This is a genomic window from Nonomuraea sp. NPDC050202, assembly GCF_040656115.1.
Taxonomy (GTDB): domain Bacteria; phylum Actinomycetota; class Actinomycetes; order Streptosporangiales; family Streptosporangiaceae; genus Nonomuraea.
This window is the reverse complement of the sequence record NZ_JBFALF010000005.1, coordinates 282643-339307: the sequence shown is the minus strand read 5'-3', so window position 1 is coordinate 339307 and position 56665 is coordinate 282643. Positions and strand designations below refer to the sequence as shown.

The window sequence follows — 56665 nt, the reverse complement described above, 5'->3', positions numbered from 1 at the left end:
CGGCGTCGAACTTGCGCACGAACACGACGGTCGAGCCCATCCACCAGGTCAGGAACATGGCCATCTGCGCGGCCCCGTGCATGAGCGGCGAGGCGGCCAGCATCACCATGGGGTTGGCCTTGACGGCCTCGTCGATGACCTCCTGCGGGGTGGCGCGCGGCTCGCCGTAGGGGTTGCCGCCGCCGAAGCCCATGAACAGGTCCTCGACGTGCCACATCGCGCCCTTGGGCATGCCGGTGGTGCCGCCGGTGTAGATGATGTACACGTCCTGGCCGGAGCGCGGCGCGAAGCCCCGTTCCGGCTTGCCGCGTTCGAGCGCCGTCCCGTACGGCACCGCCGGCCCGATCGCCGGCCGCCCGCCCGCGGCGATGAGGTGCTCCAGCAGCGGCGCCCGGTCCAGCACGGCGCTCACCCTGGGCTCGAACTCGACGTCGTAGATCAGCGCCCGGATGTCGGAGTCCCGGTAGAGGTAGAGCAGCTCGGCCTCGACGTAGCGGTAGTTCACGTTGATCGGGACGGCCCGGATCTTGAGCGCGGCGAGCATGCCGGCGACGTACTCGATGCTGTTGTAGAGGTGCAGGCCGACGTGCTGGCCGGGCTGGATCCCGAGGTCGAGCAGGTAGTGGGCGAGCCGGTTCGCCTCGGCCTCCAGCTCGGCGTAGGTGCGGCGTTCCTGGCCGCAGACGACGGCCGTCCTTTCCCCGATCGTGTCCGCGAGCCCTTCGAACAGGTCAGCGTGGTTGAACTCCATCAGGGTTTCTCCCGTCCGACGATCCACATCGCGAAGAACTGGGCTCCCCCGCCGTACGCGTGGCCGAGCGCCGTCCGGGCGCCGTCCACCTGGTGCTCGCCCGCCATGCCGCGCACCTGCAGCGCGGCCTCGGCGAACCTGATCAGCCCCGACGCCCCGATCGGGTTGCTCGACAGCACCCCGCCTGAGGCGTTCCACGGGGTGTCGCCGTCGAGCGCGGTGGCGCCCGACTCGGTGAGCTTCCATCCCTCACCTTCCGCCGCGAACCCCAGGTTCTCCAGCCACATCGGCTCGTACCAGGAGAACGGCACGTACACCTCGGCCACGTCGATCTGCCGCCGCGGGTCGGCGATGCCGGCCTGCCGGTAGACGTCGGCGGCGCAGTCCTTGCCCGCCTGCGGGCTGACCGTGTCGCGCCCGGCCCGGAAGATCGGCTCGGAGCGCATGGCGGTGCCGTGCACCCAGGCGGGGGTGCCGGTGGCCGCCGATTCCGACGACAGCACGATCGCGCAGGCGCCGTCGCTGGACGGGCAGGTCTCCAGGTAGCGGATGGGCTCCCAGAGCATGGGCGTGGACTCGACCATCTTCTGGTCGATGCCGGGGATCTTGAGGTGCGCGTACGGGTTCTTCAGCGCGTTCAGCCGGTCCTTGACCGCCACCAGGGTGCCGATGTGGCCGGGGGCGCCGGACCTGCGCATGTACTCGCGGATGTGCGGCGCGAAGTAGCCGCCCGCGCCCACCACCAGCGACGCGCTGAACGGCAGGTGGGTGGACAGCGCCCAGGTGGCGTTGGACTCCGACTGCTTCTCGAACGCGACGACCAGCACCCGCTCGTGCACGCCGCCCTGGATGAGACTCGCTCCCACCAGCGCCGTGGACCCGCCGACGCTGCCCGCGGTGTGCACGCGCATCATCGGCTTGCCCGCCGCGCCGAGCGCGTCCGCCAGGTACGCCTCCGGCATCATCACGCCCTCGAACAGGTCGGGCGCCTTGCCGATCACCACGGCGTCGATGTCCTTGAACGTCAGCCCGGCGTCCTGCAGCGCGCGCAGCGCCGCCTCCCGTACCAGGCCGGCGATCGAGACGTCCCTGCGCTTGGTCGTGTAGTGCGTCTGCCCGACGCCGATGACCGCACACCGGTTACCCATGGTCATGCCTCCAGGACGGTCACGAGGTTCTGCTGCAGGCAGGGGCCGCTCGCGGCGTGCGCGACCGCGCGGCTCGCCGTCCCGTCGTGGATGCGGCGCGCGGCCTCGCCGATGCGGATGAGGCCGGTGGCCATGACGGGGTTGGCGGCCAGCGGGCCGCCCGACGGGTTGATCACGGTGTCGCCGCCCAGCTCCAGGGCCTGGCGCAGGATGATCTCCTCGTGCGGGAACTGGGCGTGCAGCTCGGCCACCTCGACGGGCCCCTTGCCGACCCCGGCGGCGCGCGCGGCGTCGGCCGCGGAGGCCGATCGGGCCAGGTCGCGCATGCCGAGGTAGTGCGGCTCGGTGCGGTGCGCGATGCCCCTGATGTAGGCGGGGTTCGGGTGGAGCCGTCCGGCCAGGTCTCCGGTCGCGAGCACGATCGCCGCCGCGCCGTCCGTGATGGGCGGCACGTCCGCCTTCCTGAGCGGTTGTACGGCGAAGTCCTCGGAATCGTCCGGTTCGGGCAGGTCGAACGCGTACGGGTTGCTCCGCCCGTCGGCCCGGCTGCGCCGGACGATCTCGTCCAGCTCCTGCCGCTCCGCGCCCACCGCGGCGGCCTGGAGCGCGGCGTAGGAGAGCTGGTCGAGGCCGAGCGGGGCCAGGTAGTACGGGTCGAGCTGGAGCGTCATGATCGTCCGCAGGTCGCCCAGCGACGACTTGCCGAAGCCGTAGACCAGGGCGGAGTCGATGTCGCCGTGCTGGAGCCGCACCCACGCCTCGTACAGGGCCCAGGCGCCGTCCATCTCGACGTGGCTCTCGGAGATCGGCGGCCAGGCGGCCAGCGCGTCGAGCGCCGACACGAACGAGAACGGCGCCCCCGCCAGGTAGTCGCAGCTCCCCGAGCAGGTGAAGCCGAAGCGCTTGAGCCCGGTCAGCTCCTTGACCTCGCTGATCACGGGGTGGATCAGCTCGTGCTCGCTCAGGCCGGTGTCGTGATCGGTGTGCCGCGTCTGCGCGAACGCGACGATCGCCACGTCTCTCATGCCAGCTCCACATCAGGCTCGCCGGTGGGGGCGAACCAGCGGATGTTCGCCATGGACGCCGTGCGCTCGCTCTCGGGGACCCAGACCGCCCTGACCCGCATGCCCTGGCGCACCTCGTGTGCGGGCACGTCCCCGATGAGCGCGATCATGGGGATGTCCGCGCCGTCGAGCAGGATGTACGCCGACACGAACGGCACCTCGGGAGCCCGGGGGTCGGGCAGGTTGTTGATGGCGAAGGTGGTGATCGTGCCGGTGTCGGGGAGTTCGAGCGTTTCCGGGAGGGTGTTTCCGCATTCGGGGCAGGCCAGCCGGAGCGGCACGTACACCTTCTCGCACTGCTCGCAGCGGCTGCCGAGCAGGACGCCGCGCTCGACGCCCTCCAGGAAGACGCGGAGCGCGCCGCCGGCCTGGAGGCGGTACTCGGCGCGTACGCTGGACACGATCTTCGTGACCTCGGGGGCGAAGTGGGAGATGTCGGTGATGTGGCCGGTGGGCCGGTCGCGCCAGACCGGCCAGACCCGGGTGCCCGCCGCCAGGGCCTTGGGGTTGTCGGCGGCCACGGCGTGCAGGAGCGCGCTGTCCGCGCCGTCGAGGTGGATCAGGGCCCAGGCGAAGGGGCGGTCCAGCGGGTGGGCGTCGAGCGGCTCGTCCACCCAGGCCCAGGTGGTGATGGTGCCGGCCGGGCCGACCTCGACGTACTCGCCGGTCACCGGCTCGCCGGTCGCGGGGTCGTACTCGAGAGGGGGGACGAGCACCCGGCCCTCCGCCGTGCGCACCCCGACGATGCGGCGGGCGCGCAGCTCGCTGAGGAACCGGCCGATGACCGGCCCCGTCGTACGCGTGTAGCCGCCGGGGAACTCCAGGACGTGCTGGGCGACCAGCGGGTCAGATGGCACGGTCGTGTCCCTCCCAGTACGGGGCGCGGAGCTTGCGCTTGAGCAGCTTGCCGTTCGGCTCGCGGGGCATCTCGGCGATGAAGTCGATGCTCTTGGGCCACTTCATCCTGGCCAGCCGGCCCTCCAGCGAGGCCAGCAGCTCGGCGGCCAGCTCCGGCCCCGGCTCCACGCCCGGCGCGGGCTCGACCACGGCCTTGACCTGCTCGCCCCACTCCTCGTCCGGGATGCCGAACACGGCCACGTCGGCCACCTTCGGGTGGACCATGAGCTCGTTCTCGATCTCGGCGGGGTAGATGTTCGTCCCGCCCGAGATGATCATGTCGGCCTTGCGGTCGCAGAGGTAGAGGAAGCCGTCCTCGTCGAGGTAGCCGATGTCGCCGACGGTGAAGTGGTCCTTGAGGCGGTTCTCGGCGGTCTTGGCGGGGTCGCCCTTGTACTCGAACTGGACGCCCATCATCTTCATGTAGATGGTGCCGGGGGTGCCGGTCGGCACGGGCTCGCCCTGCTCGTCCGTGATGAGCAGCTCGCTGATCGGCCAGGCCTTGCCCACCGTGCCGGGGTGGGCCTTCCAGTCCTCGGGGGTGGCCAGGGTGCCGCCGCCCTCGGTGGCCGCGTAGTACTCGTACACGCAGTCGCCCCACCATTCGAGCATCGCCCATTTGACCGGGACGGGACAGGGGGCGGCGGCGTGGATCATCCACCGCAGCGAGGACAGGTCGTACTTTTTCCTGACCTGGTCCGGCAGCGCGAGCAGGCGCTTGAAGTGGGTGGGGACCATGTGGGAGTTCGTGACGCGGTGGCGTTCGCAGAGCGCGAGCATCTCCTCGGCGTCCCACCTGTCCATGTAGACGAGGGTGTGCCCCATGTGCAGGGCCGTGCCGCCGAACTGGGTCACGGCCGTGTGGTAGCTGGGCGAGGTGACCAGGTGGGCGTTCGGGCGGCCAGGGGTGATGCCGAACAGTCCGAGCAGGAACGTCATGAGCTCGGCGGAGTCGTCCGGATCAAGGCCGCTGAGCGGCCTTCTGACGCCTTTGGGCTTGCCGGTGGTGCCCGAGGTGTAGTGCATGGTGGCGCCGGCGGTGCGGTCGGCGGGCGTGGTGTCCGGCTGCCCGCCGGTCAGCTCGCTCGCCGGCCTGAACCCGTCCCCCTCTCCCAGCAGGAAGCGGCGCTCGGGCGCGATGGCCTGCGCGCCCCTGGCACCCTCCTGGGCGAAGCGGGGATGCACGAAGAACGCCTTGGCCTCGCTGTCGTCGACGATGTAGGCGATCTCGGGCCCGGTCAGGTGCCAGTTGATCGGCGTGTAGTACCAGCCGGCCTGCAGGGCGGCCAGGTACAGGACGAGCCCGTCGGCGCCGTTCGGGGCCAGGCCGCAGATGCCGTCGCCGGGCCGGAGGCCGAGCTCGCGCAGCCCGTGCACGAGCCTGTTCGAGCGGGCCAGTAGGTCGCCCGCGCGGTGCCGGGTGCCATCGGGGTCCACCGCCGCGATCCACTCGGGATCCGCCTGCGCGAGCCTCCAGAAGCCGAGCGTGCCCATCTGATCTCCTCAGCGCGGGAGTGAGCAAAACAGGAACCTGTTCTCGTTTGTCGGAGCGTATCCTGGGCCAAACTTCGTAGCAAGCGCTTGATCTAATCACTCCGGAGGCGTCCGTGGAGCTCCTGCCGATCAGCACCCCCCACTGCCGGATCGAACGCGACGGCCACGTCCTGACCGTCACCATGAACCGGCCCGAGGCCCGCAACGCGCTGTCCTCGGACATGTTGATCGGCCTGGCCTCGGCGTGGGCGTACGCGTCGCAGGAGCCGGGCATCCGGGTCGCGATCCTGACGGGCGCCGAGGGCACGTTCTGCGCCGGCGCCGACCTCAAGGCCATGGGCCAGCCGTCCTCGGACCCGCAGGTGCAGGCCAGGGCGGCCCAGATCCCCAACTTCCACTGGAAGGGCCTGCTGCGCGAGGACCTGCCGACGAAACCGATCATCTGCGCGGTGGAGGGCTACGCGGTGGCCGGCGGCACCGAACTGCTGGTGGGCACCGACCTGCGGGTGGTGGCGGAGTCGGCCACGCTGGGCCTGTTCGAGGCCAAGCGCGCTCTGTTCCCGATGGGCGGCAGCGCCGTCCGGCTCCCCCGGCAGATCCCGTACTGCCACGCCATGGACCTCCTGCTCACCGGCCGCGCCGTCACGGCGGCGGAGGCCCTGTCGATGGGGCTGGTCAACCGCGTGGTGCCGGACGGCCAGGCGCTGGCCGCGGCGCGCGAGCTGGCGGAGGACGTGGCCGCGTCCGGGCCGCTGGCGGTGCAGGCGATCCTGCGCACGTACCGGGACACGCTGGGGATGCCCGAGGTGGAGGCGCTCAAGGTGTCGGACGAGCTGGGGTGGCCGGTGATCGGCTCGGAGGACGCCAAGGAGGGCACGCGGGCGTTCCGCGAGAAGCGCTCCCCGGACTACCAGGGCCACTGATCAGGGCGACAGGCCTGGCACGCCTGCTCGCCACGGCCGGACGACGGAAGCGCGCCTCACGGGTTCGCGACGAGGCCCGCTTCCGTCACCGGCCGCCCGTCACTCCTCCGTGATGCGCTCCAGCCGCTCCAGCGCCTCCCCGTACTCCTCCACCAGCCCGAACACCACGTCCTTGGCCGGCCGCACCTGGTTCATCACCCCGATGATCTGCCCGGCGGGGAACGTGGCCAGTTCCGAGGCGTCCGAGCGGCCGATGCGCCGCAGCGCGTCCGACACCAGCATGAACTGCATCGGCATCGGCAGCGTCCCCGGCGACTCCTCCGACTCCCACGCCTCGGTCCACTCGTTCCTGAGCAGCCTGGCGGGCTTGCCCGTCCAGCTTCGGGACCGGACGGTGTCGCGGGAGGTCGCTTCCAGGATGCGGCGTTTGGCCATCTCCGGCGTGTCGGCCTCCTCGACCGCGAGCCAGATCGAGCCCGTCCACACCCCCTCTGCCCCCAGCGCCATGCCGGCGGCCATCTGGCGGCCGTTGCCGATGCCGCCCGCGGCCAGCACGGGCACGTCCACGGCGTCCACCACCTGCGGGATGAGCACCATGGTGGAGATCTCACCCGTGTGGCCGCCGGCCTCGGTGCCCTGGGCGACCACCACGTCCACGCCGACCTCCACCTGCTTGAGCGCGTGGCGCGGGGTCGAGGCGAGGGCGGCGACCTTGACGCCGTGGGAGTGCGCGAGCTCCACCACGTCGGCGGGCGGCGGGCCGAGGGCGTTGGCCAGGAGGGCGATGGGGTGGCGCAGGGCGACCTCGACCTGCGGGCGGGCGGTGGCGTCCGTCCAGCCGAGCAGGACGCGGCCGGCCTCGGCATCGGCCGACAGCGGCGGGACCCCGTGCTTGGCCAGCAGGTTCTCGACGAACGCCCGATGGCCTTCCGGGATCATGGACTGGAGGCGGCCGACCAGCTCCTCGGGGGCGAAGTCGGCGCCCTCGTAGGAGGCCGGCATGACGACGTCCACCCCGTACGGCTTGCCGTCCACGTGGTCGTCGATCCACTTGAGCTCCGTCTCGAGCTCCTCGGGCGTGAAGTAGAGCGCTCCCAGCACTCCCATGCCGCCGGCCCGGCTGACGGCGGCGACCACGTCCCTGCAGTGGCTGAACGCGAAGATCGGGAGCTCGATTCCGAACATGTCCGTGACACGTGTCCGCATGGCCCGACAATACGTCCGCCACCGGGCAAACTGCAACGCGTTCTAGACTAGAACCTTTGGTCTGGTACCGGTGAGTAACCTTGGACTATAACTGGTTCTAGTTAAGGGTTGTTGTCAATGAAAAAGGGCCCGTTCTCACGGGCCCTGAAATTGCGTGGCTATTTACTCGACCCGCTCCGGGCGGCGGCCGAGCAGCACCCCGGCCACGACGAGCACGACGCCCACGACGAGCAGGACCAGCGGGATGACGTTGCGCAGCAGGTTGATGGTGTTCTTGCCGCTCTGCGCGTTCTTGACCAGGTCGTTCACGGTCGCGTCGGTCATCTTCGCGGTGGCGACGAAGGCCGCCGAGCGCTCGACGCCGTCCTGCGTCTTGAGCACCTCGTGCCGCTGCACCTCCTGCCGGACGGGGGAGCCCGTCACCGGCTCGATCCAGTACGTCGTCTTGCCGTCGTACCAGCGGTCCACCTGCACGTCCCCGGTCTCGCCCGTGATGCCGAGCACGTTGGCGGGGGCGGTGCGGGTCTCGGTCTTGGTCGGCGGCACGGTCTGCTCGAAGACGTAGACGGGCAGCCCGTTGACGTTGTCCTCGCGGACGAAGACCGCGTCGAACGCCTTCTGCGCCGTGGAGTTGAACACCTTGTACGTCTTCTTCTCCACGTCGAAGGGGAACTTGTAGATCTGCCCCTCCAGCGTCACCGGCGCCTTCTCCACGTTGTTGCTGCAGCAGTTCACCGCGAGCCCCGTGTACTTGTTGAAGGCGCTGCGGCGCTCGGAGATGTCGATCTGCGGGCGGCTGTTGGTCACGTCGTTGACCACCGTGGCCTCGTCCCAGACCACGTGGTCGTCCTTGGCCTCCTTCACGTCCCCGCGCGTGGTGACGATGATGTCGAGGTCGCCGGTCAGCACCTTGAGGTCCTGCATGGAGAAGTACTGCGCGCCCTTGGCCTCCAGCCGCGAGATGCCGAACTGGTCCGCCGGCGCCGAGATGATCTGACCGGCCGCCCAGAATTTCAGCAGCGGCGCCAGCGCGATGAAGAAAGCCCCGAACCCGATGAGGACGAGCGTGGAGATACGACCCATCGAGGCCTCCGCATTTTGTAGAACATGTTGTCGTTTGTCTGCGATCGTCGAGCAACAAAGTATGACAGTGAGTGATGTCCGTCACCGGCGGCCCTGGCACCGCAACCAAATTGATAGAAACAAGTTCTATCGTGGTTCCGGCCGCGGCCGGCGAAGCGTCGTACGGTCAGGAAAGCGAGAAAGTGGGAGCAGCGATGAAGGGCAGGGACGCCGCGCTCGACGGCATCCGCGCGATCGCCGCGCTCGGCGTCTGGCTGCTGCACGTCGGGAGCAACACGGGCGTCATGTACCGCGAGGGCATGCTCCCCTGGATGATGAGCCGCCTGGGCATCGCCGTACCCATCTTCTTCCTCCTGTCGGGCCTGCTGCTGTACCGCCCGTGGGCGCGCGCGGTGATCGAGGATACGCCACGGCCGCGGCCGCTGCGTTACCTGTGGCGCCGGGTGCTCCGGGTGATGCCGGTCTACTGGCTCGTGACCGCGCTGGCGCTGTGGGCGTGGAGCCCCTTCGACTGGACCGGCTGGCTGAAGTGGATGCTGCTGGCGCAGAACTTCTTCCCCGGCGACCCCACTCCCGACGGCCTCTACCAGATGTGGACGCTGCCCATCGAGATGTCGTTCTACGTGCTGCTGCCGATCCTGGCGTGGCTGCTGCACCGCTTCGCGCGCGGCGGCAACCGGCCGGTCCGGCTGCTGGTCGGCATCGGGGTGCTGCCGGTGATCTGCCTGGCCACCGTGGCCGCCGCCCGGCTGTTCGAGCAGCCGCAGCTCGCGCTGCTGCTGCCGTACCACCTGGTCTACTTCGCCTGCGGCATGGCGATGGCGGTGCTGTCGGTGTGGATCGGGCACAGCCGCGTGATCGACTCGCTGGCGCCGCAGCTCCTGGTGCTGGCCGGCCTGCTGTACGCGCTGCTGAGCACCGATCTGGCCGGCCCCCGCACGCTCACGCTGCCCACCCTGTCGCAGTCGCTGTGGCGGGTCAGCCTGGAGGCGGCGGTGGCGGTGCTCCTCGTGGCCCCGTTCGCGCTGGCGTCCCGTCCCGGCTCGCTGCGGAACCGGGTGCTCGGCAACCCCGTCAGCGCCTACCTGGGCCGCATCTCCTACAGCTTCTTCCTCTGGCACGCACCCGTGATCACATTGCAGCTCAAGCTCACCGGCGCGCAGCCGTTCCAGGGCGACTTCGCCAGCGTGGCGGTGGTCTCGTTCGTGGTCACGATGCTGCTGAGCGTCGGCAGCTACCACCTGATCGAGGCGAGTGCGCTCAGGCTCAGCGGACACCGGTCAGCACCTGCTCTTCCGCCGGGAGCTCCGGCTCCGCTGCCGGCCGCGCCGGCTCCGTGACGAGCTGCCCGAACAGCACGCCCACGGCCGCGACCGCGGCGAGCTGCGGCGCCTGGTCCATGAGGGCCCCCACGCCGAATCCGTGGTCGCGCAGCACCATGGCCGCCGCCAGCGACGCCGTGGCCGCGCCGAAGATCCCGGCCGCCGCCCAGTGCGCGGGCAGCCCGCGGGCGCGCAGCAGCAGGGTCACGAGCACGGCGGCCAGCACCGCGACCATGCCCTGCCAGCTCGCCACCCAGCCGCCGAACGCCAGCGCGAGCACGACCACGACCGGCGCCCGCGGCCGTGACAGCCGGGCCGCCGGGGCGGCGGCCGTCTCGCGCACGTGCTCGGGGCGCGGCCCGCGCAGCGCCAGCGCGAGCAGCGCCAGCAGCGCGATCCCGGCCAGGCCGAGCAGCAGGGCGAGCCGGTAGGGGCGATCGGGCAGGTATTCGAGCCTGGCGGTCCCCTGGGTGCCCGCGGGCAGCTCCCAGCCCTGCTTCCAGCCGTCGATCCGTACGGGTTTGAGCGTCTTGCCACCGAGCTGGGCCCGCCAGCCGGCGTTGTAGTTCTCGTTGACGACGAGGAAGGAGTCCTTCGGCGCGCTCACCATGACCTCGCGCGTGGTGGTGGTCCAGGTGCCGCGCACCGCCGAGCCCTCCACGCCGTCCGGCCGGCGGGGCGGCGTGCCCAGCACGAGCGAGTCGATCGTGTACGGGTCCCAGCCCGCCACCCGCACCCGGTTGTCCCCCTGTGCCAGCTCCGCCCTGGAGCAGCCGAGAATCTGCACGGGCCGCTGTTCGAGCAGGTCGACGTGGGTGCCGGCGACCTTGGTCGGGATGGCCCGGCCGTTCACCTCAATCCTGGGCCCGAGCCCGCAGGCCAGCCTGAGCGGGATGTCGGCGGGCCGGCCCACCGGGTCGACGCCGGGCACCACCAGCTCGGTCACCTGCAGCCGCTTGGAGAAGGGGGTGAAGCGGAGCTTGAGCCGGGAGGTGGACATGGCCTTGAAGGTGAGCTCGCCGCGCTCGTCCACCCGCCCGCCGCGCACCTGGCCGCCGTCGCCGCTCACGACCACGTCCAGCGGCTGCGTGTCGTCGCTCGGGCGGCCGATCTGGATGCGGGAGATCTTCCGCTTGCCCTTCCAGGCGATGGTCAGCGCGGGCTCGGTGTCGTCGGCGTCCGGGATCCAGGTGGTGCTGCCGTCGGCGTCGAACGCCGACCTGGGCGAGACCACGGCGTCGTCGCTGAGCTGGGAGGAGCCGGTCACGGTGGTCAGGTCCGCACGGACCCGGGTGAAGCGGTCGACCAGCTCGGGATCCTTCAGCACGGCGGTTCCCCGCACGTTCACCGCCGCGTCGGACCCCGCGCTGAAGGTCCGGTCGAACCCGGTCTCCTCGCCCTTCCTGGCCAGCGCCACCTCGTTGCAGACCCACCGGTACGGGTTGCGCGTGCACCCGGGCCGCGCGTCGAGGCCCCGGTCCATGACGTAGACGTCGCCCTGGCCCGGCAGCCTGATCGTGCGGCCGGCCGTGACACCGGGGATGGACAGCTCGACGATGCCGATCCGCTGGCCGTAGCTCCACCCGGCGTTGGCGGTCTCGACGACCTTGAGCCGCACCCAGGTCGTCGGCCCGCCCGGCACGCGCAGCCGCTGCGGGTCCGTGCTGCGGGTGACGTCCTGGACCAGGCTGCCCGCCTCGGTCTCCACGGCGATCCGCTTGACCGCCTGGCCGAGCAGCAGGTCGGGGGCGAACATGACGTCCAGGTACGGCAGCCGCATCCGCCCGGCCAGATCCACGCGCAACCACTCGCCCTGCGGAGCCGTGGAGCCGTCGTTCTGCCAGCCGGTCTCGACGTTGCCGTCCATGGCCGCCCACGGGCCGCTGCCGGGGCTGCTGATCGCGGCGATCGCGTACGGGTCGGCGACCGAGGAGGAGGCGCTGATGCCGGCGATGCCGTCGTACTCGGCCACCGCGGTCCCGTCCAGCCAGCCGTCCTCCAGCAGGTCCAGCTCCCTGACGCCGCCGAAGTCGGCCTTCCTGTCGGCCGTCAGCGTGGGCGACCAGTTCGACCTGATCTCGCCGAACGAGCGCTCGCGCAGCCGCAGCGCGTCGCTGACCACGGTCGGCGCCTCGCGCTTGCCGGCGTCGCCGTTCACCAGGACGGGGCCCTCGTCCAGCAGGCCGAGGTCGCCCATGGCGAGCAGCGAGTCGGGCCCGCCGCGCACGGCCAGCGCGTCGGCCGCGGGCTGCACGGAGACCAGGTCCGCGCTGCCGGACACCTCGTACAGGTCGAGCGCCGGGAACGGCGCGTCCACCTGGTTGACCGCGTCGTCGGTCTCCCGGTCGCCGACCACGTCGCCGAACGAGCGCACCTTCCTGATGCCCGGCGACTCGCGCAGCGCCTCGTACATCCTGGACGGCCAGGCGCCCTGGAGGTTCGCCCTGTTCAGGTCGTTCCTGACGAGCAGGTAGCGCACGCCCAGCCGGCGCAGCACCGCCGTCACCCCCGCCGAGCCCTGGCCGGCGGTGAGCCGCTGGTCGATGGCGTCGAGCAGCCTGGACAGGCCCACGGAGCCGGGCGGCGTGATCTGCCTGGTGGTCCAGCGGGCGGTGGACAGGGCCTGCAGGGGCTCGTCCATGGGGCGGCCCCAGACGTACTCGCCGAACTTGGCGCCCGGCACGACCAGCACGCCGTCGTCACCGGCGTTGTCGTCGAGCCAGGTGGCCGCCTCCCGCCAGTGGGACGGCACCTGCTGGAAGTCGCCCGGCGCGGCCAGGCCCTGGTTGAAGACGGGCAGCACGAGCGCGACGAAGGCCGCCACCGCGGTCGTGCGCAGCGGGATCCTGGCCCTGACCAGCAGGTGCGCCAGGCCGAAGGCGAGCGCGAGCCGGACGAGGGGGTCGAACTTGCGCAGGTTCCGCAGCGGCGCGAGCGGCCCGTCGAGCAGCCAGCGCACCGGCTCGGCCGTGATCGGCTCCAGCGCGCCGGCGTGCCCCGCGACCATCGCGACCACGCCGACCAGGAACATCGCCACCACGAACCCCTTGGCGGGCAGGTCGCGGCGCGACAGCCCGGCCAGGCCGAGCGCGGCGATCAGGCCGGTGACCACGACCATGGTGGCCGAGGTGGCGATCGTGAAGCCGGGCGGCTGCTCGAAGACGCCGTGGAGCGGCAGGTAACGCACCCAGTCGGAGGCGCCGCGCAGCACGTTCGTGAGCGAGGTGACGGCGGTGGTGGTGTCGGCGGTCTCGGTGTACGGCAGGAAGTTGAACGCGTAGCGGCCCACGAGCAGCAGCGGCAGCGACCAGAACAGGGTGGCCACCGCGACGGCGCCCGACCACCAGCCGAGCAGCCGCCAGCGCGGCACCGGGCGCGGCCGGGTCAGGATGTACAGGACGGGCGCGACCAGCACGGCCAGCACGGCGACCGCGTTCACGCCGCCGCACAGCGCCACGGCCAGCGCCGACCTGATGGCCCCGCGGGCCCGCTGGCCGGTCTCCGAGGCGGTGAGCAGCGGGATGAGGATCCACGGCAACATCGCGGCGGGCAGCCACTCGATCGAGATCTCGCCGAGGATCGACAGCGTGCGCGGGGCCAGCGCGTACGCCAGCGCGGCCACGATCCTGGTGCCCGGTGTGCCGATGCCGAGCTGCCGGCCCAGCCGCTCCACGCCGAGGAAGGCCACGCACATCAGCAGCGTCAGCCAGAGCCGCTGCGTCACCCACGGCGCGACGCCCGCCAGGTCGCCGAGCGCGAAGAACGGGCCCATCGGGAAGATGTAGCCCGCCACCTGGTTCTGGAGCTGGCCGAAGTGTTGCAGGTCCCACAGGTGGGCGGCGCGCTCCAGCCAGCCGACCGGGTTGAGCGCCAGGTCCATCTTGGTGTCGGAGATGAGGTGGCCGGGCTTGGTGGTGAACGCCAGCAGCGCGAAGCCTGCGCAGCACAGCAGCAGCCAGAGCCGGCGCCTGGCGGGCTCGCCCACCGGCCGGCCGGCGCCCGTGCGCCGTCCGGCCACCAGCTTGTCGGTCGGCAGCAGGGTCCCGGGCCGGGCCTGCGTGCTCCTGGCCGGCCCCTCGCTCACCGCTCCTCCCAGCCGGGTCCCGGGTCGGCGCCCTGCATGAGCGCGATGAGGCGTTCGGCACTGCGGTCCCAGGAGAACCGCGCCGCCCATTCCCGACATTTCACGGTATAAGTGTGGTCCAGCTCGTCGAGTGCCGAGGCGATGCCCTTGGCCAGGCTCGCGCCGCCATCGGGGCCCTCAGGCAGCAGCCAGCCCGTCTCGCCGGGCCGTACGGCGTCGCGCAGGCCGTCCACCTCGAAGGCCACCGTCGGCACGCCGAGCGCGGCGGCCTCCAGCACGCTCAGCCCCCACCCTTCGCCCTGCGAGGCGCTCACGTGCAGCCACGCCTGCGCGACGAGGCGCGCCTTGTCCTCCTCCGGCAGGTAGCCGTGCAGGATCACGCCCTCGGGCAGCCGGGCGCGCAGCGCCGCCTCCTCGGGGCCCCGGCCGACGATGTCCACGACCAGGTCCGGCCGGCGCTCGCGCAGCTCGGCGACGGCGTCGAGCAGCAGGTGCACCCGCTTGTGCGCGACGAGCCGGCCGAGGCAGACGAGCCGAGGAACCGGACTTTTCTCGATACTTACGGGCTGAGCGATGCTCACCCCGTTCGGCACGATGTGCACCGGGCCGCGCCAGCCGAGCCGCTCCCGCATGGCCCGCACCGTGGACGGCGACACCGCCACGCTCGCGTGCCGCCGGTAGCTCCACCGCGACACGGGCCCCTCCAGGAACCGCCCGAACGCCGCCAGCCACCCCGGCATGTGCACCCCGAACTGCCGGTCGTGCACGTGGTGCACGACGCACAGCACGCGGGTGCGCCGCCGTACCACCCAGGGGGTGAAGAACGGGATGCCGTTCTGGCAGTCGAGGACGGCGTCGAAGCGGCCCCTGCGCAGCAGCAGCCAGCCCAGCACCAGCGGATAGACGGAGAAGACCCCGCCCATCCGCACGAAGCGCACGCCTTCCGCGCTGTCGTGCCGGCGCTGCCCCGGCGCCCGCGCCGTGACGAAGCACACCTGGTGGCCCGCGCGCGCGAAGCGGCGGGCCAGCTCCCAGGCGAACGTCTCGGCACCGCCGGCCTGGGGGTGCCAGGGGTCACGCCAGTTGACGACAGCGATCTTCACGGATATCCGACGGGGTCGAGCGGCGGCTCCCAGGCCGGGTGCGCGGCGGCGGGCCGCGGCCGGGCGCGCAGCCGCAGCCAGATCCGGCCGAGCTCCAGCACGATGCCGAAGGTGTGCCTGGCCGGGGAGAAGCGCGAGCCCGGCATGTCGCGCCAGCGCACGGGGATCTCCCGCACCGTCGAGCCCCGCTCCACGCAGCGCGCGAGCAGCTCGACGTCGAACGCGAAACCCGGGGTGCGCAGCCGCGCGGCGGTCTCGCGGGCCAGCACGCCGTCGAAGAACTTGAAGCCGCACTGGGTGTCGCTCACGCCGCGCACGAGCGCGCCGGCCAGCGCGCGGAAGCCGAACGCGCCCAGCTCCCGTATCTTGCTGTGCCGGTTCTCGACGTGCGAGCCGAGGTGCGCCCTGGAGCCGATCACCACGCGCTCGCCGGACAGCAGCAGCCCGAGCGCCACGTCGATGGCGTCGAGGTCGGTGGCCATGTCGGCGTCACAGAAGCCGACGAAGGGTGCGCTGGTGCCGAGCAGCCCGGCGCGTACGGCGGCCCCCTTGCCGGGGATCGCGCACTGGACGAGGCGGACGGGCACGGGGCCGCGCGGCCGGCTCCTGACGATCTCGGCCGTGCGGTCGGTGCTGTTGTTGTCCACGACGATGACAGAGGTGGGGAACGGCATTCGGGCAAGCTTCGCGCACAGCTGCAGGAGCCCCCCGGGAAGTCGTCGTTCCTCGTTGTAGGCGGGAATGACGATCTCAAGCAGTGGTGGCCGGCTCGCCCTCTCGTCCCCTTGTGGAGAGGGTGGCATGTTCGGCTCGGATTACCGGTCGCCGTAGTTGTAGAGCGGCTGGTTGACCGGCGTGGCGGTGGCGCCGGTGAAGGTGACGGTGGTGACCGTCGCCACGAGGGCCGCAACGGCGACACCGATCATCGCTGCTAAGAGGATCTTGATCACGGGGTTCCTCCTCGAGCGGGCATTGGTGCGGGCGTCCCTAAACCTAGAACCAATTCTTGCTACTCGGAAGTAGCTAGACGAAATCTTAACAAAGACGCTGATCAGCGTACCTATTCGGACGGAACCCGCGCCACAGGACCGTCGAATCGATACAACCGCAGGTCACGGCTGTCGACCAGGACCCTCGCACTGCGTAGCCACTCCCCGAACCGCTGCCGCTCCTCCCCTGTCCCCGCGTCGACAATCACGTAGCGAAACCCCGCCCCGGGCAGATCCGGCGAGGGCCCTTCTAGTACGTGTTCTAGCGCCTGGACGCGGGGATCCTCGCTCCTGACGACCAGCCCGCCCACCCGTACGGCGTCGTTGGAGACCACCCGCCGGCCCGGCGCCGCGAAGAAGCGCTGCGCCGGGTCCAGCACCGCCCGCCCGCCGTTCCACGGGAACTGCCGGTACGACTCGAACGGCAGCACCAGCACGTCACCCGGCTGCTGATCGCGCCGGATGAGCTCCCGCGCGACCGTCCAGCTCTCCGGGTACGACACGGCCCCGAGCCGCCCCAGCGAGCCCCACGCCATGGTCGGCAGCACGGCCACCGGCACCAGCGCCAGCGCGCCCACCCACACCCGGTGCCGCGCCACCCGCTCGGCCAGCAGCCCCAGCCCCAGCGCCGCCACCAGCGCCAGCGGCGCCACGTACTGCTGGGCGTCCCTGAACACCGCGAAGCCGCCCCACACCTCCACGACGACCCACGCGAACGCCGCCCGCCCGGGCTCGCTCACCCCGGCGCACGCCACGCCGAGCCCGATCGCCGCCGCCGCGCCCAGCCTCCGCCTGTACGGCACGTCCGCGCGCAGGAACGCCACGACCCCGACGAGGGTGAGCGCCAGCCTGGCCACCGCCCCCACCACGGTCTCGTACCCGGGCGGCACCGCGTACGCGTTCCAGATCCCGCCCAGCGACAGCAGGCTCCCCACGGTCCCGAACGGCGTGTCCGCCCTGGCCGCGAAGGCCTCCACGCCCACCGGATCGCCCTCGATGCCCTGAGGCCGCAGCGCCGTCGGGATCAGCCACGGCAGGCTGAACACCGCCAGCACCGCCACCACCCGCACCAGGACGTCCCGCCGCGCCAGGGGAAGCGCCGTGAGAGCGGTGACCGTCATCGCCGCGAACCCGCCCACCGCCGCCGGCAGCACGGCCAGCGCCGTCCTGCGTCCCGACCAGACGGCTCGAACCACCCAGGGCAGCCCGGCGTACCCGAGCAGCAACGCCCACTGCCCGATCAGCAGCCGCTCGGCCACGTACGGGTTCCACACGTAGAACGCCCCCGCCACCAGCCTCGGCCCCAGCGACTGCGACGGCAGCAGCAGCGCCGCCCCCGAGCAGCCCAGCACGAAGATCCCCAGCAGGATCGCCTTCTGCACCAGCTCGGCGGGCAGCACCTGCGCCAGCGCGGTCACGACGGCGTCGCTCGGCACCACCCGCGCCGCGCCGCCCGCCAGCCCGAACGTGAACCGCGAGAACACCGGGTCCGGCACGAACACCATGTCCTGGAGCAGCGTGAACCCCCACCCCAGGGCCGGCCCGAGCGCCAGGCAGCCGAGGGCCAGCCCGAGGAGGGCGGCGGCGAGCCCGGCTCGGGCGGTGTGCGGCATCCCGCAATGACATCACAACAGAGCCACGGCCATTCCCTTGATCACGCGCACATGGTTACTCTCGCCGGGACGGGAGGCTGGGGGCCATGACCGTACAGGGGTTGCGATCACGGGGCGGCGACGCCGTGCTCGCCACCGGGCTCGTGATGGTGGCGGTCCAGCTCGTGTGGAAGTTCGAGCTGGTCAGGCGGACGTACTTCCGCCAGGACGACTTCCACTACATCATCAGGGGCCAGGAGAGCGGTTTCACCTGGGACTACCTGATGTGGGTGGACGTGGGCCACCTGCTGCCGGGCGGCTTCGGCATCTCGTGGGCGATGGCCCGCCTCGGCGGCTACAACGAGGTGCTGGCCCACACGATGACGATCGCGCTGCAGGCGGGGGCGAGCCTGGCGCTGCTGCGGCTGCTGCGGCTGCTGTTCGGGGCGCGGCCGGCCATCCTGGTGCCGCTCGGGTTCTACCTGCTGACGCCCATGACGATCCCGTCGCTGTCGTGGTGGGCGGCGGTGCTGGAGACGCTGCCACTGCAACTGGCGCTGCCGATGGCGCTGTCCTCGCACGTGCTGTACGTGCGTGACGGCCGGATCCGGCACGTGGTGGCGGCCTGCGCGTGGACGCTGTTCGGGCTGCTCTTCTTCGTCAAGGCCGCGTTCGTCCCGGTGCTGATGCTGGTGATCACCGCCGGCTGGCTGACGCCGAACTGGAAGCGGCTGTGGCGGGCCTGGTTGCCGTACGCGGCGCTGCTGGCCGCGTACTCGTGGGTCTTCTTCACCGGGCTCTACAGCTCCGTCCAGATCAACAACGCGACGCAGACCCCCGGCCTGCCGGACGCCGGCGTGGCGGGCGAGTTCTTCTGGATGCTGGGCTCGCGCGGCCTGGTCCCGTCGGCGCTGGGCGGGCCGTGGCAGTGGCGGCCGATCGGGGACGACTACGCGATGGCCGCCCCGCCGGAGCCGCTGGTCTGGGCGGGACTGGTGGTCGCGGCGGCCGTGGTGACCGTGTCGGTCCGGTGGCGGCGGCGGGCCTGGCTGGCGTGGCTGGTGCTGCTCGGCTACTTCCTGCTCGCCGACGTGGTGCCGGTGCTGCTGGGACGGATCGAGCTGCTCGGGCCCGCCGTCCTCGGGTTCGAGCTGCGATACCTCGCCGCGACCGCGACCGTCGTCGCCCTCGTGCTCGGGCTGGCGTTCATCCCGCTGGACGGCGAGGAACTGCCCTGGCTGCGCCCGCGCACCCGCCTCAGGTGGGCGTGGGCGCCGCTGGCCGCGGCCGTCACGGCGGGCTCGGTCTGGTCGGTGGCCGCGTACGCCGACCGCCCGCTCGGCGGCACCGTCCGCCACTACGTCGAAACGGCCAGACAGGCGCTCTCCCGCGTGCCGGAGGGCACGGCCGTGCTCGACACGCACGTGCCGCCCGGGGTCGCCGCCGCCGCCTTCTTCCACGACTACGCCCTGCACTCCAAGGTCCTCGGGGTGCCGGACCCGTGGCCGGTGACCTGGCTGCGCGAGCTCTCCGGCCCCGTGCAGCACCCGATGACGTTCGACGCGCGGGGCCGCCTGCGCCCGGTCGCCATCCAGGGCCTGCGAATCCCGCAGCGCGGGAACTGCGTGCCGGTCGGACCGGGCGAGGTCCGCTTCCGCCTGCCGGGGCGGCTCCCCGGCGGCGCGTACACCGCGCAGATCACCTACCTGAACGGCGCGGAGACCACCCTGTCGGTACGGCTCGGGCTCGGTGTCACGCAGGTGCGCGCCGGCGAGGGCCTCGGCAGGACGTTCGCCCGGATCCCCGGCGAGGGCGCCGAACTCGCCATCCGCACGACCGGCGGCCCGGACGCCTGCGTCGGGGAGATCAGGATCGGCCGCCCCGTCCCCGACGAGGACGGGGCGGCCGTTCCCCCGCGGCCCGCGGGGTGATCGGGCTCCTACTTGCCCGGCTCCGGGTCCCTCGGCAGGCCCAGCATGCGCTCGCCGATGATGTTGAGCTGCACCTCGGTGGTGCCGCCGTAGATGGTCATCGCCCTGGTGGCCAGCACCGCCCGGTTCCAGTAGCCGGCGTCGCCGAGCTTCATGTCCGCGGCGGTCACGGCGGCGGCGCCGAGCAGCTCCACCGCGGTCTCGGAGACGTGCTGGGCGTGCGAGGTGGACAGCAGCTTCCGTACGGAGGCGTCCGCGCCCGGCTCGGTCCCGGCGAGCTGCTTGAGCGTGACCCGCAGCGACAGCGCGTTGATCGAGTGCCCCTCGCAGACCACCTCGGCCACCGTCTGCGCCTCGGCCGGCGTCAGCTCCCGCCCGAGCCGCCCGACCAGCCCGAGCAGGTCGGGCACGGACGCGCCGGTGCCGCCCGAGCCTGACGACAGCGAGACGCGCTCGTTGGACAGCGTGTTGCGGGCCACCTTCCAGCCCTCGCCGACCTCGCCCACGACCAGGTCGTCCGGCACGAACACGTCGTCGAGGAAGACCTCGTTGAACAGGTTCTCGCCGGTCATCTCGGTCAGCGGCCTGACCGTGACGCCCGGGGCCTTCATGTCGACCAGGAAGTACGTGATGCCCTCGTGCTTGGAGCCCTCGCTGGAGTTACGGGCGATGCAGATGCCCCACTCCGCCACGTGGGCGACGGACGTCCAGATCTTCTGACCGTTGAGCTTCCAGCCGCCCTCGACCTTCTCCGCCTTCATCTGCAGCGAGGCCAGGTCGGAGCCGGCGCCGGGCTCCGAGAAGAGCTGGCACCAGATCATCTCGCCGCTGAGCGTCTTGGGCAGGAAGCGCTGCTGCTGCTCGGGTGTGCCGTACGCGGCGATCGACGGCACCACCCAGGCGCCGATGATCATGGCGGGCAGGCGCACCTTGGCGGCCTTGAGCTCCTGCGCGATCAGCACCTGCTCCAGCGGCTTGGCGTCGCGGCCCCACGGCTTGGGCAGGTGCGACATGACGAACCCCTGGTTGGCCAGGGCCCGCTTCTGCTCCTTGCCCTCCAGCTTCGCGATCTCCGCGATCTCGGCGCGGATCGACTCGCGCAGCGCCTCGGCGCCCTCGGGCAGGTCGATCTCCATCTCGCGGGAGACGCCCTGCAGGGAGAGCTCGGTCACGGTCGCGGCCCACTCGGCCGACGAGCCGAGCAGGGCTCGCAGCGTGAGCGCGCGGCGGTAGTAGAGGTGCACGTCGTGCTCGAAGGTGTAGCCGATGCCGCCGAAGGTCTGGATGGCGTCCTTGGCGCACTGCACGGCGGCGTCGGGGGCCATGACCCCGGCCACGGCGGCGGCGAACCGGAGCTCCTGGCCCTCGGCGCGGGTGGCGTCCCACACGGTGGCGCGGGCCTGCTCCAGCGCGACCAGCATGCGCGACAGCTTGTGCTTGATGCCCTGGAACTGGCCGATCGGGCGGCCGAACTGGACGCGTACCTTGGCGTACTCGGCGGCGGCCGTCACGCACCACGAGGCCACGCCCGCCGCCTCGGCGCCGAGCAGGATCGCGGCCAGGTCGCGCACGTCGGAGGTCTCGACGCCGTCCAGGATGCCCTCGGCGGGGACGACCACCTCCGACAGCTCGACCTTGGCGACCGGCCTGGTCAGGTCGAGCGACTTGATCTCGGTGACGGTGGCGGAGGAGGCGTCGACGAGCACCCACTCCTCGCCGTCGGCCGTGGCGACCGGCAGCACCAGCGAGTCGGCCAGCGAGCCGCCGAGCACGGGCTCGGCCGTGCCGGAGACGACCAGGGAGCCGTCCTCGCGGCGGGTGCCGGTCAGCGAGCCGGTCAGCGCGACGGCGGCGGTCAGCGTGCCGTCCACGAACGACTCCAGGTGCTCGCGGCGCTTGGAGGCGTTGATCACGGCGCTGGCCAGCACGGTCGGCACGAACGGCCCCGGCGCCATGCGCTCGGCCAGCGCCTCGATGGCCACCGCCGCCTCCAGGAGCCCGTAGCCGGAGCCACCGTACTCCTCGGGCACGTGCAGGCCGAGCAGCCCCTGCTCGGCGAGGCCAGGCCAGAACGCGGGACGCCCTTCGGTCCCGGCGCGCAGCAGCTCCGAGGGGATGTTCCGCTCCGCCCAGCCGCTCACCGACTCGCGGAGCGCCTCGTGCTCCTCGCTCAACCCGATCGCCATTGTCCATCCTCCAGCCAGGTCCGAGTCATGCCCAGAATCATATTCTAGAGGATGCTTCTGGCATACCGCTCTCCCTCGCCACCTTTCCCTTCGGGGAGCGGCGGCCGGCTAGAGCGGACGGACCTGCTGGACCAGCGTGTTCAGGTCGCGCCAGCGGGTCTTGTTCGTCTCGGGGATCGAGGCCATGAGCATCGCCGGCTTGGTCTTGCCCACCTCGATGACCGTCACCATCGCCTGCGCCTCCTGCTCCTTGCCGTCGAAGGTGTAGGTGACCTTGTAACCGAGCGTCCAGCCCTTGCCGACCGGGATCTTCTGCGAGGCGGTCCACTCGTCGAGCTTGGCGCCCGCGGGGTACTGGGTGCGGATCGTCCAGCGGGCCGCCTGGGTGGCGATCTCGCGGTAGTCGGCGTTCGAGCTGGGCTTCTCCTCCGGCGACTCGCCCGGGTACATGGCGGAGGCGATCACCGTGTGCGGGACGGCGACCTTGCCGATGCGCTGCGCGATCGAGAACGGCGGGAACGACTTGGCCTTCCACGGCGAGGCCAGCCTCGGGTAGGAGATGCCGCTGGTCTTGTCGGTGATCGTGCCGGTCACCGCGGACGCCCTGCCGGACAGGGTGGCGTACTTCTTGGAGTCCGGCACCGGCGGCAGCACGATCGGCGTCTCGGTCGGGGTCGCGCTGGCCGACACCGTCGGCGTCGCCGAGACGGACGGTACCGGCGCGACCCGGACGACCTGCTCGTCCGGCTGCTGGTTGGCGGGCACGTCGCCACGGAAGACGACGAACACCAGCAGGACGGCCAGGACCGTGCCGAGGATGGCGCCGACCAGGTAGACCGCCTTCATCGGGATGTCACCGAAACGGCGGACCCTGGGCTCCGGGGGGAGCGGCGGCACGGGTGGCGGGGGCTGCATGTACTGCTGCTGCGGCGGCTGCCCCAGCCGCAGCCCCGTGCCCTGACCAGGGCCCTGCATCGGCCCCGGGCCATGAACGGGACCCGGCCCCTGCCCAGGGCTCATGCCCTGACCCTGGCCTGGGCCCATGCCCTGCCCTGGCCCTGCGCCCTGACCCGGGCCCACACCCTGTGCCTGATTTGCACTCTGCGCCTGATTTGCACCCTGCGGCTGGCCAGCACCCTGCGGCTGGCCCGGACCTGGGACTTGGCCGGCACCCTGGCCCGGCCCTGGGGCTTGGCCGGCACCGTGGCCCGGCCCCTGGCTCTGGCCCGGCCCCGGACCGTGGCCCGGAGTCGGCGTGCCCATGGGGGTCTGGCCCGAAGGCTGAGTGGAGGGCCCGCTCGGCGGCTGAGCGGAGGGCCCGCTCGGCGGCTGCCGCTTCGGGGCCTGGCTCGGCGCTGGGGCCACCATCTTGCCGGGCGACTGGCCGGGAGCCTGAGTCGGCGCCTTCGCCGGCGCCTTCGCCGACGCCTTCGCCGACGCCTTCGCGGAAGCCTGACCGGTCGGCTGACCGGTGGCCTGATCAGTCGGCCGGCCGCCCTTCTGATCAGTCGACTCGCCGCCCTTCTGAGCGGTGGACTCGCCGCCCTTCTGAGCGGTGGACTGACCGCCGTTCTGAGCGGCCGGCTGATCGGCGGGCTGCGCAAGCGGCTGATCGGCGTTCTGAGCGGCCGGCTGGTCGGCGGGCTGGGCGGCCGGCTGGTCGGCGGGCTGGGCGGCCGGCTGGTCGGCGGGCTGGGCGGGCGGCTGGCCCTCGGCCTGGTTCGGCGACTTCACCGGGCCGGACGGCCCCGGCGCGGGCGGCCGCGAGATCCTGATCGTCTCCTCCGCGGGCAGGACGATCTTGCGGAACGGGGTGGTGGGTGAATCATAGGTGCGCTTGCGCTCGCCGTCGTCCGCCATGGCCTTGAGGTTACGTCACGGAGGAGCGGGATAATTCCGCTATTCCCCCAGCAGAATCTAATTCTGTAAGGTCTGCGGACATGAGGGGTTTCTACGAGATCGCCGCCAACGACCCTGAACGCCCCGCCCTCCTCGGCGACGAGGGCATCACCTACGGACGGTTGCTCGACCGCGTCAACCGCGCCTCCAACGGCCTGACCTCGCGCGGAGTCGCACCGGGCGACTGCGTGGTGACCGTCCTGAAGAACGGGGCCGACGCGCTGACCATGATGCTGGCGACGTACCAGATCGGGGCCTACCTCGTCCCTGTCAACTGGCACTTCACCGCCGAGGAGATCGACTACATCGTGGGCGACTGCGGGGCCAAGGTGGTGATCGCGCCGGACGCCCTCACGGTGGACGAGCTCGTCGCGGATCAGCCCGCCACCCCGCCCGGCCACCGGCGGGCCGGGTCCATGATGCTCTACACCTCGGGCACCACCGGACGGCCGAAGGGCGTGCGCCGGCGGCTGCTGGACCTGGCGCCGGAGGAGCTGTACCCGATCCTGATGCGCAAGAGCTGGCGGCACTTCGGGCTGCCGATGGGCGGGGTGCACCTGGTGTGCTCGCAGCTCTACCACTCGGCGCCGTACGGGCAGGCCATGATGGCGCTGCAGTTCGGGCACTCGATCGTGGCGCCCGAGCGGTTCGAGGCCGCCGCCGCGCTGGAGCTGATCGAGCGGCACCGGGTGACGAACGCGTTCATGGTGCCCACGATGTTCCACCGCCTGCTGGCGGTGCCGGACCGGGAGTCGTACGACCTGTCGTCCCTCACCCACCTCTACCACGGGGCCGCCCCGTGCCCGCCGGCCACCAAGCAGGCGATGATCGACTGGCTCGGGCCGGTGCTCTGGGAGTACTACGGCTCCACCGAGGCGGCCGTGGCCACCATGGTCTCCTCGCAGGAGTGGCTGGCCAAGCCGGGCACGGTCGGCAAGGCGCTGGACGGGATGACGTTCACGATCGTGGACGAGGACGGCAACGAGGTGCCGCCGGGCTCGCCGGGGCTGGTCTACATCGGCGGCATCAACCGCTTCGAGTACCACGGCGACCCGGACAAGACGGCGGCCGCCATGCGCGGGCGCGACTACACCCCGGGCGACATCGGCTACCTCGACGAGGACGGTTACCTGTTCCTGCTGGACCGGCGGACCGACCTGATCATCTCCGGCGGGGTCAACATCTACCCGGCCGAGATCGAGGCGGCGCTGCTGGAGCACCCCTCCGTGTCCGACGTGGCGGTGATCGGCGTGCCCGATCCCGAGTGGGGGCAGAAGGTGGTGGCGCTCGTCCAGCCGGTGGCCGGCGTCACCGGCGGCGAGGCGCTCACGGCCGAGCTGCTGCGGCACTGCGCGCCCCGGCTGGCCAGGCTGAAGCATCCGCGGCTCATCGAGTACCGGGAGTCGCTGCCCCGAACGCCGACGGGCAAGCTGAGCAGGCGAAACGTCCGGGAAGCGTATCTTTCGAGCTGAGCTGGGCAGGATCTCCCCATGAGGGAGATCGTCGCGGGACTGGCCGCCGCAGCCGTACTGGTCGCCGGCTGCGGGCCTCCCCCTACCACCACAGGCACCATCAGCCCGTCCGCGCCGTCCTCCCCCACGGCCTCACCCACCGGCTCGCCCACGGGCTCGCCCACGGCGCCGAGCACGCCGGCGGCCTCGCCCACCACGTCGCCGCAGGCGCTGGAGGCGGCGTACGAGAAGGTCATCTCGGACGTCCTGCCGTCCATCGTGCAGATCAACACGAAGGTGGGGCTGGGGTCCGGCATCGTGTTCGACACCAAGGGCCACATCGTCACCAACGCGCACGTGGTCGGGCAGGCCACGCAGATGAACGTCACCATCGCCACCGGCGGGCCGCCGCGATCGGCCAAACTGGTCAGGTCGTTCGCCGCCGGGGACCTGGCCGTGATCAAGGTGGACCGGCCCGACGGGCTCAGGCCGGCGCGGTTCGGCGACTCCTCGAAGCTGCGGGTGGGGCAGATCGTGCTGGCCATGGGCAACCCGCTGGGGCTGTCCGGCAGCGTCACGAACGGCATCGTCTCCGCGCTCGGCCGTACGGTCACCGAGCCGCAGAACCCCGACTCGCCGGGCGCCACCATCGCCGGCGCGATCCAGACCTCCGCCGCGATCAACCCGGGCAACAGCGGCGGCGCCCTCGTGGACCTGTCAGGTCACGTGATCGGCATCCCGACGCTCGCGGCCACCGACCCCGCCCTGGGCGGAGGCACCGCGCCGGGCATCGGCTTCGCGATCCCGAGCAACACGGCCACGGACATCGCCCGGCAGATCGTCAAGGACGGCAAGGTCACCAACAGCCATCGCGCCGCCCTGGGCATCCGCGGCAGCACGGTCATCGGCTCCGACGGCCAGCCGACAGGGGTCGGGGTGGCCAGCGTGGAGCGGAGCGGGGGCGCCGAGAAGGCCGGCCTCCGCGCGGGTGACGTGATCGTCTCGATCAACGGCAAGGAAACGCCGACGATGGCCGTCCTGGCCGAGACCATCACCACGCTCAAGCCGGGCGACCGCGCCCGGGTGGGCGTGATCCGCTCGAACGGCCAGACGCAGATGGTCACCGTGACCCTGGGACAACTCGCGGGCGAGTGACGACCGGCCACTCGCGGGTGACCGGCCACTCGCAGGCGAGTGGCGACCCGTCACTCGCGGGTGAGTGACGACCGGTCCCGCGCCGCCCGCGTCATCTGGCGGGTGCGCTCACCGCCTGCGGGCACCGGGGTCACTGCTTGGCGGTGAAGACGATCTCGACGCGCCGGTTCCTGGCCCGGTTGGGCTCCACGGGCTTGCCGTCGATCACGTTGGGGACCTTGGGCCGGCTCTCGCCATGGCCGCGCGCCTCCAGCGTCACGCCCGCCGCCGTCAGCAGCTTCCTCATCACACTCTCGACGGCCTGCGCCCGCCGCTGCGACAGCGTCATGTTGTAGGAGTCGGTGCCCTGGTCGTCGGTGTGCCCCTCGATCCTGACCACCCCGCCGGCCCCTTCGGCCTCGACCTTCTCGGCCACCTTGGCCAGCCGCTGCCTGGCCTTGGCGGTGAGCTGCCACTTGTCCAGCGCGAACAGCACGTCGCTGGTCACCGCCACCGTCACCTGCCGCCCCACCTTGCTCTCGCTCTCGGTGCCGTCCATGGACTCGACCTCGCCCACGATGTCCTCGACGGGCAGGACGAGGTCCTCGACGGCGCCGGTGGCGTTCGCGGGCGGGCTGGGGACCGGGGTCGGCGACAGGACGAGGGCCAGCACGACGCTAAGAGATCGGAACATCGGTGAACACGCCGAACATCGGCATCTCGATGTTGATCTTCGTGACGTCCGCCGGCGGGGCCGCGAACACCGCGTACAGCGTGGAGGCCTCCTCCGGCTCCAGGAACTGCCCCTGCGTGCCGGAGCACACGCACTCCGCGCCCTGGCCGGTGCCGTTGCGGGCCACCCGGTACCGCTTGGCGTTGACCGGGTCGATCAGGGAGACGGCCGAGACCGTGAAGTCCAGCGGGCCCGCGCCCATGCCGTTGTGCAGGTTGACCTTGCCCTCGGTGGCGGTGACCGTCCAGTTGAGGCTGAGGGTGCGGCCCTGGCGCTTGAGCGCGGTGATGTCGACCCGCGCCTTGCCGTACATGTCGCCCGCGCCGACCTTGACCTCTCGACTGGCGATCATCTCGGCGTCCTGCGGCGGCGCGCTCTGCACGGGCGCCTGCCCCGTCGGAGCCGTGGACGCGGACGTGGACGCCGACGTGGACGCGGGCTGTCCCTCCGCCGCGGCCTGCGACTGCCGCTCCTCGCCGCCTCCGCCCTGCTGGCCCGGCAGCATGCCGCACCCTGCCAGCGCGACCGCCGTGACAGCCAGCGCGAACGTCTTTCGCATTACCTGGTCACCTTCGTAGTCGGGGATGTGGCCCTCACCCTAGGGAGGCGACCTTCAGGATCCGCATAGTCCGCTATATCCGCCGACCACGCCGCCTGCCGACCTCCCGCGCGAGCCTGCCGTCCTCGGCCTTGACCCGTTCAGCACCGAGGCCGTCAAACTCTCCCATACCTCCCATCAGGGTCTCAACCGCCCGGCTCCAGCCCGGCCCGCGCCAGCGCCTGCCGGGCCCGTGCGGCGCTCCTGTGGTCCCCGTACGCGGTGAACGTCTCCAGCGCCGCCCGCGCCGCCTCCGCCGCGGCTGCCGGGACGCCCTCCGCCTCCTCGATCTCGGCCAGGACGAGCAGCGCCACCGCCTCCGGGAGCCGGTCGCCGAGGCGGCGGTTGATCCCCAGCCGCCGCTCCACGCAGTCGCGGGCCGGGTGGTGGCGGCGGGCGGTGAGGTGCAGCCTGGCCAGGTCGAGCAGCGCCTCCGCCTCGCCACGCAGGTCACCCAGCTCCTGGTACGCGACCAGGCTCTCCTCCACCGCGCCGGCGTCCCCGCGCAGGGAGCCGAGCGCCCGCAACGCCTCGGCCCGTCCCCGCCGGTCACCGGCCTCCTCGAACACCCGCAACGCCCGCGCGAACGCCCGCTCCGCCTCCAGCACCTGCGACGCCCGCCGACCGCCCCCACCGGCCACCGGCACCTGCGCCAACCCGCCACCGGCCCCACCGGCCACCGGCGTTCGGCTCCCCGCACCGCCTGCCGCCCCAGCCTCCGGCCGGTGACTGGCCGCGGCGGCCTGGACCAGGCCCAGCCGGAGAGTGATCCGCGCCAGCTCCAGCCCGTCCACAAGGGGCTGGGCCGCCCTCAGCGCCGCGGCCGCCGCGTCCATGCGGCCCTCCGCCCGGTGCAGGTCGGCCAGGCCGCGCAACAGGAGCGCCTCGCCGTGCCGGTGGCCCGCCGCCCTGGCCGAGTCGAGCCCGGTCGCCGTCGCCGCGTGCCAGTCGTCGTGGTGCGCGCCCAGCTCGAACAGCGGCGTCAGGTAGAAGGCCAGCCGCCACGCGGCCTCGTACAGACCGGCACGGAAGAAGTCCTCGACCATCGCCACCAGGAACCGGCGCTCGGCGCTCAGCCAGCGCGCCTCCTGCCGCAGCCACCCCGTCTCCAGCCCGTCGCCACCCCGCCGCGACCACCCGCCGCGACCTGAGAAGGGGTGCGCGCCCGCAGCGGGGCCGCCGCCTGCGGGCAGGTGGACCTCGGTGCGGCCGGTGCCGGGTTCTGCCGGGAGGAGGGCTTCGCGGGCTTGGCGGGTCCGTTCCAGGATCTCGCCCGCCATGGCCGCCAGCGCCCCGGCCGGGCCGCCGTCCTCCTCGGCCAGGCGTTCTGCCGCGTACAGCCGGGTCAGCTCGTGCCACCCGTACCGTTCCTGGCCCGCCTCGTCCAGCCCGCGCGACTGCAGCAGCCCCGCCTCCACCAGCGGCTCCAGGTCCGCGCCCAGCGCCCAGGGCGCGAAGTCGGGCGCGGACAGCGCGCCGAGCCGGCGCAGCAGCCGCCGCTCCGGGTCCGGCAGCCCGCGATACCCCAGGGCGAGGCTGCCCCGTACGGCGAGATCGCCGGCGCTGAGCTCGTCGAGCCGGCGCCGCTCGTCGCCGAGCCGCCCCGCCAGGTGGCCGAGCGTCCAGCCCGGCTTCCTGGCCAGCCGGGACCCGGCGATGCGCAGGGCCAGGGGCAGGTGGCCGCAGAGCCGGACGATGCGCAGCGCGGCCTCGGGCTCCGCGCGTACCCGGTCCGGCCCGGCCACGCCGCCGAGCAGCGCCACGGCCTCGTCCTCGTCGAGCAGGCCCAGCTCGTACGCCCGCGCCGCCTCCAGCCCGGCCAGCGGCGACCGGCTCGTCACCAGGGTGAGGCTGCCGGGGCCCGTGGGGAGCAGCGGGCGTACCTGGGACTCGTCGGCGGCGTCGTCCAGCAGGACGAGCAGCCGCCTGCGGGCCGTCGTGCTGCGGTACAGCCGCACCCGATCGTCCAGTGCGGGCGGCACCGCGCCGTCCGGGCAGCCGAGGGAACGCAGCAGGTCCTCCAGCACGGCACCGGGCGGGCGGGCGCCGAGGGCGGCGTACAGGCGGCCGTCCGGGAGGTCGAGGGCGGTGGCGGCGTGCACGGCGGCGGCCGACTTGCCGCAGCCGGGCGGCCCGTGCAGGACCAGGTGCACGGGGGCCGAGCCGCGCTCAGCAGCCATCCGCGCGATCCAGTCGAGCACCGGCCGCCGCCCCGCGAAGTCCGAGATGTCGGGCGGCAGCTCGTTGATCGGCTCATCCGCCACCAGGACCGGGTTCCCCGTGCCGGTGTCGTTCAGGACCTGCTGGTGGGCGGCCACCAGTTCGGGCCCGGGCTCCAGGCCGAGCTCCTCCACCAGGGTCCGCCGCACGTCCTGGTACGCGTTCAGCGCCTCCGACCTGCGCCCCGCCTGGTGCAGGGCCTCGATGAGGCGGACCCAGGCCCGTTCGCGCAGCGGATGGGCCCCGACCAGCGCCCGCAGCTCGCCCACCACCTCGGCGCCCCGCCCCAGCCGCAGGTCGAGCTCCACCCGCTCCTCCAGCGCCGTCAGCCGCAGCTCCTCCAGCGGCACGCCGTACGCCCGCCGCAGCGCCGACGACTCGACGTCCGCCAGCGCGGCCGGCCCCCGCCACAGCCCCAGCGCCGCCCTGAACCCGTCGGCCGCCTCCGCCAGCCGCCCGGCCTCCCGGGCCTGCCTGGCTCCGGCGACCAGCCGTTCGAAGCGGTGGCAGTCCACGTCGTCCCGCTCCACGTCGAGCAGGTAACCTCCGGGCACGGTACGGATGCCGCCGACGACCTTGCGCAGCCCGCTGACGTACACCCGGAGCACCGCCTCGGCGGACGCGGGCGGCCGGTCGTCCCAGACGGCGGACAGCAGCCGCTCGACGGGCACCTGCTCTCGCGCCGACAGCAGCAGCGCGGCCAGCAACGTCCGGTGCTTGGCCGGTCCAGGGGCCTGGCCGCCGTCGACGCGCAGCGGGCCGAGCACGCCGAAGCGCACGTTCACCGGCTCCTCGGGCTCACGTGCCGGTCGCCGGTCTGACGGCGAAGGACTCGAAGCTCACGCGGGCCCTCCGGGTGGCGCCCGAGGCCGCGTGCACGCCCGCCTCGGCGGGGCCGTACGGCTCCTCGGCGTCGGACACCTCGGCGACCAGGCTCTCGTTCAGCCACATCCGCAGGGTCACCTTGCTCCCGCTCTGGCCGCATTCCGCGACGATGCGGTTGGCGGCCGTCCTCGGTGCGTCCGCCGGGCCGTACAGGGTCTTGCCCCCGGTGCCCGTGCGGCGCTTGACGATCGAGACCTTGCCCGCGCCGCTCACTCCGAACTCGTAACGGTCTCCGGAGCTCGCCGAGCCGTGGCACCACACACCGTACTCCCCCTCGCCCTCTTCCAGGGTGGCCTTCGCGCTGACGATCACCCCGTTCTCCGGTTCCCGGACGGGGGCCGACTTCCACAGCCGCCAGCCCGGCTCGACGGTCAGCTCGTAGGCGGCGCCGTCCAGGCGGGTGCCGCCGGCGTCGGACGCGCCGACGGCCCATCCGTCCGCGAACCCGGCCTCGTACGGCCAGGACCGGGGGGCCAGGCCGGGCAGGGTCGCGGCGGCGACGGCGAGGGCCAGCGCCCCGCTCCCGGCCGCCGCCACCCACGGCCACCGCCTCCTCCGCCGGCCGGAAGGAGCCGCCGCCCTCCACGGCCACCGCCTTCTTCGCCGGCCGGAAGGAGCCGCCCCCGCCGCGACGGCCTCAGGCCGCCCGGCGGCCGCGACGGCACCCGTCCAGGTGCGTTCGACCACCTGGGTGGCCGCGGCCAGGCGCGTGCCGCCCACCAGCTCGGCCAGCAGCTCCTGAGCGGTGGGCCGCAGCCGCGCGTCCTTGGCCAGGGCCCGCTCCACGACCGCCCGGATGCCTTCGTCGAGCCCGTCCAGCCACGGCTCCCGGTGAACGAGGCGGTAGAGCGCCTCTGAGGGCGGGCTCCCGAAGGGCGGCCGCCCCGTGCCCGCGAACGCGATCACCCCGGCCCACGCGAACACGTCGGCGGCGGGCGTCAGGGGCTCCCCGCGCACCTGCTCGGGCGCCATGAACGCGGGCGTCCCGAGTATCGCCTGGCTGGCCATGGAGTCGTTGACGAGCTGCGCGACGCCGAAGTCGATCACGCGCGGCCCCAGCGGCGACAGCAGCACGTTGGAGGGCTTGAGGTCGCGGTGGATCACCCCGGCCCCGTGGATGGCGCTCAGCGCGGTGGCGACGCCCACCGCCAGCGCCTCCAGGTTCGCCCCCGACAGCGGCCCCTGCTCGCGTACGGCCTGCGCCAGGTCGGGCCCCTTGACGTACTCGGTGACGAGGTAGGCCACGTCCCCGTCGATCCCGGCGTCCAGCACGGGCGCGGTGCAGAACCTGGCGACCCTCCGGGCCGCCGCCACCTCGCGCTCGAACCGCCGCCGGAACACCGGGTCCCCGGCCAGGTGGGGATGGATGAGCTTGACCGCGGCCAGGCCGCCCGTGGGCGTGGCGGCGAGGTGCACCTCGCCCATGCCGCCCCGCCCGAGCAGGCGCCGCAGCGTGTAGCCGCCCACGACCCGGTCACCGTTCATCGCAGACACATTAGCCAGAGCCAGGATCAACCGACCGCTTGCGTCAGGCGGTAGCGGGAGGGCGGGATGCCGTACCGGTCGATGAAGGCCTGCCGCAGCGTCTCCGCGGTGCCGAACCCGCAGCGCACGGCCACCGCCGCCATCGGCAGCGAGGTGGAGGCGAGCAGGTGGGCGGCGGCCTCGGTGCGGGCCTGCCTGACGTAGCGGCCGGGCGTCTGCCCGAGGTGCTTGAGGAAGAGCCTGGTCAGGTGCCGCTCGCTGACGCCCGCCTCGACCGCCAGCGCGGCCGTGCTCAGGTCGTCGCGCAGGTGGGCCGAGATGTGTTCGAGGGTCCGCTTGACCAGGCTGTTGGCGGGCGAGGGGGCGCTGACGAACATGCTCATCTGCGCCTGGTCGCCGGGTCGCTGCAGGTAGGTGACGAGGTTCCTGGCGACGGTCCTGGCCAGCTCGGTGCCGTTGTCCTCCTCCACGAAGGCCAGCATGAGGTCCAGGGCGGCGGTGATGCCCGCGGAGGTGGCGACGTTGCCGTCCCTGATGAAGATCGGGTCGGGGTCCACGACGACGTCGGGGTAGAGCTCGGCCATCCGCTCCGCCTGGTGCCAGTGCGTGGTGGCGCGCCGGCCGTCGAGCAGGCCGGCGGCGGCGAGGACGTACGAGCCGGTGCAGACGGAGGCGACGCGGCGGCTCTCCTTGGCGAGCCGGCGGACGTGGCTGACGATCAGCGGGTTCGCGGCGGCGTCCTCGTGGCCGATCCCGCCCGCCACCACGACCGTGTCGAGCGGGCCCGTGACCCGCTCCAGGACGAGCTGGGCGCTCAGGGTCAGCGCCGTGGCCGTGGTGATGGGGTGACCGCCGGGGGTGGCGACGCGATACTCGTAGTACGGCAGCGCGCCGTGCCAGTTGGCGCTCTCCAGCGTCGAGGTGATGCTCGCGATCTCGAGCAGCTCCGAAGCCTCGTAGGCCACGATCACGACCCGTCGTCGGTCCATGGCCCCGACTGTAGGTCCGAAGGACGCAGAACCCAAGTTTCCGGACCTTCCGGGCCGCCTCCCTTGGCCCGCGGCGCCCGTACCGGACACAGTCGGGGCATGACGACGACACCCTCCAAGACCGGCCGCCGCTGGGGCAGGTTCGCCCTCCACTACCTCGAAATGATCATCGCGATGTTCGTCGGGATGTTCGCGCTCGGCATGCTGCAGTCAGCCGTCGGCCTCGGCGTCTCCCACGCCGAGCAGCCGGAGCTGTGGTACCTGTCGATGGCGCTGAACATGTCGATCGGCATGGCCGCGTGGATGCGGTTCCGCGGTCACGGCTGGGCGCCGACGCTGGAGATGTGCGCGATCATGTTCGCGCCCGCCGTCCCGCTCTTCCCCCTGCTGTGGACGGGGGTCATGGACGCCGACGGGCTGATGCTGGTCTCGCACGTGGTGATGTTCCCGCTCATGCTGGTGGCGATGCTGCGCCGCCTCGACGAGTACGCCGGGTGCGCTCATTGAGCTGCTTGCGGAAGGCGTCCATGACGTCCTGCCGCAGCAGATGCCCGAACCCCGCCCGCTCCAGCCGCGCCGCCAGCAGGGGCACGCTGATCCGGAGCGTGGCGGCGGTGGCGGCCAGGCTCCAGCCGTGCGCGGCCAGCTCGCTCAGCAGGTGGCCGCGCCGGCACCGCGCCTCCGGCAGCCTGAACGTCTTCAGGTACGCCAGCCGCCCGTCCTCATCGGTGATCGTCTCACCGATGTGGTTCTCGCTCTTCCGCTCGAACGACGGCAGGAACCGGCTCAGCGTGTACCGGCCCATCCGGCAGACCCTCTCCACCTTCGCGGGAGCGCGCAGCAGCCCGGCCGCCATGACCGAGTCGTGGAAGCCGGCCCATTCGCGCTCGTGGCGCTCGGCCTCGGCGCGCAGGCCGGCAGCGCCCGGTAGTCCTCCGGGTGCGGCACCACGAACGCGCCGGCCAGCGTGTCCCCGCGTACAGCAGCAGCCCGCACTGCCCCGGGTAGATCTCGAACACCTTGAGGGCGTCGTCGAGCCCGCGCACCTCCGCCCCGGTGCAGGCGTCCTCGGCCCGCGGCGACAGGTGCGCGTGCCGCACGGCCGGCTTCACCGCCGAGCGGTACTTGACCGCGTCGAAGGCCAGGTAGGGCCGGGCGGCGAGCCAGTCGCGGACGAGCGCCCTGATGCGCCGGTTGTTGACGCCCGCGCGCCGCAGCTCCTGGAAGAGCCGGTAGACGCGGGGCGGGCTCATCCGCGCCAGCCGCCACGCGATCAGCCGGCTGTCGTCCTGGTGGCCGCCCTTGCGCCGGAGGAGGTTGGCGATGATGAGGGCGGCGTTGTGGTCGTTGACGTCCAGCGCGAGCGTGGCGGCGTACAGGTCGGGATAGTTGCCGTGGATGTAGCTGTGCAGGAAGGCGAGGGAGAGCCGCTGCTCGCCGGCCACACTGTGGAACTCGCGCTGGCTGGTCGAGGTGATCACCGCGTTGGCGAAGAGCAGCACGTCCTCGCACCCGATCAGGTCGGCGTAGGTCTCCATCGGCTCCCCCGGGGTCGTCGACTGGCCGAGGAATGGCGGCACGAGCTGCGAAAGTATCGCTGTACAGGCGGATTCCGGAAGTCGTACCGAAGTCCCGCGGCCAGTCTGGTTCCGGACCTTATCGGGGGTTCGCGACCGGCGCGAAGGGATTTATGCCGCTTCGCGCTTGCCGTCCTCGCTGCGCAGGAAAGCCGCCAGCCCCGCCAGGTCGTCGGTGTTGATGTGGTCGACGTCCGCGGCGATCAGCTCCCGCCAGAGCGCGTCCCTGGCCGCCCCTGCCGTGTCGGGCGTGGCCCAGAAGCGGACGCGCTGCCCGTCGCGGTGGGCGGTGGCCACGATCCGGTGCAGCTTGTCCCGCTCGGCGGCAGGCATCTCGCCCGCGCCGGTCCAGGTGAAGTGGTTCGTCCAGTTGTCGCTGATCAGCGGGATCAGGGCCGGGTTGCCCTGGCCCAGGTCGGCCATGCGGCCGTCGTAGAAGGCGTAGCGCCGCTCCTGGGCGGCCATCAGGTCGCGCGGGCGGTCGCCGCTGATCACCACGGTCACCGCGCCGGGCTTGACCCTGCCCTTGTGGTAGGTGGTGAGCATCTTGCGGTAGCTCCTCAGCACCTGGTCCAGCTCGGTGTAGGTGGCGGCGCCGTTGTTCTTGATGTCCACCAGGAGCTGGAGCTGCTGGCGGCTGCGCGGGTAGACGCTGCCGTGGCGGACGCGCTCGGCCAGCGGGTCGAGGTAGAGCGACTGCAGCGTGCGGCCGGGCCGCAGGTCCTCGGGGTCGTGCCCGACCCGCAGCTCGCCGTCCACCAGGTAGATGTCGGCCTCGACGCTGGTGAACCCGTGGTCGAGGGCGTCCAGGAGCGGGCGCTCGTGCTCGTAGTCGTTGTGCGCGTGGGCGCGGGGAAGGGGCTCGACGGCCGTCGCCGAGGCGGGGACGGCCGTCAGCAGCAGGGCGCCCGCGGCGGCCAGCACTCCCAGGGTTCGACGCAACATCGCATCTCCTTACGGGGGATGATCGAGACGCGTGTCACGTTATGCGGGAAAGATGTGACAGGAGTGACGTTCTCCTGAACTATCGGCCCCGCGCCTTGATCCTGCCCAGCGTGAGGTGCCGGTCCCGGATGTCGGAGATCAGCACGTGCGCGACCAGCAGCAGCCCCAGGCAGAGGACGTCGGCGGCCCACCACGGGATCTCGGCCAGCAGCAGGTACCCCTGGCCGTCGCTCAGCGACCTGATCACCACCGTGACCACGGCCACCACGAGCGTGACCAGCCCCCAGCTCCACAGCGGCGGGAGGCTGCCCTTGTTCCACAGCCGCACCCGCCAGTTCATGAACACGGCCAGCACGCCGAGCAGCGCGCAGAAGCCGATCAGCCACCAGGGCAGGGCGAAGGCGGTCTGCTCGGAGATCTGCTCCCTCGTCGTGCGCAGCTCCGCCTCGGCCTCCCGCCTGGCCCGCTCGGCGGCGGCGAGCTGCCGTTCGAGCTGGGCGACGCTCTTCTGCTCCCGGGCGGGCGGCGCGGCGTCCTGCGTCGGCAACATCCGCGTCACCACGGTCAGCATGATCGCGACGAACGACAGCGCCAGCACGATGGCCATGAACAGGTCGATGAAGCGCAGGTCGAGCGGCGGCGCGAACGACCTCGGAGCCCGCTTCCTCACTGCTCCCTCACCAGGGTGTACTTCTGCGGCCGGCTCTCGGCCGCGGCCAGCCGGTCCACGGCGGTGCGCAGCGCGTCCAACCCCTTCACCAGCTCCTCGGTCCTGCCCCGGGAGTGGGCCAGCTCCTGCGTGAGGCCCTGCATGTGGGACAGCTCCCTGGTCAGCCCCTGCACCTGGGCCAGCTCGCGGGTGAGCCCCTGGAGGCCGGGCGTCGCCTCCTTGCCGGGCAGCCGCGCCAGGTAGATCAGGAACACCTCGTCCGCCGCCCCGACGTTGGCCCGCTCGGCCCGCTCGACCAGCGCCATCGCGCCGAACGCGAGCACGCTCAGGAACAGCGCGATCATCGTGACGCCGAACGCGGAGGCCAGCTCGGGCAGCACGTACTGCTTGAGCGCGGCGATCAGCACGCTGGGGTCGCCCCGCCCGTCCAGCGCGTTGCCGAACGAGCCCACCATCGCCGCCATGGTCAGCGCGGTGCCGATGAACCCGAAGACCGGCAGCGCCCAGATGAGCGCGTGGTCGAGGTGATGCCTGTTGGTCATCTCGCCCTCGTCCAGCGCGGAGCGGGCGCTCAGCACGGCCTCGCAGTCGCTGCCGGCCTCGGCCGCCTCCTTGAACAGCTTGAGCCGCCGCGCCACCAGCGTGTCCTCGGTCGGCTTCACCGACCCGATGTTCGCCACGGCCCGCGCCGTCGCGGCGCTCTCCCGCCGGATGTCGGGCACTGCCCTGACGATCCTCAGCACGGTGGTCAGGAACACCGCGATGACGAGCGTGACCACGAGCTCGGCCGCCGCCGGGGCCGTCGTCGCGCCCACGAACCTCAGCAGCGCTCCCACCGCCCCCGCCACCAGCAACACCCCGGACACCAGCAGCCCCACCAGCGGCGCGAACGCCGAATGGCGCCAGTCGTACCTTGACACGCTTCAACCCCACCTAGAACACACGAAATGTCAAAGCAACACCTAAGCACACGTAGAGCAATGTTTGGTGACAGAGTGGCAGATCTGTGACTCAGTGCTGGCGAACGATCGCTCATCGCGGTGGTGGTTCCGCTTCTGGCGGGGCTGCTGGCCCGGGCCCCCTCACCGGCGGGGGCCAGGGCGTCAGCGGGTGTAGTCGAGAGGGCCGTCGTTGAACAATTTGAACGGGCCGTTGAGGATGGCCTGCTCCAGCCCTTCGTCGTGCTCCTGGGCCAGGTCCCCGTAGCCGGCGCCGTAGCCCGTGAAGTCGTTCTCGCCGTAGGTCGCGCGGGCGTCCTCCTCGTAGCCGAGCTGGGCGCCCATGCGGTACGCCGCCCGGTTGGCCGCCTCCTCCTCACGGCCCCGCGCGTCGGCGTACTCGCCCATGTCCATCCCGAGAGGGCTCGGGTCCCAGCGGCTCCTGGCGATCTCGACCTGGCGGACGAACTCCCCCGCCATGGCCTCGGGGGTGGACCAGTCGGCGCCGCCGATGTGGATGACGTTCAGGCTCCGGTTGTAGCCCGACCCGTACTCGTTCGTTCCGTTCTGGTACAGGGTCGTGATCCCGTGCTCCTTGGCGTACGCGAGCGCCGCCCGCCCCGCGGGCGTCTGGTTCAGCACGTGCTCGGCCGCCTCGCGGGCCTTGGAGTTGTCGTCGAAGGGGTCGAGGGAGAGCGTGTTGACCGCCACCAGGGCCGTCTGGAAACCGGGCACGATCACGAGGCGGCCGAGCATGCCCCTCGCGAGCCGCAGGGCGGCGACCGCGTTCCCGCCGATGTTCCGCTCGATCTGGGCCAGGGTGACCTGAAGCGCCTTGCGCGTCCCCATGGTCCGGATCCTGGCGAACAGCGCGCCCAGCGCCGGGCCCAGCGCGAAGCCCCGGATGATGGCCAGCAGCAGCGCGATGAGGGCGATCACGACGACGTACTTCCACACGGTGCGGAACACCACGACCGTGGTCGTCCCGGTGCCGACCAGGGCGTTGGCCAGGGCCCCGTCGCCCATCCGCTCCTCGGTGCCGCTCCAGGAGCTCTCGAAGACGGAGATGTCGCCGCTGTGGTTGCCGGACGCCCGTACCTGGGAGACGGCCGAGGCCGACTCCACCCGGCCGCCCTGCGAGGCGGAGGCGAGGTCCATCCACGACCCCGCCCCGTCGAGGCGCTGCGTCTCGTCGGCGCGCGGCCACGGGGCGTCGGACGCGACGAGACCGTGCACCGCCCGCAGCCCCGGCGGCAGTTCCCAGCTCACAACTCCTCCAGATCGGTCCGTACGCGCTCGGCCGACTCGACGCCTGCCTGCTCGGCACGTGTGTAGTTCTGCTCCGACAGCTCGGCTCTCGCGGCGTGGTCGCGCAACGTCCGCGCCGTGGCTCCGAACGCGCTCTGCACCAGCTCGGTCAGCCCCGCGAACTCGACGTCGAACTGCGCCCCGGGCCGCTCGGGCGCCGCCCCGCCGCCTCCCGCGTACCCGGCCCTGCCGAGCGCGCCGCCCAGCGCCCGCTCCAGCTCGTCCGCCTGCTCCCTGAGCCGGCTCGCGGACACGGTCCGGCTGCCGTAGACGACCTGGATCCCGCTGCTGTTGTCGCTCATCGCCGTCCCTGGTGGTCGTTCATCGCTGCGTGCCCTGCCGCATCAGCCGGTCCAGCCGTGCGGTCAGCTCGTTGGCGGCCAGGAGGATCTCGTTCATGTTGCCGCGGGCGTCGGCTTCGATGTCCTTCAGCAGGGCGGTCAGCTCCGGCGTCTCCTGGCGCAGGACGTCGGGGACGGCCTGCATCGCGCGCTCCTGGGCGGCGGCACGGGCCCGCCCGAACGCCTCCTTGATCGCGGCGGCCAGCTCTTCGGACGGCAGCCGCATCGCCCTGGGGTCGATCGCCAGCTCCACCAGGTCGCTGGTGCCGTCGACCGTCACCTTGACCAGGCCGTTCGCCGCCGCCTCGACCTCCCGCAGCTCGGCGAACCGGTCCAGGAAGTTGGCCTCGTCCGAGGTCGCCATGGGGCCCCTCACTTTCGGTCATACTCGATGGCAAATTTCGGCCAAAGAGATCCAAGCAGAAGGGCGCGGCGCCACCTGGGGTTGATCTTGAAAGTTCGCCCACGGTTCACCGGCGGTTCCCCGGGAGACAGGGCCCCGGAACGCCAAAAACCGCCCCTACCTGCGATGTTTCCGCAGGTAAGAGGCGGTCTGAAGTGGTGGAGGTGGCGGGAATCGAACCCGCTATTCCACCACCTCTCACCTGCGGGTTTACACATATTGGCACGTAAGCCCGTACTAGACCAGACGCAACCGTACGCGAGATCACGCGACAGACTGCCCCGTGCCCCCACAGGGGGCACTGATGATCATGGGCAAGCTCAGTCCGCATGACCCGCTGATCGAACTGTGACACTAACCCAGCCCAGACGGCAGCATCCGCGCCATGACCAGAACGCAGAGCACCACACGCAGGCCGCCTCGCCGCCTCCGCCGGCCGCTGCCCAGCGCCACCGAGCAGCCCACCATGACGATCCCTGAGGCGGGAACGTTCCTTGGCCTTGCACGGTGCACTGCGTACGAAGCTGCCGCCAGAGGGGAGATTCCGACGCTGGAGTTCGGCCGGCGGAAACTCGTGCCCACGGCCAAGTTGCGGCAGATGCTCGGGCTCGACCCCATGGGCGACAGCATCTCTCTCACCTCGTAGTGCCCGCCGCGGCGACCTATATATAGGTGCGAGCGTGCGCACCTATATATAGGTGGAGCAGGAGCTCACAGCCGCCGGCTCATTGGCCTTCGTAATCCGCGATGGCATCCAGAACCGCCTCGTGGGTGGCCTTGCCGGCATTGCCCGCGGGAATGCGCCACCGGTACAGCCCATCCGGACTCGACCACTCCAAGGTGCCGCCCTTCACCTGGACGTCGAACGCCTCGTACACCACCTCAGGCGAGCCCGGATGCACCGTCACCCACGCCCCTTGGGCTCGCCCCACCCATGGCGCTTGCTTCGCCCGGCCGGACGAGGTCGTGAATGTGCGCTTGCCCTGCTTGACGCGCCACTGGCTCCCGTACGGCAGCGGCATCTGGTCCGCTTTGGACGTCGCCGTCACGCGGATCGCGAGCGCCAGGAAGTACCCATTGCGCGGCTTCGTCGAGTACTGCGCGGTCGGGCGGTGGTAGTACACCCCGACCGGCGTGATCCGTAGCTGGTGCCCCTTCTCTCCCTTGATCCGGACGGACTGGCCGAGCTTCAAGAGTTTCGGCGCGGCCGCGGGAACGGCCGCCGGCGTCTGCGTGGTGCCGGCCCGCTCAGTGGCGGCTGCTGCGGGGGCGGCGAGGCAGGCGACGCCGAGTAAGGCGGCGGACAGCGCGGCGATGTGGCGATGCGGCATGCATTCTCCCCGGTTTCGATCGTTCCACTTCCCCCGAGCTTGATCACCTTAGCGACGGGCGGCGCCGCCGGACAGAGGGCCGAGACCTCGCTCAATCGGAGCGAGACGCAAGAGGTGCCCGATTCGTACAGTCCCGCCTCACGTGATCGACAGAGAGGCGTACGCCACTTTCGCCCGCGTAGACAACGCTAAAGAAATGCGAGTATTCTTTAGTTTGTCGCCGGGCAGTGAGCGGCACTGCCTGGACGGCAAACCGGAAGGACACCCATGACCCCCAGCAAGGCGCCTGAGCGGAGGCCCGCCTATGGCGAGTTCATCGCGCTCATCGCCGCCATGCGGCCGGACTGGGACATCGACCAGACCGCCGCCGAGATCCTCGGCTGCCCCTGGAGCGAGCAGCTCGTCATCGCCGCCGTCCAGGCCACCCGCGAGGACGACGACCGGCTCCGCGTCGCCGACGAGATCATCAAGGCCGCGTCGCAGCGCGTCCCCGTCACCCAGGCCCAGCACGAGGCGTACGTCAGCTACGCCCGCCGCACCCTCAACCGGCAGGCGCCCACCGATGCGTGACAACGACGCCTACGCCCAGCGGCTCGTCGAGTTCGCCTGCGAACTGGCCTGCACCGTCCGCGACGACGGGCCCGCCGCGGCCGCCGCCCTGCTGGCCACCCTCACCCCCGAGGACCGCGCCACCCTGCCGATCGTCATGGCCGCGATGATCCCCGTCGAACTGCCCCCGGCGGTCCTGCTCGCCTGGCACACCGGCACCCCCACCAACCGCCAGGGCCTACAGCCGTGCGGCACCCACGCCGCCTACAACCGGCACAAGGACCGGGGTGAGGAGCCCTGCGACGCCTGCGTGATCGGCGAGCAGATCTACCACCGCCAGCGCTACATGACCACCAGGCGGGCCGCGTGAGCCTCCTCGAAACACGGCTCGAACCGCCCGCCGACCCCGCCCTCCCCCAGGGCGGGCCCCACTGGACCGGCTGCGAACGCCACCACACCGCGTGCGCCTACCAGCTCGGCCGCCAGCACGCCGAACACACCCTGCTCCGCCAGGTCACCGACCTCATCGCCGACCTGGCGGACGCCCACGACCCCGCCGCCCGGACGTTCGCGCTGCACGAGGTCCACGCCGCCGTGCGCCGACTCACCGGCCTGCCCCCGCTCACCTACCCGGAAGAGGACGACACCCCCATGCGCCGCACCCCCCGCTTCGAGGCCGACCTTGCTGCCGAACTCGCCCAGCTTCGGGCCGACGAGGAAGCCGAGCGGATGCAGGAGGAGTTCGACCGCGCCGCCCTGCACGGCGCCTGCATGGACGAGGTGGACTACGGATGCTGACCCTCGACAAGGCCGACGTCGAGACGGCGCTCCAGCCCGGCATCGTCCCCGGAGACGGGCCCACCACCACACACCTATTCTGCGGCGCGGGCGGCGACGTGCGCGGCTTCTACGAAGCTGGGTTCCAGGCCGTGGAGATGGCCAACCACGACGAGCGTTCGATCGAGACCGTCTCCTATCACTACAAGCACCTGGACCCGCGCTGCGTGGACCTCGACCACTACAACATGTCGTCCCTGAGGCCCAGCCAGGTTCTCGTGGGATCCCCGATCTGCACCGAGACCGCGCAGGCGGGCGGCAGCACCGCCCCGAAGGCGCAGATGGAACTGTTCCAGGACGAGGGGCCCGCCGCCAAGTCCACATGGGAGCGGACCCGCGTCACCGCCTGGTGTCTGCTCCGCGCCGCCGAAGCCCACCGGTACGACATGGTGATCGGTGAGAACGTGCCCGAGTTCGCCACCCGCTGGATGCTGTTCCCCGAGTGGCTGCGCTGCTGGCGCGTCCTCGGCTACCAGGTGCAGCTCGTGTCCGTCGATGCCGCCCACATCTCCGGCCCCGGCAACCCGCCCGCGCCGCAGCACCGCCACCGGCTCATCTTCGTCTTCACCAGGAAGGGCATCAAGCAGCCCGACCTGCGGCCCCGCCCCGATGCCATGTGCCCGGAGTGCGGGCCCGTCCAGGGCGTGCAGCGGTGGCGCGACCCCAGGCCGCGCGTGCTACGGGTCGGTAAGCACGGCGAGCAGTACGACTACGTCTGTCCGAACCGGCGGTGTGGCCACCTCATCGTTGAGCCCGTCGTGTGGCCGGTCGAACCCGTCATCGACTGGGACCTGCCCATGCGGCGCATCGGCGACGGCAAGCCGTACAAGAAGTTCACCCCGTACGCCGAAAGCACCCACCTCAAGGTGGGGATCGGCCTGGAGCAGTTCGGCAGCGACCCGTTCCTGGCGCTGCTGCGCAAGAACCTCACCGTGCAGGGGCTCGACGAGCCGCTGCCCACCGTGACCGCCGGCGGCAACCACTTCGCGCTGATCATCCACATCGGCCGCGACAGCGCCCCTCGCACCACCAACCAGCCGCTCACCACCGTGGCCACCCACCCGCACCACGCCTTGGTCGCGCCCGCCCTGTCCGTGGACAACTCGAAACTGCGAATGCTCGGCCCCGACGAAACCAAGCAGGTCCAGCGCTTCCCCCGCGACTACAAGATCTTCGGCACCATCACCGAGCAGCGCCTCCAGATCGGCAACGCCTGGCCGCCAAACGTCGCGCACTGGGTCGCCGCCCGAGCCCGCACCGTCCTGACCTGACCACCCGGCTTCCCCTGGCCCCAGCAGGCCAGGGGAAGCTCCTCCCTCTCTCCCCACCGAGGAGTTCCCCATGTATGAGACCCGCGCCTACGACAACGAGGCCGGCGACCCCGTGGTGGTCATCGTGGCCACCGGAACCCACGACGTGTCTCGGCTGACCACCCTGCTCAACGGCGGCGCGCCCAGCACCGAGCAGCACGACCTGGCCGAGCAGGTGACCCGTCAGGTACGGCGCCGCCATGGCGGCCGCGCTGCGCTCGCGCTGCTCGCCGAGCACGGCGGACCCGACCTGCTCACCCCCGTGGGCGACACCAAGCCCATGTTCGACATCGCCGCCGACGTGCCCGACATCGCCGAGGACGGCCCCACCTCCGCCACCGCGATGGTCAAGGCGTTCGCGGCCCGCGCCGTCTACGCCCTGCGGTTCGCGCACGAGACGTTCCCGGCGGACGACCACCCCGACCGGCCGGCCGCGCTGCGCCGCGCCCGCGACCACTACCACGTCGCCCAATACCTGTACGGCGTCGTCTTCCTGCTCCGCGCGCTGATGAAGCACGCGCCTGGCCAGGCGGACGAGATCGCCGCCCAGTTGTGGCAGCACTGGTACGACGGCGACGCCAGCGAGTGGATCTCCGACTGGCTGAGCGAATGGGGCATCGACAACATCGACGAGCACATCGTCAAGGCGATCGACGACGCCCGTGCCGCCGCCAGTGACCTGCTCAGCGCGGACGAGGTTGCCATCCGCGCCGAACTGGCCGCCCAGGACGCCAAGTGGGGTGAGCAGAACCATCCGAACGGCACCGGCCCGAATGTGGCCTGGGGGCTCACCGGGCGAGCTTCCTTCCTCGCCGATCTCGCCAAGGGCTTGTGCGAGCGCTACGCCAAGGAAGGGCGGCTGACGTGGCTCGACATCCTCCTGGAGGAGGTTGCCGAAGCGTTCGCCGAAAACGACCAGGAGCGGCTGGACGCCGAGTTGCTCCAGGTGGCCGCCATCGCCGTGCAGTGGCGGCGCGCCCTCCGCCGCTCCGCTCTCAACGTGTCCGCCGCGTCCCAGGAAGAGGCCTCCGCCAATGTCTGACCAGCCCAACGCCCAGGACCTGTTCGGGCAGTTCACAGCCGCGGTGGCGAATGCGCTCGCGCACATGGCAGGCGCCCCCAACTGTGGGCCGGGCTGCATCTACACCAGCGACCCGAACGACGACACTTTCGACTGCTCCGCCTATAACGACGCCGTCCGCCTCCTGGAGCAGGCCCGCGATCGGGACGTCATCGTCCTCGACCGGCCCGACACGGACGTCGGCATCGTCGCGACCACCGGCATCGGGATGTTCTCCGCCCAGCGCGGCAAGGTCCTGTACGACACCGGCCAGTCACGCCACCTGGTCGAGCCCGACCTCATGCTGAAGATCACCGCCGCGATAGCGATCGTCGCCCAGCGCGCCGCCGCGATCCCCGACCCGGCCCACGACCTGGCCATCGGCCTGCACGAGACCATCTGCAAGGGTACCCCGGCCGGCGCCGAGGCATGCGACTGCATGACGTACGCCGAGACCGCGCTCAAGCTGCTCGCTGGGGAGGGCGCGTGATGGCCGACACCTGCACCCGCCACCCGGACGCGCCGCGCATCGGCGAGGCGTGCGGGCTGTGCACCATCTACCCGGAGACCGTGCCCGCCCAGCCGCAGTTTGCGACCCGCAGGTGGGCGCCGTCCGCCAACCGAGCCGAGCCGCTCGCCTGGCGCAGGCCGTACCGCGCCGAGGTCGTCGAGGACCTGTTCACGCCCGAGCTGTCGGACGCGTGGATCGCCGCGGTGTGGACGTCGATGTACTGGAGCGGCGGGGACAGCCGCGGCGGTTACCACAGCGGCGCCCACAGGCCTGTCCAGACGTTCCTGGTGCGCACCGACCACCCCGGCCGGATGCGCGACTGGACGAACGCGTGGGCCGACCGGGACCGGCGTATCGCCATGGTGCAGGCCGCCGTCGATCAGGGCTGGTGCGACCCAGATGACCTCAACGACGCCCCATGGATGCCCGCCCGGCTGGCCACCGTGTGGCTCGGCGTCACCCTCACCACCCAGGCCGAAGCCGACCAGCGCATCCCCGATCTGCTGGAGGCCCGCGCCGCCGGACGGTTCCTGCTGTGCGCGCCGCTGCTCGAACCGCTCAACCTGCACCCGTACCTGGCCAAGATGATCCCCGTCACCCACCCCCACCACGACGCCCCGGACGGCGCGCTTGTGCACGGCATGGAGCGCCACGGCGACCAGTGGATCCGGCGCGAGCGGATCCACTGGATCGTGGCCGGTGGCGAGTCGGGTCCGAAGGCGCGCCCGACCCACCCGACGTGGCTCACCGACCTGGCTGGCGCGTGCGACAAGGCGTCCGTCCCGTTCATGTTCACCGGGTGGGGAGCGTGGGCGCCCGCCCCGTGGAAGGTGGCGATCGACCGCGAGCCGCTCGACACGCTGTACGCGCGCCAGGTCGTCGCCGAGCAGATCGGCGCGACCCACGCCATGACCAGCTACGCCTACGAGTACGACCACGAGATGTACCGGCCACCGCACAAGACGTGGTCCGTTGAGCGAGCCGACGAGCTCACGCCCGGGACTGCGGGGATGCGGTTCCACCGCTCCCGCGCCACCGCCGGATGGCTCCTCGACGGACGTGTCCGAGACGGCGTCCCCGGCCGCCGATAACCCCTGATCCCGCCCGGGGCGGCGCGGCGTGTGAGGCCCGCTGCCCCGGGCGTTCCAACGCCTGGAGGAACCCGTGAACCTGCTCGACGCCATGAACGACCGCCTCGACCGCCTCGACGAGGCCACGAAGAAGAAGCTTGCCAAGACGATGACGGAGGCCGACCTTCGTGACCATCACATCGTGCCGCTCGCCAAGATCCTCGGGTACCTCGTCTACTGGACGTGGAACAGCAAGCACTCGCCGAAGGGCTTCCCCGATCTGTTCCTGATCCACCCGGTCACCGGCGCCATCGTCATCTGGGAGTTAAAGATGGTGGGCGGCGGCAAGAAGCACCAGCCGACCGAGGCGCAGCAGGCATGGCTCGACGCGTTCGGCGTGGCCGGGCTCAACGCCACGGTGCGGACGCCCGCTGACTGGTTTTCAGGCCTGATCCGCGAGGAGCTTCTCCGCGGCGCCGGCCGTACGGCATGATCGGGATCTACATCACACCGTTTTACCGATGTTGTCCTGGTAGACATCACAGAACTCGCGGTAATCTTTAAGAATCGGGTAGTCAAGACCCGCGTGCCCACCAGCCGACACACGAAGGAGGGCACCTCCACCGACGCAAGGACATGGCGATGACCACCAACCCCACCATCAAGAAGCTGACAAGCCGGCTGAACGAACTGCGCGTGATGCCAGCGGGACCGGATCGTATCAGCGCAGCCGTCAGCCTTGTTGCGGACGCCAACGAGCAGGCGAAGAAGTCGCGTGAGGACCTCGGGAAGGCCGCGTGGACACTTCACTACCGGCACAAGGACAAGGGCTGGACCAAGCAGAAGGCGTCCAAGGGCACCGGGGTTGGTGGAAGCAGCCTGTTCCCGACCGGCGGGCCGGTCACCATGTCCGACGATGAGATCCGGGCGCAGCTCCCCGAGTGGGACGCCGAGACCGCGCTCGCCGAGCGCGACAAGGCCGCCGCCGACCTCGCGGCCTACCGCCAGCTCGCCGAGGACGCCCGGAAGATCCGGCGGGAGGACATCGCCGCCCTCTACCAGGGCCACCTCGACGGCCAGCAGTGGGAGATCGCCGCGATCGGCGGCACGTACGAGCTCGACCTGACCATGGTGTCCGGTGACCTCAAGGCTCAGGGCGTCGAGCTGCGGCCGTCTCAGCGGCGCCGGGTGGCCAGCGCGGAGAGCGAGCAGCCGACCGACCTGGGCCCCATCGCCCGCATGCTCGGTGTCTCGCGCATGGCGCTCCAGAACCGCATCCGCTACTGGGGCAAGCCGGAGGTCGCGGACAAGCCGTACGCGTTCCCCGCGGACGCCAACGCCGGCGACGGCAAGTACTGGCCGGCCAAGGTGAAGGCGTGGTTCGACAGGCTCCCCGCCATGGCGGCCGCGCCCACCGGGCTCAGCCTGCGCCGTGCAGCCGCCCAGGTGGGCGAGCCGTACGCCACCGTCAAGGGTGCGCTCCTGGCCGCCGCGGATGCCGGCAACCTCCCGCCCGACCTCGTCTACAGCAATGGCGCCGTCAACGAGGCGCTGTTCGTCGAGTGGTGGCGCGCGCGGAAGGAGCGGCTGACCGCCGGCACCACGCTCGTGGACGCGGCCGCGAAGGTCGGCGTGAACGAGAAGACGTTCCGCACCGCCGTGCACGAAGCGGAGAAGGCAGGCGAGCTCCCCAAGGGCGCCAAGGTCAGCGACCGCCGCTACGACGAGGACGTCCTGCTCGCATGGTGGCGGCAGCGGACCTCGCCGCAGACGGTGGCCAGCGCCGGCACCACGATGACGGACCTCGCCGAGGCGGCCGGGCTGGGCCTGGACCGGGTGCGGTACCAGGTTCGCAAGGCCGAGAGGGATGGCACCCTGCCTGATGGGGTCCGCCTCGAGAGCGGCCGCTTCAACAAGGAGAAGGGGCTGGCCTGGCTGAAGTCCCTCAGGCTGTAGGCCGGGGCTAACACTGTGAGCGTACGGCCACGGTGTCATTCCCGTCACCAGTGCGAACGACAACAGCGACGCCAGTGAGTCGGCTCGCGTAATGTGCCGTGCAATACGCCTTACGGCTCTGTCGGACGCTACGCTGACACTGGGTCCACTGAGACTTGTATATGGGCCCTGAGGTGGTGCCCCCGCCGTAGCTTGACCGGCCTTGACGGAGGTCACCGTTCGAGCGGGCTCAGGTGACCGTAGGGTCACCTGAGCCTGTTGACCACCAGGTCAATCAGGATGAGTACAGCCCGAACTGCGAGCTGCCCCCATTCCACCCACCTGGACTGGTCGATCTTCTTGCGCCGCTTGCGCACGGGTTCTCCCTTCCTGGTTGGGTTACTCAGGCTGGGGCTGGCCGTCTTGGCAGCAACCCCCCGATTGGCTGCCGCCGCGGCCGCGTGCGTTTGCGGACAGGCAAGAGCTTAGACGTGCGCCTGCGGCGCCGCAGGCAGAAAGCGCCCGCTCGGCGTACACAAACACCGCAACTCGCCGATTCAGCGGATCCTTACGTTTGCTCATGCCGTTCTCTGCCACCACGCGGATCCGGCCATGATTCACATCGCATTGAGCCGGTCCGCTCGGCACGGATCTTGGGCTGAGACGCTAACCGAGCACGCCCGGCACGCTGCCCCGCATGGAGAACGCGGCGGGATCCCAACGGGCGGAGACGTGCCCACTCTGCACGCGCGTCATCCTGCTGACCGCGCGTGACGACCTGGAGGCAGCCGAAGCGCTGACCCTGCACCTCCGCTACGGGTGTGACGGATGACGGCCCTGGCCGTCCCCCTTCCCCACGAGCTTCCCCGCGGTGACTCCCGCATCGCGTCCGGGATGCTGTCGGACCTGATGGCGTTGCGGCCGGCGGTGCGGCGCCGCACGCTCGGCATGCTCGCCCAGCCGGATCTGGTGCAGGTCCTGGCGGTAGCCGGCAAGGAGCTCGGCACCCCGTACGGGGTGTGGCTGGGCGACCCGGTCGGGTTCGTCGAGCAGGTGCTCGGTGAGGCGCTGTGGTCCAAGCAGCGGCAGATCCTGACCGCGATCACCACGCACAAGAACGTCGCCGTGCCTGCGGGCTTCGGCCTGGGCAAGACGCACATCTGCGCGCGGGCGGTCGCCTACTGGGCGTGCGTCTATCCGGTCGGCACCGCCCTGTCGATCACCACGGCGACCCGCATGCGGCAGGTACACCGGCAGATGTGGCCGCACATCCGGCACGCGGTCGCACACGGCGCGCTGCCCGGCTCGTGCGACCAGGTGCAGTGGAAGATGACCGACCCCGCAGGCGTGGACGTGGTCGTCGCCTACGGCTTCACGGCGACCGAGCACGACGAGTCCGGCATGCAGGGCATTCACGAGAGCAATCTGCTGCTCATCGTGGACGAGGCGGGCGGTATCGGCCCGGTGATCGGCCGGTCCACCCGCAACCTGCTGACCGGCTCGAACGCGCGCATGATCGCCATCGGGAACCCGCCTACGGACACCGAGCGGAGCTGGTTCGAGAAGCTCTGCAACGACGGCTACAGCGACCGCTACCCGCAGACGACCACGATCAAGTTGGCCGCGACCGACTCGCCGGCCGTGACGGGCGAGCGCACCGCGGACAAGGTGTGCGCGTGCCTGGCTGGCGACCCGGGCCACATGGTGTCCTCCCACCTGGTCAACGCCGAGTGGATCGAGGAGGCGATCCGTGACCACGGCGAGAAGTCGCCGTACGTGATCGCGAAGGTGCACGCGAAGTTCCCGAAGGGGGCGAAGGATCAGATCATCCCCAGTGACTGGGTGGACGCGGCCGCGGAGCAGGAGGAGCCGGAGGGGCCGGGCTGGGTCCGCCTGTGCGACCTCGGGCTGCCGGAGGAGACCGACGAGTGGATGGTGCGGCTCGGCGGCTGGGTGCGGCTCGGCGTGGACATCGCGGCGGATGGCGGTGACGAGTTCGTCATCTCGCGCCTGGTGGAGGACCTGGCCACGGTCGAACACGTGAGCTCCGGCGCGGACAACGGCGACGCGGTCAAGGTGGCGAACCGAGTTCTTGAGGAGATCCGGCGGGCCGAGCTGCTGCGCCGGCGTCTCGGCACCAAGGCCAAGGTGCGCGTCAAGATCGACACGATCGGCGTCGGCTGGGGTGTCGTCGGACTGCTTCAGCGGTGGGGCAAGGAGAAGATCCACGAGGCCGAGATTGTGCCCGTCAACGTGGCCGAGGCCACCGACCGGCCGGCGGAGTCGGAGGTGCTGCGCCCGTACCGGAAGAGGGACGAGCTGTGGATCGCCGGTCGGACGCTGCTGCGGCCGAACGCCGAGGGGGTGACGCGGATACGGCTGCGCGTCAGCAGCCGTACGCGGGGGCAGCTCAGCGCGCCGAAGAAGTTCGACAACAGCCAGGGGTTCACGTACGTGGAGTCGAAGAAGGATATGCGCGCGCGTGGGGTGAACAGTCCCGACCAGGCGGAGGCGGTGTTGCTGGCCCCGTACGAGCCGGCCGTCAAGCAGCCGAAGAAGAAGGGCCGCCTCATCTCCGGTTGACGCAGCGTGACAACTGAATGCGGACGATCCGGACGCCTAAGGACTTGGATCGGTTCACGGGATCCACGGATCGTTACAAACATTCTGTCCGGAACGGCGGAAAATAAGGCGTTCCGAAAGATCGTTAGCCCATTTACGTGACCCGCTTTGCATCGTTATGGTCTGTCCGCTGGCTACGGCCACATGTGCCACCGATGTCACATCAGTAGCGGGGGATCGCCTGTCGGAACCTGTACCCGCCGGCAGGCTGCTCGGGCGCCCCCCCGACGTGAAAAAGGGGTTGATAGATCGAATGACCACCGAAGTCTCCGAGACCAGCCAGGACGAGACGACCTGCGACGGCATCCACGAGTTCGTCGCCGGGGTCACTGTGCCAGTCTCCTCGGAGCAGGCTCGCCGCATAGAGACAAGCCGCCGCAGCCTCATGATCGCTGAGAAGACGTGGACCGTCGCTCACGACGTCTACTGTGACCACTGCAAGCTGCGATGGGCCGACGCGATCAGCGTGCCGTGCCCTGGACCACACACCGAACATCTCCTGGGCGGGAACGGTCCCACCGTCCGGGCCAAGCGTAAGAGAGCCGCCCCCGGCACCAGCGCCGAAGAGGTGGCCCTGCGCCAGCGCTCCAGCCTAGGGGGCATGTACGGCTAACCAGCCGCCTGGCTGGAGCCGTACACAAGCCGCGACCTCCTCCTAGCCTGCCCGGCGACCATCGTTGTCTCGGGCAGGCAGGAGAACAGGTTGAATGCACCCGACCCGCACGCGCGTGAGGCGCGCCTGCGCCGCGACCTGATCGCCCTGGTCCTCATCGTCGCCGGCATCGGCGGGCTCGCCGCCGTCGCCTGGAGCGTCCACCCTCTGCTGTTCTGGGCAACCCTGTCCGCGGCCGCGCTCGCCGGCGGCGCGCTGCTCGGCAGCGGGAAGTAGGCGGCGCGATGGCCTTCCTGCCCGCCCTCCGAGGTGTTCTGGGGCTCGCGACGAAGTCGGCTCCACTGGAGACGAAGTCGTTCGAGCTCGACGCCGGCCACACCTCGTGGTCCGGCATGCTCGCCCGCCTGCGCGACCCGCGCCGCTCCTGGCCCGTCGAACGCGCCGTCCTGGAGGGGATGGAGCGCGTCGTCTGGGTCTTCAAGAGCGTGAACGCCATCGCCGGGCACGCATCACGCCTGCCGATCGAGCGGGTGCTCATCAAGGACGACGGCGAGCGCGAGGTCATCACAGACGACCCCCTCGCCCGGCTGCTCAACGCGGGCATCGCCAACCAGTTGGAGAAGGGCCCGCAGCTACGCAAGCGACTGTCCGGCCAGGTGCTGCTATCTCCGGCCGGGACGTTCGTCGAGATGACCACCAGCCGACGCGGCCACCCCATCGGCGCTGACCTGCTGCCGCCGGGCCGTACCCGCCCGGTGCCCGGGTTCGGCGGCACGTTGCTGTCCCACTTCGAGACGATCACCCCGGACGGTCGGCGCCGCGCCATCGACCCCGAGAAAGTCATCTGGTTCCGCGACCCCCACCCGTTGGATCCGTTCCGCGGCATCACCCCCATGGAAGCCGCCGGGCTGTCGGTGGACTTGGATTTCCTGGCCCGCCTCTACAACGCCACGTTCCTGAGGAACGACGGCCGGCCGGGCGGCGTGATCGGCATCGACGGCGAGGTCGATGACGACGAGATGGAGCGCATCCAAGGGATCTTCGGCAAGGGCGCGCACGAGGCCGGCAAGCTCACCGTGCTCCAGGGCGACCTGTCGTTCATCGACCTGGCCGCGCGCCCGCGAGACATGGCCTACGCCGACCTCGCGCGCATCTCCAAGGAGGAGATCCTCGCCGCGTTCGGCGTGCCGGAGAGCATCCTCGGGAACGCGAGCGGAAGAACGTTCGACAACGCAGCCCAGGAGGAACACCAGTTCTGGACGCACACCATGCTGCCGCACCTGTCGCTCCTGGCGACCGGGTGGGACACCGACCACGAAGACGGCGCGGTCTACGAGTTCAACACCGACTCCGTCGAGGTACTCCAGCGCGCGAAGACGCAACGGCGGCAGGAGGCGCGCGAGGAGTTCGAGGCCGGCCTGATCTCGCCCGACGAGTACCGGGCCATCGCCGGATACGACCCCGTGGACATGGCGCACACCCGGGCGCTGTATGTGCCCCAGGGCAAGACCCCGATCCCGACCCGCCAGGAGGACGCGGTCGCGCTCGGCATCGCCCCGCCGGAGGACCCGGCGGCCGCGGACGCCGGCGCCGCCCCGGAGGGCGAGCTCGGCGAGCAGCCGCCGGCCGACGCTGTCCCCGCGGCAGAAGACGACGGGGCGGAGGAGAACGCGCTGTCCCGCCTGCGCGCCCTGTTCGACAGCAACAGCGACGACAACGGGCAGGAGACCGGCCAGCCTGACGCCCGCACACCCGAAGAGGATGCGGAGCAGCCCGAGGAGGAGGACGGCCGGGACGAGGAGGAGCGGCCGCGCGGGCGACAGACGAAGGCCAACCCGGCGGCCGGGCCCGCCGGACTGGTGGAGGCGCTGCACCAGCTCGGCGGGCGGTTCGTCGGCCGGACGGTGGCCAGGCTGGAGTCACCGAAGACTCGCAAGGGCACCCGGCACTTCCAGCCTGAGTTCAAGGTAGACACCCGCGTCGGCACGAACGCGCTTGACGTGGCGCGGATCGTGCCCGTGGAGGCGTGGAAGGCCGAGGCCGAGCAGGCGGTCCTGCCGGTGTTCGCGGCGGCCGCGGCCGCGTCAGGGGGCGGCGTGGAGGAGCACGACATCGCGATGGCGGCCGCCATGGCGGTCGGCGAGGAGTTCGGCCGTGTGGTTGAGGCCGTTCGCAGCGCCGTGGAGGAACTGGACGAGGGGGGCGCTCCGATGGAGGAGATCGTCCAGGCGGTGCGTGGAGTGGACCTGTTGGGCTGGGCGGCCGCGATTGCCGCCGGAACACCGGCATAGACATCATAAAAGAAGACTGCTAATGTTTTGGGTGTTCGACCGGTGGCGAGCGGCGCTACCGGGAGAGCCCGGAAGGAAACCCATGCAGAACGGCAAGATCGCCCCTGTCATCCCCATCACGGCCGCGGCCCCCCGCACGGACTTCGGCACCTTCACCGCCACGGACGGCAGCACCATCCAGGTCGTCCACGTCGGCGACAAGGTCAAGCTCAGGGTGCAGAGCAAGGTCGGAGTCGGCGACGACGTCACGGACGTCGTGCTGTACCTGGACTACGACGCCCAGACCGGCCTCGACCTCCACGGCGCGATCGGACTGGCGGCCGTCACCGCGAAGGGCTTCGAGAAGATCATGAAGAGCGTGTGATGAGCGAGAAGCGCGCAATCCGCGTGCAGGCCAGACGGGTGATGAGCCGCTACGCGTACCGCGACCCCGACCCGGTGATGGAGGCCGACCGGCGCACGTCGATGAACGACGCGCGCACCGCGCTGTGCCTGGCGCGGGGCATCGCCGAGAAGGACATTGACCCGGCCACCGGGTACGACCTCTCGGCGGCGGCGTATGAGCGCGTGCGCGCCTCCTGGCAGTACCTGGCCCGCCATCACGGGCTCTCACGCTTCTTCGACGGCCCCGCCTACCAGCGAGCGATCGACAACTGGCGGGCCCGGCGGCCCGGCCTCGTGGTCGATGACTGGGTCGGCCCGCTGGAGCGTTGGGCGCGCGATTAGCCAGCGCCAGGCGTACGCGCGCCGCACCGGACCAGCCTCACCCCTCCACCTCGGAACTAGCTGCGTCCCCTCTTCAGTCTCGCCCCGCATCGGGGCGAGACGTTAGCTCACCTCTTCAGGTTCCGTGTGCCGTCCGAGCGGCGGGCGGCCACGGAACCCACCGGAAGGAACACCCCAGCATGACCAGTACAGGCGTCTTCGTGCACGTCATCCACCTCGACTGGGGCTCGCTCAGCAGCGCCGAGCCCGTGATCATGGTGGCCCCTGACGAGCCGAACGCACACCTGCGCACCGCCAACTTCATCGTCCACAACGCCCGGCCTTACCTCGACGAGGACGAGCAGGCGGAGTTCGACGACTTCCTGTCCCACTTCCCGTATGACCCTGACACCGCCACCCCCGAGCAGGCCAAGGAGTGGGCAGCCGCCTACAACTACGAGACGAACCTGTACCCGCTGATCACGGTCGAAGAGGTCCAGGTCCTCCCGTGAAGGTCATCCTGTCGTACGGACTGGGCGCCGACTCCACCGCGATTCTCACGCGGTGGCTGTCGGCGCGCAGCTCGCGGAACTTCGACCTGAAGGACCTGATCGTCGTCATCGCCCAGACCGGCGATGAGCACCTGGAGACCGGCCACCTGGTCGAGACGCACGTCTTCCCCCTGCTGGCCAAGCACCGCATCCGCACCATCCAGGTCGCGCGCGCCAGCAACAGCCAGCGGGACGGCATCGTCACCCTCGACGACACCACCGAGCCCACCACCTGCTACATCCAGGGCGCCTACCGGCTGTCGGACGAGATGGTCGAGGTCGCCACGGTGCCCCAGACCGGAGGCATCCGTAAATGCTCATTGAAAGCTAAGGGGTGGCCGCTGGACGTGCTCATCGCCCAGCTCACCGGTGGTGAGGAGTTCGTGCACGTCGTCGGGTTCGAGACCGACGAGCTCACCCGCATGATGCGCGACATGCCGCTCGGACTGCCCGGCCGGATCCCCTCGTACCCGTTGATCGAGTGGGGATGGGACCGCGAACAGTGCGAGTGGGAGATCTTCGACCACTTCAAGGTGTGGTGGCCCAAGTCGGCGTGCTCGTTTTGCCCGTTCGCCCTGGCGAGCGCGGCCGGGCTTGCCCGCGCCCTCCCCCGGTACGTGGCCAACCCGTACGAGGCGTTCAAGGCGCTCACGATGGAGTACCTCGCCGTCGCCGCCAACCCCCGCCAGGGGCTGATCGGCGGCCGTCAGCTCTACGACGCGCTGCTCGACTTCGAGGGCGGGCCCGGCCTGCTGGCCGACTTCCAGGAGCACCTCAACTGCATGCCGTGGGCCATCTACGACGTGCGGCGGGCGTTCCGCGCCAGTGCCGACGACATGATGAAGGCCGCCAACGCCGCCCGCTCCATGACCCGAGTCGCGGCCGGGGACCGCGCCGACATGGTGCGGCTGCTCGACTACATGGCCACCCACCACCTGCCGTCCGGCGCCCGCTACGAGATCGGCCGCCACCAGCGGGTGTGGATCCACGAACGCAACCTGTACTACCCGTGCCCGGAACAGGCGTTCGTCACCGCCCCGGCGCTCGCGATCGACAAGGCCAACAAGAGCTTCGACCAGGCATGGGAGGAGGCGTTGAAGGGCCCGTCCCAACTCACCTTCGTCTGACCCCACCAGATGCTGCCCGCCCGAGCGGCGGGCGGGCAGCCCCTCACCGGAAGGAACCCCACCCATGGCGAAGAAGACCACCACCACCTCCGCGCCGGCCTACATGCCGGGCGCCGAGCGCACCTCCTACGACAACACGCGGCTGTCCGTACCGTGCGCCTCCGACCGCTGCCGCGGCTGCCAGGAGCGGTCCTGCTCACACTCGTGCGGGTACCCGCACCGCGCCAGCCGCGACCGCACCACCCGCCGCTGACCTGCCCCTGACGCTCCACCAACCCACCGGGGCGGCGCCCCTCCAGCGCCGCCCCGGCCCTCTCGTACGCCCGAAAGCTCACCATGCTCATCTGCGACGACACGCGGGACCTGCACTTCTATCTCGGCTGCCACCGCGCCTCCTGGCTCACCACGGCGCCGATCGACGTGTCCCTGTTCATCTCCCACCGTGTGCTCCGCAAGTACAAGCGGCTGCCCGCCCCGCCCCACTGGCCGTTCTGGCGACCGGGCATCCCCCTCCGGCACGTCGCCATCGACTCCGGCGCTTTCACCGAGCTGTCCCTCTACCACCAGTTCGTGACCACGCCTGAGGAGTACCTCGCCGCGCTGGCCCGCTACGACGACGAGCTCACCGTGCTGGACTGGGCTGCGCCGCAGGACTGGATGTGCGAGCCGTGGATGCTCGCCAAGACCGGACTCACCATCCGCGAGCACCAGCGCCGCACCGTCGAGAACTTCATCCGCCTGACCGAGCTGTGGCCCGAGTTCAGCGACGCCGATTGCCCCGTGATGCCCGTGCTCCAGGGCTGG

At 71.3% G+C, this 56665-nt stretch carries 54 protein-coding genes (2 of these 54 running past the window's edge); 26 read left to right on the top strand and 28 right to left on the bottom strand.

Features of this window, described 5'->3' with window-relative positions; genetic code table 11:
• The 5 genes in view from AB0I79_RS18270 to AB0I79_RS18250 are tightly spaced (at most 2 nt apart) and all read right to left on the bottom strand, a layout consistent with a single transcriptional unit that may run on beyond the window.
• Window positions 1-751, bottom strand: partial view of an acyl-CoA synthetase gene (locus tag AB0I79_RS18270; RefSeq protein ID WP_357873979.1) — the start only. The gene continues 848 nt to the left of window position 1, outside the view; the window shows 751 of its 1599 coding nt (coding positions 1-751); the start codon lies at window positions 749-751; the stop codon falls past the left edge of the window.
• Window positions 751-1899, bottom strand: a complete 1149-nt coding sequence (locus AB0I79_RS18265) for a thiolase domain-containing protein (protein WP_357874279.1) — start codon at window positions 1897-1899, stop codon at window positions 751-753. The genes AB0I79_RS18270 and AB0I79_RS18265 overlap by 1 nt, the downstream gene beginning before the upstream one ends.
• A 2-nt stretch (window positions 1900-1901) precedes the next feature.
• A complete protein-coding gene (locus tag AB0I79_RS18260; RefSeq protein WP_357873976.1) occupies window positions 1902-2924 on the bottom strand; it encodes a thiolase domain-containing protein in 1023 nt (340 codons plus the stop codon).
• Window positions 2921-3820, bottom strand: a complete 900-nt coding sequence (locus AB0I79_RS18255; protein WP_357873973.1) for an OB-fold domain-containing protein — start codon at window positions 3818-3820, stop codon at window positions 2921-2923. The genes AB0I79_RS18260 and AB0I79_RS18255 overlap by 4 nt, the downstream gene beginning before the upstream one ends.
• Window positions 3810-5354 carry an acyl-CoA synthetase gene (locus AB0I79_RS18250; RefSeq protein ID WP_357873970.1) on the bottom strand — a complete coding sequence of 515 codons (1545 nt, stop codon included), beginning with the start codon at window positions 5352-5354 and terminating at the stop codon, window positions 3810-3812. The genes AB0I79_RS18255 and AB0I79_RS18250 overlap by 11 nt, the downstream gene beginning before the upstream one ends.
• 113 nt (window positions 5355-5467) lie before the next feature.
• Between AB0I79_RS18250 and AB0I79_RS18245 the strand changes: the two genes are divergently transcribed.
• The gene (locus AB0I79_RS18245) at window positions 5468-6277 is read left to right on the top strand and encodes a crotonase/enoyl-CoA hydratase family protein (RefSeq protein ID WP_357873967.1); all 810 of its coding nucleotides are present in this window, start codon (window positions 5468-5470) and stop codon (window positions 6275-6277) included.
• A gap of 99 nt (window positions 6278-6376) precedes the next feature.
• Here AB0I79_RS18245 and AB0I79_RS18240 read toward each other — a convergent pair whose 3' ends face one another.
• Entirely contained in the window at window positions 6377-7483 is a 1107-nt protein-coding gene (locus AB0I79_RS18240) for a nitronate monooxygenase family protein (protein ID WP_357873964.1), read from the bottom strand.
• A 162-nt stretch (window positions 7484-7645) separates the two neighbouring features.
• Window positions 7646-8566 carry a DUF3068 domain-containing protein gene (locus tag AB0I79_RS18235; protein ID WP_357873961.1) on the bottom strand — a complete coding sequence of 307 codons (921 nt, stop codon included), beginning with the start codon at window positions 8564-8566 and terminating at the stop codon, window positions 7646-7648.
• A gap of 194 nt (window positions 8567-8760) precedes the next feature.
• Here AB0I79_RS18235 and AB0I79_RS18230 point away from each other — a divergent pair, with 194 nt between their 5' ends.
• Window positions 8761-9906 (top strand): acyltransferase, encoded by a 1146-nt coding sequence (locus AB0I79_RS18230; protein WP_357873958.1) that lies wholly within the window; start codon window positions 8761-8763, stop codon window positions 9904-9906.
• Here the strand turns inward: AB0I79_RS18230 and AB0I79_RS18225 are convergent.
• The 5 genes from AB0I79_RS18225 to AB0I79_RS18205 form a co-directional block, all read right to left on the bottom strand.
• Window positions 9833-13972 carry an alpha-(1->3)-arabinofuranosyltransferase family protein gene (locus AB0I79_RS18225; protein ID WP_357873955.1) on the bottom strand — a complete coding sequence of 1380 codons (4140 nt, stop codon included), beginning with the start codon at window positions 13970-13972 and terminating at the stop codon, window positions 9833-9835. The genes AB0I79_RS18230 and AB0I79_RS18225 overlap by 74 nt on opposite strands.
• Window positions 13969-15075 (bottom strand): glycosyltransferase family 4 protein, encoded by a 1107-nt coding sequence (locus AB0I79_RS18220; protein ID WP_357873952.1) that lies wholly within the window; start codon window positions 15073-15075, stop codon window positions 13969-13971. Before AB0I79_RS18220 ends, AB0I79_RS18225 begins: the two co-directional genes overlap by 4 nt.
• Window positions 15072-15878: a glycosyltransferase gene (locus tag AB0I79_RS18215; RefSeq protein WP_357873950.1), complete on the bottom strand. Its 807-nt coding sequence runs from the start codon at window positions 15876-15878 to the stop codon at window positions 15072-15074. Before AB0I79_RS18215 ends, AB0I79_RS18220 begins: the two co-directional genes overlap by 4 nt.
• A 12-nt stretch (window positions 15879-15890) precedes the next feature.
• Window positions 15891-16025: a hypothetical protein gene (locus tag AB0I79_RS18210; RefSeq protein WP_272894589.1), complete on the bottom strand. Its 135-nt coding sequence runs from the start codon at window positions 16023-16025 to the stop codon at window positions 15891-15893.
• 110 nt (window positions 16026-16135) lie between these two features.
• Entirely contained in the window at window positions 16136-17677 is a 1542-nt protein-coding gene (locus tag AB0I79_RS18205) for a hypothetical protein (protein WP_357873947.1), read from the bottom strand.
• 86 nt (window positions 17678-17763) lie between these two features.
• On the opposite strand from AB0I79_RS18205, the gene AB0I79_RS18200 reads away from it, so the two are divergent.
• Complete coding sequence (locus AB0I79_RS18200) at window positions 17764-19587, top strand: hypothetical protein (protein WP_357873944.1); 1824 nt, start codon at window positions 17764-17766, stop codon at window positions 19585-19587.
• Between the two features lie 8 nt (window positions 19588-19595).
• Here the strand turns inward: AB0I79_RS18200 and AB0I79_RS18195 are convergent, their stop codons facing one another.
• Both AB0I79_RS18195 and AB0I79_RS18190 read right to left on the bottom strand, forming a co-directional pair.
• A complete protein-coding gene (locus tag AB0I79_RS18195) occupies window positions 19596-21773 on the bottom strand; it encodes an acyl-CoA dehydrogenase (RefSeq protein WP_357873941.1) in 2178 nt (725 codons plus the stop codon).
• 108 nt (window positions 21774-21881) lie between these two features.
• Complete coding sequence (locus tag AB0I79_RS18190; protein WP_357873938.1) at window positions 21882-22793, bottom strand: hypothetical protein; 912 nt, start codon at window positions 22791-22793, stop codon at window positions 21882-21884.
• Window positions 22794-23713: 920 nt separating this feature from the next.
• Here AB0I79_RS18190 and AB0I79_RS18185 point away from each other — a divergent pair.
• Together AB0I79_RS18185 and AB0I79_RS18180 are read left to right on the top strand one after the other, a co-directional pair.
• On the top strand, window positions 23714-25144 hold the full coding sequence (locus AB0I79_RS18185) for an AMP-binding protein (protein WP_357873935.1): 1431 nt from the start codon (window positions 23714-23716) through the stop codon (window positions 25142-25144).
• 18 nt (window positions 25145-25162) lie between these two features.
• Window positions 25163-26278: a trypsin-like peptidase domain-containing protein gene (locus AB0I79_RS18180; protein ID WP_357873932.1), complete on the top strand. Its 1116-nt coding sequence runs from the start codon at window positions 25163-25165 to the stop codon at window positions 26276-26278.
• A gap of 130 nt (window positions 26279-26408) precedes the next feature.
• Here the strand turns inward: AB0I79_RS18180 and AB0I79_RS18175 are convergent, their stop codons facing one another.
• The 5 genes from AB0I79_RS18175 to AB0I79_RS18155 form a co-directional block, all read right to left on the bottom strand.
• The gene (locus AB0I79_RS18175) at window positions 26409-26951 is read right to left on the bottom strand and encodes an OmpA family protein (protein WP_357873929.1); all 543 of its coding nucleotides are present in this window, start codon (window positions 26949-26951) and stop codon (window positions 26409-26411) included.
• Window positions 26935-27549: a hypothetical protein gene (locus tag AB0I79_RS18170; RefSeq protein WP_357873926.1), complete on the bottom strand. Its 615-nt coding sequence runs from the start codon at window positions 27547-27549 to the stop codon at window positions 26935-26937. The genes AB0I79_RS18175 and AB0I79_RS18170 overlap by 17 nt, the downstream gene beginning before the upstream one ends.
• 185 nt (window positions 27550-27734) lie before the next feature.
• A complete protein-coding gene (locus AB0I79_RS18165; protein ID WP_357873923.1) occupies window positions 27735-30593 on the bottom strand; it encodes a BTAD domain-containing putative transcriptional regulator in 2859 nt (952 codons plus the stop codon).
• Window positions 30594-30606: 13 nt separating this feature from the next.
• Entirely contained in the window at window positions 30607-32178 is a 1572-nt protein-coding gene (locus AB0I79_RS18160; protein WP_357873920.1) for a serine/threonine-protein kinase, read from the bottom strand.
• A gap of 26 nt (window positions 32179-32204) precedes the next feature.
• Window positions 32205-33167 carry a GlxA family transcriptional regulator gene (locus AB0I79_RS18155; RefSeq protein WP_357873918.1) on the bottom strand — a complete coding sequence of 321 codons (963 nt, stop codon included), beginning with the start codon at window positions 33165-33167 and terminating at the stop codon, window positions 32205-32207.
• A 99-nt stretch (window positions 33168-33266) separates the two neighbouring features.
• Here AB0I79_RS18155 and AB0I79_RS18150 point away from each other — a divergent pair, with 99 nt between their 5' ends.
• Complete coding sequence (locus AB0I79_RS18150; protein ID WP_357873915.1) at window positions 33267-33674, top strand: hypothetical protein; 408 nt, start codon at window positions 33267-33269, stop codon at window positions 33672-33674.
• Here AB0I79_RS18150 and AB0I79_RS18145 read toward each other — a convergent pair.
• The 8 genes from AB0I79_RS18145 to AB0I79_RS18110 form a co-directional block, all read right to left on the bottom strand.
• Window positions 33619-33972, bottom strand: a complete 354-nt coding sequence (locus AB0I79_RS18145; protein WP_357873912.1) for a hypothetical protein — start codon at window positions 33970-33972, stop codon at window positions 33619-33621. The genes AB0I79_RS18150 and AB0I79_RS18145 overlap by 56 nt on opposite strands.
• Window positions 33905-34747, bottom strand: coding sequence for a hypothetical protein (locus tag AB0I79_RS18140; RefSeq protein WP_357873909.1), 843 nt, complete (start codon window positions 34745-34747; stop codon window positions 33905-33907). Before AB0I79_RS18140 ends, AB0I79_RS18145 begins: the two co-directional genes overlap by 68 nt.
• Before the next feature lie 108 nt (window positions 34748-34855).
• Window positions 34856-35689: a phosphatidylinositol-specific phospholipase C/glycerophosphodiester phosphodiesterase family protein gene (locus AB0I79_RS18135; protein ID WP_357873907.1), complete on the bottom strand. Its 834-nt coding sequence runs from the start codon at window positions 35687-35689 to the stop codon at window positions 34856-34858.
• Window positions 35690-35768: 79 nt separating this feature from the next.
• Window positions 35769-36359 (bottom strand): hypothetical protein, encoded by a 591-nt coding sequence (locus AB0I79_RS18130; protein WP_357873904.1) that lies wholly within the window; start codon window positions 36357-36359, stop codon window positions 35769-35771.
• Complete coding sequence (locus AB0I79_RS18125) at window positions 36356-37279, bottom strand: hypothetical protein (RefSeq protein WP_357873901.1); 924 nt, start codon at window positions 37277-37279, stop codon at window positions 36356-36358. The genes AB0I79_RS18130 and AB0I79_RS18125 overlap by 4 nt, the downstream gene beginning before the upstream one ends.
• Window positions 37280-37462: 183 nt before the next feature.
• A complete protein-coding gene (locus AB0I79_RS18120) occupies window positions 37463-38566 on the bottom strand; it encodes a hypothetical protein (protein WP_357873898.1) in 1104 nt (367 codons plus the stop codon).
• A complete protein-coding gene (locus tag AB0I79_RS18115; protein WP_357873896.1) occupies window positions 38563-38907 on the bottom strand; it encodes a hypothetical protein in 345 nt (114 codons plus the stop codon). The genes AB0I79_RS18120 and AB0I79_RS18115 overlap by 4 nt, the downstream gene beginning before the upstream one ends.
• A gap of 19 nt (window positions 38908-38926) precedes the next feature.
• Complete coding sequence (locus tag AB0I79_RS18110; protein ID WP_357873893.1) at window positions 38927-39310, bottom strand: YbaB/EbfC family nucleoid-associated protein; 384 nt, start codon at window positions 39308-39310, stop codon at window positions 38927-38929.
• A 424-nt stretch (window positions 39311-39734) separates the two neighbouring features.
• On the opposite strand from AB0I79_RS18110, the gene AB0I79_RS18105 reads away from it, so the two are divergent.
• Window positions 39735-39995 (top strand): hypothetical protein, encoded by a 261-nt coding sequence (locus AB0I79_RS18105; RefSeq protein WP_357873890.1) that lies wholly within the window; start codon window positions 39735-39737, stop codon window positions 39993-39995.
• Window positions 39996-40074: 79 nt separating this feature from the next.
• Here the strand turns inward: AB0I79_RS18105 and AB0I79_RS18100 are convergent, their stop codons facing one another.
• Window positions 40075-40680, bottom strand: coding sequence for a hypothetical protein (locus AB0I79_RS18100; RefSeq protein ID WP_357873888.1), 606 nt, complete (start codon window positions 40678-40680; stop codon window positions 40075-40077).
• A 267-nt stretch (window positions 40681-40947) separates the two neighbouring features.
• On the opposite strand from AB0I79_RS18100, the gene AB0I79_RS18095 reads away from it, so the two are divergent.
• The 19 genes from AB0I79_RS18095 to AB0I79_RS18005 all read left to right on the top strand — a co-directional run.
• Window positions 40948-41250, top strand: coding sequence for a hypothetical protein (locus tag AB0I79_RS18095; RefSeq protein WP_357873885.1), 303 nt, complete (start codon window positions 40948-40950; stop codon window positions 41248-41250).
• Entirely contained in the window at window positions 41243-41599 is a 357-nt protein-coding gene (locus AB0I79_RS18090) for a hypothetical protein (protein ID WP_357873882.1), read from the top strand. The genes AB0I79_RS18095 and AB0I79_RS18090 overlap by 8 nt, the downstream gene beginning before the upstream one ends.
• Window positions 41596-42027, top strand: a complete 432-nt coding sequence (locus tag AB0I79_RS18085) for a hypothetical protein (protein ID WP_357873879.1) — start codon at window positions 41596-41598, stop codon at window positions 42025-42027. The genes AB0I79_RS18090 and AB0I79_RS18085 overlap by 4 nt, the downstream gene beginning before the upstream one ends.
• Entirely contained in the window at window positions 42021-43337 is a 1317-nt protein-coding gene (locus AB0I79_RS18080; RefSeq protein ID WP_357873876.1) for a DNA cytosine methyltransferase, read from the top strand. The genes AB0I79_RS18085 and AB0I79_RS18080 overlap by 7 nt, the downstream gene beginning before the upstream one ends.
• A 70-nt stretch (window positions 43338-43407) precedes the next feature.
• Window positions 43408-44418, top strand: coding sequence for a hypothetical protein (locus tag AB0I79_RS18075; protein WP_357873874.1), 1011 nt, complete (start codon window positions 43408-43410; stop codon window positions 44416-44418).
• Window positions 44411-44926 (top strand): hypothetical protein, encoded by a 516-nt coding sequence (locus tag AB0I79_RS18070; RefSeq protein WP_357873871.1) that lies wholly within the window; start codon window positions 44411-44413, stop codon window positions 44924-44926. Before AB0I79_RS18075 ends, AB0I79_RS18070 begins: the two co-directional genes overlap by 8 nt.
• Window positions 44926-46038, top strand: a complete 1113-nt coding sequence (locus AB0I79_RS18065; protein WP_357874276.1) for a DUF5131 family protein — start codon at window positions 44926-44928, stop codon at window positions 46036-46038. Before AB0I79_RS18070 ends, AB0I79_RS18065 begins: the two co-directional genes overlap by 1 nt.
• A 73-nt stretch (window positions 46039-46111) precedes the next feature.
• Window positions 46112-46510 carry a hypothetical protein gene (locus AB0I79_RS18060; protein WP_357873868.1) on the top strand — a complete coding sequence of 133 codons (399 nt, stop codon included), beginning with the start codon at window positions 46112-46114 and terminating at the stop codon, window positions 46508-46510.
• A 149-nt stretch (window positions 46511-46659) separates the two neighbouring features.
• Window positions 46660-47973, top strand: coding sequence for a hypothetical protein (locus AB0I79_RS18055; RefSeq protein WP_357873866.1), 1314 nt, complete (start codon window positions 46660-46662; stop codon window positions 47971-47973).
• A gap of 807 nt (window positions 47974-48780) precedes the next feature.
• Window positions 48781-50535 (top strand): hypothetical protein, encoded by a 1755-nt coding sequence (locus AB0I79_RS18050; RefSeq protein ID WP_357873863.1) that lies wholly within the window; start codon window positions 48781-48783, stop codon window positions 50533-50535.
• A gap of 292 nt (window positions 50536-50827) precedes the next feature.
• Complete coding sequence (locus AB0I79_RS18045; protein WP_357873860.1) at window positions 50828-51187, top strand: hypothetical protein; 360 nt, start codon at window positions 50828-50830, stop codon at window positions 51185-51187.
• 90 nt (window positions 51188-51277) lie between these two features.
• Window positions 51278-51463: a hypothetical protein gene (locus tag AB0I79_RS18040; protein ID WP_357873857.1), complete on the top strand. Its 186-nt coding sequence runs from the start codon at window positions 51278-51280 to the stop codon at window positions 51461-51463.
• Window positions 51464-51471: 8 nt separating this feature from the next.
• The gene (locus AB0I79_RS18035) at window positions 51472-53478 is read left to right on the top strand and encodes a phage portal protein (RefSeq protein WP_357873854.1); all 2007 of its coding nucleotides are present in this window, start codon (window positions 51472-51474) and stop codon (window positions 53476-53478) included.
• Window positions 53479-53560: 82 nt separating this feature from the next.
• Window positions 53561-53842 carry a hypothetical protein gene (locus AB0I79_RS18030; protein ID WP_357873851.1) on the top strand — a complete coding sequence of 94 codons (282 nt, stop codon included), beginning with the start codon at window positions 53561-53563 and terminating at the stop codon, window positions 53840-53842.
• A complete protein-coding gene (locus AB0I79_RS18025) occupies window positions 53842-54204 on the top strand; it encodes a hypothetical protein (RefSeq protein ID WP_357873849.1) in 363 nt (120 codons plus the stop codon). Before AB0I79_RS18030 ends, AB0I79_RS18025 begins: the two co-directional genes overlap by 1 nt.
• Before the next feature lie 179 nt (window positions 54205-54383).
• Window positions 54384-54695 (top strand): hypothetical protein, encoded by a 312-nt coding sequence (locus AB0I79_RS18020; protein ID WP_357873846.1) that lies wholly within the window; start codon window positions 54384-54386, stop codon window positions 54693-54695.
• Window positions 54692-55861: a hypothetical protein gene (locus AB0I79_RS18015; RefSeq protein WP_357873843.1), complete on the top strand. Its 1170-nt coding sequence runs from the start codon at window positions 54692-54694 to the stop codon at window positions 55859-55861. Before AB0I79_RS18020 ends, AB0I79_RS18015 begins: the two co-directional genes overlap by 4 nt.
• A gap of 64 nt (window positions 55862-55925) precedes the next feature.
• Window positions 55926-56114 (top strand): hypothetical protein, encoded by a 189-nt coding sequence (locus AB0I79_RS18010; RefSeq protein ID WP_357873841.1) that lies wholly within the window; start codon window positions 55926-55928, stop codon window positions 56112-56114.
• 83 nt (window positions 56115-56197) lie between these two features.
• A protein-coding gene (locus tag AB0I79_RS18005) for a hypothetical protein (RefSeq protein WP_357873838.1) crosses the window boundary here: on the top strand, window positions 56198-56665 show its 5' portion. Its footprint extends 504 nt past the window's final position; only the first 468 of its 972 coding nucleotides appear in the window; its start codon is at window positions 56198-56200; the stop codon falls past the right edge of the window.

Coding starts and splice junctions, on each gene's coding strand:
- AB0I79_RS18265 (WP_357874279.1), bottom strand. CDS start 1,899: ATGGGTAACCGGTGTGCGGTCATCGGCGTCGGGCAGACGCACTACACG.
- AB0I79_RS18260 (WP_357873976.1), bottom strand. CDS start 2,924: ATGAGAGACGTGGCGATCGTCGCGTTCGCGCAGACGCGGCACACCGAT.
- AB0I79_RS18250 (WP_357873970.1), bottom strand. CDS start 5,354: ATGGGCACGCTCGGCTTCTGGAGGCTCGCGCAGGCGGATCCCGAGTGG.
- AB0I79_RS18240 (WP_357873964.1), bottom strand. CDS start 7,483: ATGCGGACACGTGTCACGGACATGTTCGGAATCGAGCTCCCGATCTTC.
- AB0I79_RS18235 (WP_357873961.1), bottom strand. CDS start 8,566: ATGGGTCGTATCTCCACGCTCGTCCTCATCGGGTTCGGGGCTTTCTTC.
- AB0I79_RS18230 (WP_357873958.1), top strand. CDS start 8,761: ATGAAGGGCAGGGACGCCGCGCTCGACGGCATCCGCGCGATCGCCGCG.
- AB0I79_RS18215 (WP_357873950.1), bottom strand. CDS start 15,878: ATGCCACCCTCTCCACAAGGGGACGAGAGGGCGAGCCGGCCACCACTG.
- AB0I79_RS18205 (WP_357873947.1), bottom strand. CDS start 17,677: ATGCCGCACACCGCCCGAGCCGGGCTCGCCGCCGCCCTCCTCGGGCTG.
- AB0I79_RS18200 (WP_357873944.1), top strand. CDS start 17,764: ATGACCGTACAGGGGTTGCGATCACGGGGCGGCGACGCCGTGCTCGCC.
- AB0I79_RS18195 (WP_357873941.1), bottom strand. CDS start 21,773: ATGGCGATCGGGTTGAGCGAGGAGCACGAGGCGCTCCGCGAGTCGGTG.
- AB0I79_RS18190 (WP_357873938.1), bottom strand. CDS start 22,793: ATGAGCCCTGGGCAGGGGCCGGGTCCCGTTCATGGCCCGGGGCCGATG.
- AB0I79_RS18185 (WP_357873935.1), top strand. CDS start 23,714: ATGAGGGGTTTCTACGAGATCGCCGCCAACGACCCTGAACGCCCCGCC.
- AB0I79_RS18180 (WP_357873932.1), top strand. CDS start 25,163: ATGAGGGAGATCGTCGCGGGACTGGCCGCCGCAGCCGTACTGGTCGCC.
- AB0I79_RS18175 (WP_357873929.1), bottom strand. CDS start 26,951: ATGTTCCGATCTCTTAGCGTCGTGCTGGCCCTCGTCCTGTCGCCGACC.
- AB0I79_RS18170 (WP_357873926.1), bottom strand. CDS start 27,549: ATGCGAAAGACGTTCGCGCTGGCTGTCACGGCGGTCGCGCTGGCAGGG.
- AB0I79_RS18160 (WP_357873920.1), bottom strand. CDS start 32,178: ATGAACGGTGACCGGGTCGTGGGCGGCTACACGCTGCGGCGCCTGCTC.
- AB0I79_RS18155 (WP_357873918.1), bottom strand. CDS start 33,167: ATGGACCGACGACGGGTCGTGATCGTGGCCTACGAGGCTTCGGAGCTG.
- AB0I79_RS18150 (WP_357873915.1), top strand. CDS start 33,267: ATGACGACGACACCCTCCAAGACCGGCCGCCGCTGGGGCAGGTTCGCC.
- AB0I79_RS18145 (WP_357873912.1), bottom strand. CDS start 33,972: ATGGGCCGGTACACGCTGAGCCGGTTCCTGCCGTCGTTCGAGCGGAAG.
- AB0I79_RS18135 (WP_357873907.1), bottom strand. CDS start 35,689: ATGTTGCGTCGAACCCTGGGAGTGCTGGCCGCCGCGGGCGCCCTGCTG.
- AB0I79_RS18115 (WP_357873896.1), bottom strand. CDS start 38,907: ATGAGCGACAACAGCAGCGGGATCCAGGTCGTCTACGGCAGCCGGACC.
- AB0I79_RS18110 (WP_357873893.1), bottom strand. CDS start 39,310: ATGGCGACCTCGGACGAGGCCAACTTCCTGGACCGGTTCGCCGAGCTG.
- AB0I79_RS18105 (WP_357873890.1), top strand. CDS start 39,735: ATGACCAGAACGCAGAGCACCACACGCAGGCCGCCTCGCCGCCTCCGC.
- AB0I79_RS18100 (WP_357873888.1), bottom strand. CDS start 40,680: ATGCCGCATCGCCACATCGCCGCGCTGTCCGCCGCCTTACTCGGCGTC.
- AB0I79_RS18095 (WP_357873885.1), top strand. CDS start 40,948: ATGACCCCCAGCAAGGCGCCTGAGCGGAGGCCCGCCTATGGCGAGTTC.
- AB0I79_RS18090 (WP_357873882.1), top strand. CDS start 41,243: ATGCGTGACAACGACGCCTACGCCCAGCGGCTCGTCGAGTTCGCCTGC.
- AB0I79_RS18080 (WP_357873876.1), top strand. CDS start 42,021: ATGCTGACCCTCGACAAGGCCGACGTCGAGACGGCGCTCCAGCCCGGC.
- AB0I79_RS18075 (WP_357873874.1), top strand. CDS start 43,408: ATGTATGAGACCCGCGCCTACGACAACGAGGCCGGCGACCCCGTGGTG.
- AB0I79_RS18070 (WP_357873871.1), top strand. CDS start 44,411: ATGTCTGACCAGCCCAACGCCCAGGACCTGTTCGGGCAGTTCACAGCC.
- AB0I79_RS18065 (WP_357874276.1), top strand. CDS start 44,926: ATGGCCGACACCTGCACCCGCCACCCGGACGCGCCGCGCATCGGCGAG.
- AB0I79_RS18055 (WP_357873866.1), top strand. CDS start 46,660: ATGACCACCAACCCCACCATCAAGAAGCTGACAAGCCGGCTGAACGAA.
- AB0I79_RS18050 (WP_357873863.1), top strand. CDS start 48,781: ATGACGGCCCTGGCCGTCCCCCTTCCCCACGAGCTTCCCCGCGGTGAC.
- AB0I79_RS18045 (WP_357873860.1), top strand. CDS start 50,828: ATGACCACCGAAGTCTCCGAGACCAGCCAGGACGAGACGACCTGCGAC.
- AB0I79_RS18035 (WP_357873854.1), top strand. CDS start 51,472: ATGGCCTTCCTGCCCGCCCTCCGAGGTGTTCTGGGGCTCGCGACGAAG.
- AB0I79_RS18030 (WP_357873851.1), top strand. CDS start 53,561: ATGCAGAACGGCAAGATCGCCCCTGTCATCCCCATCACGGCCGCGGCC.
- AB0I79_RS18025 (WP_357873849.1), top strand. CDS start 53,842: ATGAGCGAGAAGCGCGCAATCCGCGTGCAGGCCAGACGGGTGATGAGC.
- AB0I79_RS18020 (WP_357873846.1), top strand. CDS start 54,384: ATGACCAGTACAGGCGTCTTCGTGCACGTCATCCACCTCGACTGGGGC.
- AB0I79_RS18010 (WP_357873841.1), top strand. CDS start 55,926: ATGGCGAAGAAGACCACCACCACCTCCGCGCCGGCCTACATGCCGGGC.